Source organism: Ligilactobacillus equi DSM 15833 = JCM 10991 (genome assembly GCF_001435735.1).
GTDB lineage: Bacteria > Bacillota > Bacilli > Lactobacillales > Lactobacillaceae > Ligilactobacillus > Ligilactobacillus equi.
Window position 1 is genome coordinate 1 of record NZ_AZFH01000155.1, and the last position, 46,352, is coordinate 46,352.

Annotated in this window: 40 protein-coding genes, 1 pseudogene and 2 CRISPR repeat arrays; of the genes and pseudogenes, 12 read left to right on the forward strand and 29 right to left on the reverse strand. The window is 34.0% G+C overall.

Going from position 1 to position 46,352, the window contains the following annotated elements:
- Positions 1-565: 565 nt before the first annotated feature.
- Together FC36_RS08170 and FC36_RS08175 are read left to right on the forward strand one after the other, a co-directional pair.
- Entirely contained in the window at positions 566-1,483 is a 918-nt protein-coding gene (locus FC36_RS08170) for an AbrB/MazE/SpoVT family DNA-binding domain-containing protein (protein WP_023858768.1), read from the forward strand.
- A gap of 301 nt (positions 1,484-1,784) precedes the next feature.
- Positions 1,785-5,177 carry an SEC10/PgrA surface exclusion domain-containing protein gene (locus tag FC36_RS08175; RefSeq protein ID WP_025020677.1) on the forward strand — a complete coding sequence of 1,131 codons (3,393 nt, stop codon included), beginning with the start codon at positions 1,785-1,787 and terminating at the stop codon, positions 5,175-5,177.
- A 329-nt stretch (positions 5,178-5,506) separates the two neighbouring features.
- On the opposite strand, the gene FC36_RS08180 is transcribed toward FC36_RS08175, so the two are convergent.
- Complete coding sequence (locus FC36_RS08180; RefSeq protein WP_025020676.1) at positions 5,507-5,860, reverse strand: hypothetical protein; 354 nt, start codon at positions 5,858-5,860, stop codon at positions 5,507-5,509.
- 293 nt (positions 5,861-6,153) lie between these two features.
- On the reverse strand, positions 6,154-7,005 hold the full coding sequence (locus FC36_RS08185) for a site-specific integrase (RefSeq protein WP_025020675.1): 852 nt from the start codon (positions 7,003-7,005) through the stop codon (positions 6,154-6,156).
- A 410-nt stretch (positions 7,006-7,415) separates the two neighbouring features.
- On the opposite strand from FC36_RS08185, the gene FC36_RS08190 reads away from it, so the two are divergent.
- Positions 7,416-7,967, forward strand: a complete 552-nt coding sequence (locus tag FC36_RS08190) for a hypothetical protein (RefSeq protein ID WP_056986832.1) — start codon at positions 7,416-7,418, stop codon at positions 7,965-7,967.
- Positions 7,968-8,034: 67 nt separating this feature from the next.
- Here FC36_RS08190 and FC36_RS08195 read toward each other — a convergent pair whose 3' ends face one another.
- Positions 8,035-8,874 carry a hypothetical protein gene (locus FC36_RS08195; RefSeq protein ID WP_025020673.1) on the reverse strand — a complete coding sequence of 280 codons (840 nt, stop codon included), beginning with the start codon at positions 8,872-8,874 and terminating at the stop codon, positions 8,035-8,037.
- A 205-nt stretch (positions 8,875-9,079) separates the two neighbouring features.
- On the opposite strand from FC36_RS08195, the gene FC36_RS08200 reads away from it, so the two are divergent.
- Positions 9,080-9,694, forward strand: coding sequence for a hypothetical protein (locus FC36_RS08200; protein WP_056986833.1), 615 nt, complete (start codon positions 9,080-9,082; stop codon positions 9,692-9,694).
- Between the two features lie 210 nt (positions 9,695-9,904).
- Positions 9,905-10,879: an Abi family protein gene (locus FC36_RS08205; RefSeq protein WP_025020671.1), complete on the forward strand. Its 975-nt coding sequence runs from the start codon at positions 9,905-9,907 to the stop codon at positions 10,877-10,879.
- Positions 10,880-11,297: 418 nt separating this feature from the next.
- Here the strand turns inward: FC36_RS08205 and FC36_RS08210 are convergent, their stop codons facing one another.
- Positions 11,298-12,059 (reverse strand): MurR/RpiR family transcriptional regulator, encoded by a 762-nt coding sequence (locus tag FC36_RS08210; protein WP_056986834.1) that lies wholly within the window; start codon positions 12,057-12,059, stop codon positions 11,298-11,300.
- Positions 12,060-12,216: 157 nt separating this feature from the next.
- On the opposite strand from FC36_RS08210, the gene pfkB reads away from it, so the two are divergent.
- The 5 genes and pseudogenes from pfkB to FC36_RS08240 all read left to right on the forward strand — a co-directional run bounded on the left by pfkB (position 12,217) and on the right by FC36_RS08240 (position 18,163).
- Positions 12,217-13,155, forward strand: coding sequence for a 1-phosphofructokinase (gene pfkB, locus FC36_RS08215; protein ID WP_025020670.1), 939 nt, complete (start codon positions 12,217-12,219; stop codon positions 13,153-13,155).
- A 52-nt stretch (positions 13,156-13,207) separates the two neighbouring features.
- Positions 13,208-14,922: pseudogene (locus tag FC36_RS08225) on the forward strand (fructose-specific PTS transporter subunit EIIC); the annotation flags it as partial.
- 328 nt (positions 14,923-15,250) lie between these two features.
- Positions 15,251-15,751, forward strand: coding sequence for a hypothetical protein (locus tag FC36_RS08230; protein WP_056986835.1), 501 nt, complete (start codon positions 15,251-15,253; stop codon positions 15,749-15,751).
- A gap of 494 nt (positions 15,752-16,245) precedes the next feature.
- The gene (locus tag FC36_RS08235; protein ID WP_056986836.1) at positions 16,246-16,476 is read left to right on the forward strand and encodes a hypothetical protein; all 231 of its coding nucleotides are present in this window, start codon (positions 16,246-16,248) and stop codon (positions 16,474-16,476) included.
- Positions 16,477-16,480: 4 nt separating this feature from the next.
- Positions 16,481-18,163, forward strand: a complete 1,683-nt coding sequence (locus FC36_RS08240) for an Eco57I restriction-modification methylase domain-containing protein (protein ID WP_035188037.1) — start codon at positions 16,481-16,483, stop codon at positions 18,161-18,163.
- A gap of 112 nt (positions 18,164-18,275) precedes the next feature.
- Here FC36_RS08240 and FC36_RS08245 read toward each other — a convergent pair whose 3' ends face one another.
- Together FC36_RS08245 and FC36_RS08250 are read right to left on the reverse strand one after the other, a co-directional pair.
- Positions 18,276-19,322: a hypothetical protein gene (locus FC36_RS08245; protein ID WP_025020667.1), complete on the reverse strand. Its 1,047-nt coding sequence runs from the start codon at positions 19,320-19,322 to the stop codon at positions 18,276-18,278.
- Positions 19,303-19,557, reverse strand: coding sequence for a helix-turn-helix domain-containing protein (locus FC36_RS08250; RefSeq protein WP_051527951.1), 255 nt, complete (start codon positions 19,555-19,557; stop codon positions 19,303-19,305). The genes FC36_RS08245 and FC36_RS08250 overlap by 20 nt, the downstream gene beginning before the upstream one ends.
- 561 nt (positions 19,558-20,118) lie before the next feature.
- On the opposite strand from FC36_RS08250, the gene FC36_RS11945 reads away from it, so the two are divergent.
- A complete protein-coding gene (locus FC36_RS11945; RefSeq protein WP_155889568.1) occupies positions 20,119-20,292 on the forward strand; it encodes a hypothetical protein in 174 nt (57 codons plus the stop codon).
- Positions 20,293-21,028: 736 nt separating this feature from the next.
- Complete coding sequence (locus FC36_RS08255; protein ID WP_025020665.1) at positions 21,029-23,395, forward strand: UvrD-helicase domain-containing protein; 2,367 nt, start codon at positions 21,029-21,031, stop codon at positions 23,393-23,395.
- A gap of 254 nt (positions 23,396-23,649) precedes the next feature.
- On the opposite strand, the gene iscB is transcribed toward FC36_RS08255, so the two are convergent.
- The 23 genes from iscB to FC36_RS11650 all read right to left on the reverse strand — a co-directional run bounded on the left by iscB (position 23,650) and on the right by FC36_RS11650 (position 46,352).
- Entirely contained in the window at positions 23,650-24,990 is a 1,341-nt protein-coding gene (gene iscB / locus FC36_RS08260) for an RNA-guided endonuclease IscB (protein WP_025020664.1), read from the reverse strand.
- 542 nt (positions 24,991-25,532) lie between these two features.
- A complete protein-coding gene (locus tag FC36_RS08270; RefSeq protein ID WP_025020662.1) occupies positions 25,533-25,733 on the reverse strand; it encodes a hypothetical protein in 201 nt (66 codons plus the stop codon).
- 25 nt (positions 25,734-25,758) lie between these two features.
- Positions 25,759-26,451, reverse strand: a complete 693-nt coding sequence (locus FC36_RS08275; RefSeq protein ID WP_025020661.1) for a hypothetical protein — start codon at positions 26,449-26,451, stop codon at positions 25,759-25,761.
- Positions 26,452-26,920: 469 nt separating this feature from the next.
- Positions 26,921-27,498: a CRISPR direct-repeat array (repeat unit 28 nt; unit sequence GGATTACCCCTACATACGTAGGGAACAC).
- Positions 27,499-27,560: 62 nt separating this feature from the next.
- Positions 27,561-28,178: a type I-E CRISPR-associated protein Cas6/Cse3/CasE gene (gene cas6e / locus FC36_RS08280; protein WP_025020660.1), complete on the reverse strand. Its 618-nt coding sequence runs from the start codon at positions 28,176-28,178 to the stop codon at positions 27,561-27,563.
- A 524-nt stretch (positions 28,179-28,702) separates the two neighbouring features.
- The gene (gene cas5e, locus FC36_RS08285) at positions 28,703-29,458 is read right to left on the reverse strand and encodes a type I-E CRISPR-associated protein Cas5/CasD (RefSeq protein WP_023859993.1); all 756 of its coding nucleotides are present in this window, start codon (positions 29,456-29,458) and stop codon (positions 28,703-28,705) included.
- A gap of 3 nt (positions 29,459-29,461) precedes the next feature.
- Complete coding sequence (gene cas7e, locus FC36_RS08290) at positions 29,462-30,502, reverse strand: type I-E CRISPR-associated protein Cas7/Cse4/CasC (RefSeq protein ID WP_025020659.1); 1,041 nt, start codon at positions 30,500-30,502, stop codon at positions 29,462-29,464.
- Between the two features lie 15 nt (positions 30,503-30,517).
- Positions 30,518-31,126 (reverse strand): type I-E CRISPR-associated protein Cse2/CasB, encoded by a 609-nt coding sequence (casB, locus tag FC36_RS08295; protein WP_025020658.1) that lies wholly within the window; start codon positions 31,124-31,126, stop codon positions 30,518-30,520.
- 93 nt (positions 31,127-31,219) lie between these two features.
- On the reverse strand, positions 31,220-31,444 hold the full coding sequence (locus FC36_RS08300; RefSeq protein ID WP_023859996.1) for a hypothetical protein: 225 nt from the start codon (positions 31,442-31,444) through the stop codon (positions 31,220-31,222).
- Positions 31,445-31,449: 5 nt separating this feature from the next.
- Positions 31,450-33,237: a type I-E CRISPR-associated protein Cse1/CasA gene (locus tag FC36_RS08305; RefSeq protein WP_025020657.1), complete on the reverse strand. Its 1,788-nt coding sequence runs from the start codon at positions 33,235-33,237 to the stop codon at positions 31,450-31,452.
- Between the two features lie 776 nt (positions 33,238-34,013).
- Positions 34,014-34,763 carry a DNA polymerase beta superfamily protein gene (locus FC36_RS08310; protein WP_025020656.1) on the reverse strand — a complete coding sequence of 250 codons (750 nt, stop codon included), beginning with the start codon at positions 34,761-34,763 and terminating at the stop codon, positions 34,014-34,016.
- Positions 34,741-35,238: a hypothetical protein gene (locus FC36_RS08315; RefSeq protein WP_025020655.1), complete on the reverse strand. Its 498-nt coding sequence runs from the start codon at positions 35,236-35,238 to the stop codon at positions 34,741-34,743. The genes FC36_RS08310 and FC36_RS08315 overlap by 23 nt, the downstream gene beginning before the upstream one ends.
- A 36-nt stretch (positions 35,239-35,274) precedes the next feature.
- The gene (locus FC36_RS08320; protein ID WP_025020654.1) at positions 35,275-36,039 is read right to left on the reverse strand and encodes a hypothetical protein; all 765 of its coding nucleotides are present in this window, start codon (positions 36,037-36,039) and stop codon (positions 35,275-35,277) included.
- Positions 36,040-36,046: 7 nt separating this feature from the next.
- Positions 36,047-36,757: a hypothetical protein gene (locus FC36_RS08325; protein WP_025020653.1), complete on the reverse strand. Its 711-nt coding sequence runs from the start codon at positions 36,755-36,757 to the stop codon at positions 36,047-36,049.
- Positions 36,758-37,034: 277 nt separating this feature from the next.
- On the reverse strand, positions 37,035-37,553 hold the full coding sequence (locus FC36_RS08330; protein WP_056986837.1) for a recombinase family protein: 519 nt from the start codon (positions 37,551-37,553) through the stop codon (positions 37,035-37,037).
- 28 nt (positions 37,554-37,581) lie between these two features.
- Positions 37,582-37,821 (reverse strand): phage protein, encoded by a 240-nt coding sequence (locus FC36_RS08335; RefSeq protein WP_025020651.1) that lies wholly within the window; start codon positions 37,819-37,821, stop codon positions 37,582-37,584.
- Positions 37,822-37,824: 3 nt separating this feature from the next.
- Positions 37,825-38,343 carry a hypothetical protein gene (locus tag FC36_RS08340; protein WP_155889567.1) on the reverse strand — a complete coding sequence of 173 codons (519 nt, stop codon included), beginning with the start codon at positions 38,341-38,343 and terminating at the stop codon, positions 37,825-37,827.
- Positions 38,344-38,927: 584 nt separating this feature from the next.
- Positions 38,928-39,272, reverse strand: coding sequence for a hypothetical protein (locus tag FC36_RS08350; RefSeq protein ID WP_025020648.1), 345 nt, complete (start codon positions 39,270-39,272; stop codon positions 38,928-38,930).
- A 17-nt stretch (positions 39,273-39,289) separates the two neighbouring features.
- Positions 39,290-40,063: a MazG-like family protein gene (locus FC36_RS08355; protein WP_025020647.1), complete on the reverse strand. Its 774-nt coding sequence runs from the start codon at positions 40,061-40,063 to the stop codon at positions 39,290-39,292.
- A 40-nt stretch (positions 40,064-40,103) separates the two neighbouring features.
- A complete protein-coding gene (locus FC36_RS08360) occupies positions 40,104-43,214 on the reverse strand; it encodes an AAA family ATPase (RefSeq protein WP_025020646.1) in 3,111 nt (1,036 codons plus the stop codon).
- A 72-nt stretch (positions 43,215-43,286) separates the two neighbouring features.
- Positions 43,287-43,586: a hypothetical protein gene (locus FC36_RS08365; protein ID WP_025020645.1), complete on the reverse strand. Its 300-nt coding sequence runs from the start codon at positions 43,584-43,586 to the stop codon at positions 43,287-43,289.
- Positions 43,587-43,787: 201 nt separating this feature from the next.
- Positions 43,788-44,482: a CRISPR direct-repeat array (repeat unit 24 nt; unit sequence CACCCCTACATACGTAGGGAATAC).
- A gap of 61 nt (positions 44,483-44,543) precedes the next feature.
- Positions 44,544-45,404, reverse strand: coding sequence for a metallophosphoesterase (locus tag FC36_RS08370; protein ID WP_025021574.1), 861 nt, complete (start codon positions 45,402-45,404; stop codon positions 44,544-44,546).
- 114 nt (positions 45,405-45,518) lie between these two features.
- A complete protein-coding gene (locus FC36_RS08375) occupies positions 45,519-45,827 on the reverse strand; it encodes a hypothetical protein (RefSeq protein ID WP_056986839.1) in 309 nt (102 codons plus the stop codon).
- A 387-nt stretch (positions 45,828-46,214) separates the two neighbouring features.
- Positions 46,215-46,352 (reverse strand): zinc ribbon domain-containing protein, encoded by a 138-nt coding sequence (locus tag FC36_RS11650; RefSeq protein WP_420843337.1) that lies wholly within the window; start codon positions 46,350-46,352, stop codon positions 46,215-46,217.

The following is a 46,352-nucleotide window of genomic DNA, read 5'->3' on the forward strand; positions in this document are numbered from 1 at the left end:
ACACCAGAACCTGATACTGGAGTAGTAGGTGTTGCAGTGTTGGCTGCTTCATCAGCATTAGCTTTAACGGAAACAAAGAAAGTACCTAAAGCAACGGCTGCACCTGTGGCAACGCCTTTGTACGCCCTATTAAGCTTTAAAGTACGCTTCTTTTTAACAATTTTATTCTTCATAAAATTTTATTCTCCCTTTCAATAAGTTATTAAAAAACACAGATGTAGCACTAAAATTAAAAGTTAACGACTATCCCAAAAGAAGGAGCACGTAATTTTTAGGTAACAACATTCGCATTTTTCATAAATTAAAAGTAACACAATATCAGTGATATAATCAAGAATAAATGTCGTATATTTTACGACAAAACATAATATATATATACTTGTATTTTTAATTGAAACTATTCGTATTGTATATCAGTTAAACTGAACAATAATAACCTAAAAAATCACTATTTATTGGAAAGTAAAAAAATAAGTTGTATAATAAACGTATAAATTTGATTTACTTTACTTTTAATTTAAACAATTATTAGTAGTGTAATAAACGAATGAAAAGGAGAGTTTTTATGGAGAATAATGAACCTCAAAGTATACTTAGCAACGTATCAAAATGGGGCTCCTCATTAGGTATCAGAATACCTATGAAAATTGCACAACAAGTTGGTATTAAGCTATCCGATGTTATTCAGTTTTCTGAACTTGACGGTGGTATTTTTGTACAAAAGATAACGAGCCAATACCCATTGATTTCAGAAATGGAACCATACTTCTACTTCGAATCAGGTCTTGACGGATTTAATTTTCACTTTAAGCCAGTTGATGATGCAAAAGACGATATAATCTTTAAAACATTTTACGGGGCATTAGATCAGAACATTTCTATCATTTTGCTAGATAATAAGATAATCAATGCTAAAGATAAAACTTCCATTTTCAGAAATTCCCTTATCAAACAAAAGGGGACAAATCTACAAGGGAGATTTAAAATTGATGGTTTTAACGCCCGTATTCGGTATGCAGGTGAGCATAATATGATTTCACATCTTGCGAATGTTGAAATTTTAGACGGGCAAGCATTTATGTATTATTCTGAAACAGCTACAATTCCTGAGGTTGGTATCATCATCTTTTGCGATTTTAGTACAACATCTTTAAATGATGATTTTTTAGCTACACATGTTGAAAAACAAGCAGGATTAAAACGATACAAAGAAAAAAAGGAACAGGAAATCCAAGCCAAAATGCAAGAAATTTTTGATGACCTAAAACTTATGAATCGAGATTTTCTACTTGGAAGAAATAAATGGACTGTTCGTAGTAACGTTGATAGTAGTCTAAATATCCAAATCAGAAGTAGTTTAGGAGAACAAAGTCCCGGGAAAGAAAAATTTACAAGAAAAAACATCAAATTTATGCATCTGCTAGATATTCTTTTTCTAACGGACAAAGAAGTTCGGGACTATCTTGTAAAGGTAAAATTCTGAAACAATCGTAATGATAAGCGAGTGTTTGAACCACTTGCTTTTTTATTTGGTTTTAAGTAAAAAACACTTGTTCTATATAACGAAACGTTATATAATATAAGTGTAGGAAAAATGATTTTTCCTAACGCAAAAAAACATAGAATCTTCTCGCAAGTTTGTCTTAAATAGAATTTTGAAATGTAATCTAAATTTTATTTTGAATTCCTTTTTAAAATCCTTGACTTGTAGCGGAAATTGAGCTACAATTAACTTGTAAATAAAAATAAAGAAAGTAAATTATATCTTATAGGAGGATGCTTTTATGAATAAAGTTTCTAAAAAGACCGCTACTGTTGCAGTAGCATTAGCTACCGTAGGTGCAGGGGTTGCCACAACGGCACAAGCTGATGAAGTAACTTCCGTCCCTACAAATAATCAAAACAAAACTACTCAAGTTACTTCAGCTGAAACAGTTGAACAAGCACAAGTAAATGTTAACAGTGCTCAAAAGAATGTTAGCGATGTTCAAACACAGGTTAACCAAGCTCAAGTCGTAAATGACAAAGACGCTACTACGCTTAACCAAGCAACAAATTCCTTAAATGACGCAAAGAACAATTTAACTTCCGCTCAAGATAATGCAAAGGAAGCTACTCCTGAAAATCTTACTAAGCAAGAAAGTGCGATTGAAAATCAAGAAAAAGTAGTTGATTCTGCAAAAGCACAAGTTAATCAGGCTCAAGATAATGTTGTTCACGCACAAAAAGGCGTAGAAGATGCACAGGTATCTCTTGCTAAAGCCACAGATAACGTTAAAGCGCAAGAAAATGTTGTGTCTAAAGACCAAAGTACAGTTGACTCTGCTCAAAAGGAAGTAGACAACGCCGGTGTTACTAAAGCACAACAAAACTTAGAAAACGCTAAAAATAAGCAAGTCTCTGACGAAAGGGAATTGGCTTCTACTGAACAATCTGTAACTGAAACTCAAAAGAAAGTTGATTCTACTCAAACAAAGGTCAACGATGCGCAAAAGAGTGTTTCTAATGCACAAGCTAAGGCAGACTCCTTACAAGCCAAAGCGGACACAGCCAAGTCAGAAAAGGCACAAGCTGATAACGCTGCCAAAGCCCAAGAAAATGTTGTATCTAACGCAAAGCAAGCCGTGACAGATGCTCAAAATGCTGTTAATAATACTGGCATTGCGGATGCGCAAAAAGCAGTTGCAGATGCTAAAAATGATGTAACATCTAAGAATAATGCTTTAAACGTAGCTAAGGCAAACTTATCTAGCGCTAAGGTAGCAAATGACAAAGCTCAACAAGCATTGACAGATACAACTAAGCAATTAGATAGCGTAAAGAAAACCTTAGACAATGCAGTAAATGCTAGTTCACAAGCTCAACGTGAATTACAAAATGCTAAGGATGCAGTTGCTAACACGCAAAAAGAACTGGACAACGTTAACGACACTTTAGGCAACGTTAATACTATTGTTTTACCTAATGGTTACATTGATGAATTGAAAAAGCATTTAGGTGAACAACGGCTATCAAATTTTGACAAATTAGATCAAATTTCTAAAGGATACCTTTCATCAACTTGGCAAGAATCCAATGGTCTTAATACATTTAAGTCTAACAAAGCTGACCAAGCAAAAATCGTTCACATTGCTAAAAATGGTTTACTAGATAATGAAACGATTAAGGAGTTATCTTTATTCGCCGCTTCATTGTTGAACCCAATTCGTCGCCAAGTCGGAGCATACGATTTAGTAACATCAGATGCAAGCATTCTTTTTGGTAAAGCTGTGGATCAAGCATATATGGATGATGGGATGGTTATCGATGACGGACTTATGTTTGGACATGATAAAAAAGCCTTAGTTAAGGTTGGAAATGAATATGGAATTACTATAGGTGAAGATCTTGTTTACGGATATGTTTATGATGTTAATGATCATCCAATGGATAGGAACAAAGAGTATACAACAACATTAGATAACTTGAAAAAAGGTGTATACGACGGTATCACCATGATGTTATTCAACGATGCAGAATCAAAATATGGACATACATCAGATATTACTGGTTCTCGTACAGTGGGACCAAATGCCGTGTTTGCAGGTACTTATTCTAATCCACAACAATTTGCTGTTACTATGACTAGTGATGGAACTTTGCATTTTAACACTGCATATGTTTATGATGATGTAAAATACAACGCACCAACATTGGATGTAAATGAAAGTAAACTTTCAAAATACAATACAACTCCATACAGTAACAGTAACTCCAACGATAAGTTGTTACAACAAAAGCAAGACTTGTCTACTACTTTAGGACAACAAAAGTCAGACTTGACTAATGCTCAAACAAAAGCAAACCAAGCGTCTCAAACTCAAAAGGATGCACAAGCTGCATACGATTCAGCAAAGAGTGCAAATGACACAGCTAAGAATAACGCAGCTGTAGCATCAACTAACTTAGCTACTGCTACAGCTGCAGAAAAGGATGCACAAGACTCCTTGAATAAAGCTAACGATACCTTGAAGCAAGCTACTGATACATTAAATTCATTTACGGCTAATGCACAAGAAAAGGCAAAGAACTTAGAAAATGCACAAAAAGCATTATCAGATGCTCAAAGCGAATTAACTAAGTTGTACCAAGATCAAAGCGCAAAGAATGTTGCAAGTGATATGGCACAAGATAGCTTAAATAAAGCACAAAAGGAACTTAGCCAAGCTAAGACAAACTTAGAAGATGCACAAAAAGAATTAGCAAACAACAAGACTAAGTTATCTGAATTAAGCGGTAAGGTAGCGAGTCTTACAACTGATGTAGCTAAGGACAAAGAAGAAGTATCTAAGGCACAAAAAGCATTAGATAACGCAGGAGATGTAGCAAAACAAAAGGTACAAGCCTTAAACGAAGCTAAGACTAAGTTAGCAGACGACAAGGCTACATTAGAAAACTTAAAAGCCGAACAAGTGAAAGCTCAACAAGCGTTAGATCAAGCTCAAAAGAACCTTGATAACAAGCAAGGTGAAGTAACTAAAGCTCAAAAGGTATTGGCAGACGAACAAGCTAAGTTGAAAGACTTACAAGCAAAGCTTTCTGACTTAAAGAATGCTCCACAATTGCTTGCAGATGCTCAAAAGGCATTAGAACAAGCACAAACAAATGTGACTGAAGCACAACAAGCCTTTGATAATTCAAAGGAAACTCTTGATGAAAAGAAGAAGGCTTTAGACAATGCTAAGGACCAATTAACTAAGGCACAACGTGTCCTTGATAGCTTATTAGCAATTCAAAAAGCTGAAGAAGAAGCTAAAGCTCAAGAATTAGCTAAAAAGCAAGCTGAACAAGCTAAGGAACTTGCTAAGAAGAGTGGGTTACACGTCGAAGGAAACTTTGTTAAGAACGAAGATGGAACAATCATCAGCAACTGGTTTGCTAAAGATGGTGTTGTATACGATCAAAATGCCAAAGTAGTTAAAGGTGTTAAGGTCGATCCTAAGACAGGTGCAATTATCTCTGCCACAACAGGCAAGCAAGTAAACATGAAGACAGTTAGCGATAACACTAACCGTAGCCAACGTGCTTTACCACAAACTGGTGAAAAAGACAGCTTTGGTGTAACTTTAGGTGCTAGTTTAGTTGCCTTAAGTTCTATGATTGGTCTTGCTTGGACTGGTCGTCGTAAGAGAGACTAATATACCAAAAATAAAAGGTGAGGTCATGAAATAGACCTCGCCTTTTTATCTTATTCATAAAGGCTTTGATGGTAAAGTTAGTGCTCAGCATAATTCTTATGTTCCCACCAGTAAAGCAAAGAGCAGTGTCTAATATACCCAATAGCACAGAATTATGTTTGCGAAATATAACGCTAATCGATTGGCAAAAGACCAAAGAGATGTAAAAAATGAAGATAAACAAAGTAAAATTAAACAGTTCAACTTTAGTAAATTACTAACTTAAACCAAAATAAAAGTACTAGAAACCAATCATTATACATGGTCCTAGTACTTTTTGCTTAGAGAAATTATTTCTCGTCGTCATTTATAATCAAATATGCTTCTCGGCGTTTTTTATTGATATCTTCCTTAACATTATTGGGATATTTTTCTTTATATGCTTCAGCTCCCATGATAACAGCGGCTAGTAAAATATCAAAGTTAGGTGAATTAATACCACTGGTATTATAGCCTAATTCTTTAGCTACCGTTTTACCGATAAATTCATACCTTTTTTTCAACATATCCTTTCTTTTTTTGTCGATTTTAAGAGCTTTCTTTTGAATGTCATCAAATCCATCTCTGAAAACCTTATTTGATGTTTTTTTAGCTACTTTTTCTTCAATAGCTTTTTGGTCTAATATGTCATTTTTTTCAGTCATTATTGAGTTCAACTTCCTTTCGTTTTCTAAAATAAATTTTCTACTAGTATTTAAATTACGATATTTTTGGCAGGTATTTATCCCTTAGCCTTAATTACATTATAACGTAACAACGTAAAAAACACAATGATTTTATTTCGTTTTTTTTTGGAAGTATTTTACTTTTTATTTCTTAATAAATTACTGTTTTTATTTGTAAATTTTTGTATATTTTTATGTGTTTATATTGGTTTACTAAAACGTAGCAAACAAAACCAATAATACAAAAAAACCCGCAAATAAAGGGATTAACATCATTTAAAGTATCTTTTAGCTAACCTACGATACCAATCAAGAGTTTGTTGGTTCATGTGCAAAGTTTCTTTAAGAACAGCTTCACTAATATCAGGATGAGTTTCCAAATAATAAATAATATTTGTACGATATAATTCCCGTGTTTTTGTAATAAAAGGAAACCATTTTTTATCACGCTGCAAGTATCTTGATAATTGTTGGTTTGTCGAAATCAAGTAATTATCTTTGCTTTGAGATCTACGCTGAATTAATAATGCCTTCGTTTTATATTTTTGTTGAAGGGGACGTATTCTGTTCCTAAATTTGTAAAAAAATATTTGCTGATATTCAGGAGCATTTTTCATCTCTTTGTTAGCAATTTTATAAAAATCTTCTGCTAGAATTTCTTTTAGTTTATAGAACCTTGCAGTAAACAATAGGAAAAAACGGGTATAGTAGTCAATACGTTCATTTTCTAATAAATCTTGCAAACTATCGATCCATCCAACATCATAAATCGTAACTTTATACGATCCAACTGTTGGAAGTCCAATTACATCCAAAGTAGGAAGAACCTTGGTTTTTTCGGTTCTAAATAAATATTTATAATATCCCGCGATAGAATATAAGTACTGATTAGTTGATCCAATTGTTAAATTACGTAAATCACCTATATATACTAGGAACTCTCTTATATCACTTTCAACAATTGAATCTACGTGATAACCTGATTCAATAAAAGAACGATTATACAATGATTCGTAATAGAAGAATGATTTTAGATGATAATCATTATTTTTGATCGTTATTTTATTTTTTTCTTGAATAGTATTCATGTATTGAAGATACTGGTTTTGATAAGGGTAGTCCAAAAAATCACCTCACAATAGTAATAGTATGCTTTTTGTTATAAAAACTTATCAATACAATAATCTCAATTAAATAGCAATATGTCAATGTAAATATATATAAATTTTTAACAATGTTGTTGTACGTTAATTAACAGTAGGAATTGAATTTAAAAAACAAAACAAAATTTATATTTCATTTTAAAATCCATTCTGAAAAAAATAGTTGTTAAAAAGCTTAAAATGTAGCTGCAAAAGCATTCTTGCTACTATTCTTCCTTATTACTAACTATACCATATACCATCCCAAGCGCCGATTTCTTAAAAAGGTAAAAACCAAAAGCATATCCTTCTAACAATTTTAATGACGCCGTTTCACAAATGGTGGATATTTAAATACTACTGTTAATACAAAAATTTATTGGCATTATAATGTGTCTAACGACACAGTTACTGTAAAAAAGATGGAATTATCGTGTAATAACCTTCCTCCAGAATACCAAGACCCAAATTTTGAATACGGTTTTCATGATACCGTCGTTTATATGAAACCTGATGCACCTCTTCCTAACGTTTACACGCAAACTTATATTTATGGTGAAGATAGTAATCATAGAGATATAATTGAATTGCAAAATAATGAAGGCTCAAAAAAATTAACGGATGATATTATTCAATCAAATCCATCAGATTATTTATTTGTAACAGTTAAAGATACAGGGATAGGTACGTATTCAAATTTAATAAATAGTAATGCGCTAAACAGTCCGTATACAGTTAAAAGAAATTCAGAAGGTAACTTTGTCCTTTTAAAAACAGCTGATAGATGGAGAAGTGGTGAACCTACTATTGGAGCTACTCAAACTCCAATTTGGGATTATGGTGATTATTCTGTAAGAATTGATAATATACCTGCTAGACCAACTGTCACGTATTCCCTAAATGATGTGACAACAAAAATAAGTTTTAAATCAATAAGTCAATAAGAAAAAACCTCAAGAAATTACTACTTTTAACAATTTCTTAAGGCTTTCAATGTTTATACTTTTTCCATTATACAGAAGAATTATTTTTTAAGTTATTTTCAAAAGCATATTTAATGTCTTCAAATTTATCAGACCATACTAGTATAGTATTTTCTTCCTTGTCTTTATCATTGATTTTAGATTTAACAATATAATAGTAAGCCTTATGTCTAATACTCATATCTCTAATTAAATAATACTTTGGGCCTAATTTTTTCTCTGATACAGCTAACACTAAATATTGTTTCATATATTCAGGTTGATCATTTTTAGTATCTAAGATTAAAGAATTAAATCTAATCTCCTCAACGTTAGGAAAATCTAAATTTGATAAAACTGAAGTTTTAGAGTGAAAAACATTGTAAAAGATTTTAATAATTAAAATAAGAGAATTTAATGAGACGAGAATAATATTTGCAAATGAAAACGAAACTTCACCGTATAAAAAAAGAATACTGAAATAAGTAATCCATAATTTTTGAAAAATAAACACTGTAAGTTTTTTAATGCACTTCATAGCAGCAAAAGGATTATATGCTATGATTTTCCCATCATCAGTATATGTTTTTTTACCAGTTCCAGGTATATATCTACTTATAAGGAAGAAAATGAGAAGTAAAAATAGTAAAATAACTGCAATCATAACAATGATATTGAAAGCAAAAAAATTATCCAAAATAGATATGAATGTTTTCAAAAAAAGTGGAGGTTCTTCAGATATAAATATTAATTTTTTATTTTTACCATCAATACAATTCAGCGCTATACTAATTATTTCGAATAAGAAAACTACTTCGAAATAATTGATACCTAGATTTTTTTGAAGATATTTCTTTAATTGTTTGTAGATGGATTTTAATTTATCCATTTTATCTACTCCTTTTATTTTTAAAGATGTAAGATACTGAATATATTATGTAATTAATTATAGTACATTTTTTTGCTGTGTCAATTTTAAATTTAGATCCCTATACATTTGAATTTAGTGTTATTTTGGTATAAAATGAAATTATACTTATGATATATCATTAAATGAATTAGCAAAGTAAAAAATGTAAAATGGGAGAAAAGTAATGGAAATAAAGAAAGAATACACTTTAGAAGAAATTTCAAAGTGGTTATCTGAAATTAATTATCCTAAAAAAGTTAGAACACTAAGAGAATGGTTTAAAGATATTCAACCTTCAAATGGAATATCAAGACCATCAAAATATGATTACGATACAGTAATTAGTATTATCAAAGAAAAGATTAACAATAACAAAAGTAAAAAAGAAACGTTAAAAGAGATGATAAAAAAAGATGAAGACGAAATATTTAATTCGTTAAAAAGACAAGAAGAAGAGGGGTATATATATCCAGGAGAAGCAATAGACTTATTTTATCAAAATGATATAAGTAATTGGGAAGAGGATGCATATAAAAAAGCAGAGGAATATGCTGAAAAAAAACAACAGAATATAATCAATACATTAATTATAAAATTATTAATCAGAGAATTAGGGTATTCTCTTCAAGAAGAGAAAATTCATAATGATTTGGTAAATAGTTATCTATATGGAATGACTTATAGAAAATTTGATAGCAATGAATATGTTGATCCTAGAATTCCAATCATGAAAAAATCACAAATAGATATTCACAAATTAGATATCGACACTTATTTTACAAAAACAAAGAATAGATAAACATCTAGCTTTAGCGTCTTGCAATAGTATTATAAAGCAAGTATTATTACGATAGAGATTAATAAAAGTAAAAAAGTAAAAAATAGTTGACAAAAAAATATTTTTTAAGTAGAATGAAAATAAATAGGAGGGGTAGTTACTCTACGGAGCCTGCCGCGGAAAAATACTTTCATTCTGCTTCACTTTGAGGTACGGATGGAGGTATTTTTTTTGAATAAAGTATTTAAAAGTGTAGAAGAACAAATTAAATTATTAGAATCTCGAGGGTTAAAATTTTCAGATAAAGCCAAAGCACAAGCTTATCTGCTAACGAATAATTATTACAGTATTATAAATGGATATAGTAAAATTTTTATGGATTCCGATAGTGATAAATACATTAGTGGAGCAACATTTGACGAAATTATTAGTTTATATTTTTTTAACAGAGAACTGCGAAAAACACTCTTGGACTCTTTGCTACTTGCTGAACATCATTTGAAATCCATTTTAGCCTATCGCTTTGAGGAATATTATCAAGGGAAAAAAGAAGCATACCTTGATGTCAGTTCGTTTAATCATGAAAAAAGTTTAGATATATCTTACATCATAACAAAAATTTCAAGAACCATAACAAATAAATCAAGGTATAAGAATAACGCAATAAATCACTACCGAGAAAAATATAATTTTGTACCATTGTGGGTAATGGTTGAATTTTTAGAATTTGGCGACATACTAACGTTAATTAAGGTATTGCCAACAGATTTACAAAACAAAATAGCTCATGATTGCTATAACTTTATAAAAAGAGAGAACAAAGATTCTGAACATGGGCAATTTTCGCCCAATATAATGATTTCGTTTATTGAAGTATTAAAAGATCTTCGAAATGCATGTGCACACGACGACGTACTACTCAATTTTAATAGTATAAAAACTGCTATTTATTATCCTTATTTACATGATATTCATGATTCGATTATAAGGGATGATGATAAAACAAGAAGAACTGTTTATTGTGCAATGATTATTTTAGAATGTTTTATTAGTAATAATGAATTTGCAATATTAAATAACACTGTGAGAAAACGCTTTCGCAATTTAGAAAATAAAGTACACTCAGTATCACTTGATAAAATTCTAAGTGAACTTGGTTTTCCCCAAGAATGGCAAAGAAGAGACCCATTGCCACAATTAAGTTGAACCAATTTTATTACCGTCTTAAACTATCCATCTGGTCATGGTTGCGCTTGCAACCATGACTTTTTTAGGTTCTTTACAAGTCGCTGCGTTTAGTAATTTTTAACGTATATTTATTATATAGCCCTAAAATCGTGCCATTTTGCACCTTTTTGGCACAATTTTTGAATAAATAGTACAATGAAACATCATCTAAAGTTTGATAAGCAGATACGAGAATTAAAGAAAAATAAATTATAAGCAAATAAGCCAAGCATCCCTAATTTTAAGTATATGCTTGGCTTTTTATATGTTTGGCAGATTGCAATAATTACAATTATTATGATTATTGCAAGACTTTTTCTTATTAATAACCATAGCTTGAATTCAGATATCCATAGTTATCTTTAATTTAAAATTACTGATTGTAACATAATTTTTCTTAATGATTGTTATTTCTAACGAGATAAGAATCAGCAAATATTCTGGTCATAATATCCAAAGGTAGTCTTGACTTAACTTCGTAATTGCTAAAGAAGTCATCTATCGACTGATAGCCAATAAAACTAACTGTACTTGCGGGTATAAGTAAAGAATTTTCATTAGTAGTAAATATAATAGTGGGGATGTTTTTTTCTTCCAAAATACAAGAAGCTTCGACTAACTCACTTGTTTCACCGTTAAGAGAAATAAATATAACAACTGCATCTAAAGTAATATTCTTCGATAACTCAGTTATGATATTAGGATCTGAATATGATTCGGTATATTTACCTGCCAATTGTAGTTTTGTTGTTAGACTTCTTGCTGTAAGTTCAGACATACCTCTAGAGAAAATATAAGCTCTATCTGCATTTTGTAACAATTTAATACCATCTTCAATATCAGCATAATTCAAATTTTTAAGAGTATTCGTAAGCTCAATTTCGTTTTTTCTAATCACATTTTGAATACTTTTATCCGCTTCCTCAAGTACCCTAAAATTACGATAATTTTCGCTACATTCTGTTCTTAATTTTTCCCGATAAGAGGTATATCCCGAATAGCCTTTTTTCTTTAAAGTCCTCACAATAGTAGCCGGAGAAACGTTACTATACTCACTAAGTTGAGTGATAGACATTTTAATTATTTCTGTCGGATTATCACTAATTAAGTGCCAAAGATATTTCTCTGTTTCTGTTAATTTATTTTTGATTTTTCCCATGATAAGACCCCGATTTTTGAATGGAAATTCAGAAAATATTTTTCGAATTTTATTAGCATTTAGAAAACCTAAATCTATTATAATTCATTATAATAAAAGCGTAAATAAAAACGATTGGTTTTGTTTGTATTTAAAACGAAGAAAAGGAGGGGTCCTCATGATTTACACCATAACGCTTAACCCTGCGATAGATTTGGCAATCGAAACAGAGACTTTGAGGAATGGAGTGGTAAATAGAACTAATTTTTGCGATATTCAACCCAATGGAAAAGGAGTAAATGTTTCTATTATTTTAAAAAAACTAAATGTTGATAATATTGCTTTAGGCATTGGCGGTGGATTCACACTAGATTTTATTTCAGACAGTTTAAAATCAAAAGGAATTACTAACAAATTCTGGCGTGTAGAACAACCAACAAGAATCAACGTATTCACGAAAGTCGTTTCAACAGGGGAAGAATTTAAAGAGGTTAACCCTGGGCCAACTATCCCTAAAAACTTACAAGAAAAATTGCTAACATATTTAAAAAAACATGTTACTTGTGATGATTGGATTATTGTTTCAGGTTCATTTTCAAAAGGTATATCTCCTAGTTATTTAGAAGATATAGCAAAAATAAGTAGGGAAGTTAATTGTGGGTTAGTAATCGATAGCTCCTATAAAGAAGTGTTAGATATTCTGAAATACAATCCTTACTTAATAAAGCCAAATGAAGAAGAACTATTAGAATGGTTCGACGATAAAAACAGGGATGATATGAATCTAGATATACTTATCGAGTATGGGCAAAATTTGATAGAAAGAGGAGCAAGAAATGTATTGTTATCATTAGGTGATAAAGGTGCTTGTTTAATCACTAATACCAACGTATATGTAAGCAATGCTCCAAAAATCAAATTACAAAATTCAGCGGGATCAGGTGATACAATGTTAGGAACTTTTATGGGGGAAATAATTAATAAAGTGCCAACACTTGAAGCCTTTAAACGTTCTATTGCGGCTGGTTCCGATACAGCTCAATCAACAGGATTAACTGATTTTAAAACAGTTTCAGAACTTGAAAAACAGGTAAAAATCACTTGTTACTCAAAGTAATCAGAAGACAAGATTATTGGCAATAATCATTTTAAAAGAAAGGGCGATTAATATGCAAAAATACGACATTATTGGAGCAACAGGTTGTGCTACCGGTATAGCACACACATTTATGGCACAAGAAGCTCTAGAAGAAGCAGCAAAAAAATTAGGGTACACAATAAAGATTGAAACACACGGTCAATCAGGTACTGAACACGTTCTAACAGAAGAAGAAATTAAGGAAGCAAAAGCAGTTGTTATTGCATCAGATATTGACGTAGACCCAGATCGTTTTGCAGGAAAACATGTAATTAAGGTTCCAGTTGCAAAAGCAATCAAAGATGCAGAAGGACTAATTAATAAGTCCTTTACAGCACCTATTTGGAAACCAGAATTAGTTGGAAAGTCTAACTCTAACATCACAAAAAATCAAAGCTCTGATAGCATTGGTCAACAATGGTATACAGCTTTGATGAACGGTGTATCACATATAACGGTGTATCACACATGCTACCTTTTGTTGTAGCAGGTGGTGTTTTAACAGCAATTTCATTTTTCTGGGGAATTTACTCGTATGACCCAAAAAGTGCCCAATACAACCTTATCGCAGCTACCTTGAAATCAATCGGTGGTGTTTCCATTAATTTAATGGCTCCTGTATTCGCAGCATTTATTGCTGAATCGTTATCTAAGCGTGCCGGATTAGTTGCGGGTCTAGTTACAGGTATGATTGCACTTAATGGCGGTACGGGCTTTTTAGGAGCATTAGTTGGTGGTTTTATCGCAGCCTACATCGTAAAGCTTGTAGAAATGTGCTTTACTTGGTTGCCTGACAAGCAATTTAGGGGCTTGAAGTCAATTTTCTTAACTCCAGTATTTTCTGTATTACTATCTGGAGTGGTGATGACATTAATTAATACACCAATGGCAGCTTTAAATACAGGCTTAATGGACTGGCTAAAAACAGTTCAAAATGTAAGCCCTATCTTATTAGGTATTATTGTTGGCGCTATGTGTGCCTTTGACTTTGGTGGCCCAGTCAATAAAGCAGCTTATTTAACAGGTACAGCATTATTAGCACAAGGTAATTACTACTTTATGGCAGGGGTTTCAGCAGCATGTATTGCACCTCCTTTGGCAACAACAGTTGCAGTTTTACTCAAGCCAAAAGCATACTCAAAGTCTGAACGTTCAGCAGGTTATGTCAATGCTTTATTAGGATCAACGCATATTACTGAAGGTGCTATTCCATTCGCAGCTAAGAATCCTATTAAGAATATTCCGGCATTTATGGTAGGTTCAGCAATCGCCGCAGCTCTATCTTACGTAGGTAAAGTTCAAGTTCCAGCTCCTCATGGTGGCTTTATTATCTTACCGTTAGTTAACCACCCATTAATGTGGGTTATCTACATTTTAATTGGTGCAATAGCATCTGGGATACTTCTTGCCTTAATCGCAGGCTCAGATGTAAAAAAAGCTCGAGCAAATGGCCCAAGAGTTGACATCTTTACAGGGGAAGTTATTGAAGAGGATGACAAAGAAACAAGTAACGCAAAAGAAAATATCGTTTCAAATAAGCTCAACCCAGCTGATATTTTAGAAGAACAAAATATCAAAGTAGGAGTAAAAGTTAATTCAAGAAATGAAGCATTACAATTCTTAGCTGAAATGGCTAAAGAACAGGGATTAGCTACTGACAGCGAAAAAGTTTACAACGCGTATTTAAAACGTGAACAAGAATCAACAACTGGAATGACTGACGGTTTTTCCATTCCTCATGCACAAAAATAGCAAATAAGCCAAGCATCCCATCCATTTAAGCACTCAAACATATTGATTATTTGCTTGGTGATCGGGATGTTTGGGTTTGCTAAGTTAGTCAGAGTGACAGAGTAGAAGTGTTCCAGTAGTACAGTTCGAGGCATTATCCACCAAAATTAAGTAACAAAATTAAGTAACAAAATTAAGTAACAAAATTAAGTAACAAAATTAAGTAACTTAGCATTGAGCAATATTTTCTTACGTGCTTTTTTCCGTGCCAAAAGTTATAATTATTATTAAAAATTAGATTAATTAGATTAAGACTACTTAGGACTTAGAAAGGAAGAAAAATATGCTTACTGCCGACGAAATCCGTCAACTACAAAAAGATTTTGAATTAGAAAATTATACGAAAATTCAAGCTACTTTACGCTACCTCATTCATAACCATGAATTATTTGAAGAATATTTTAATCGCCGCTTGGTTCTATCTGTGGAACTAGAAGCCAAACACCACTGTCGTATTAATATTTTTGACTTTTTCAAAAGCTTACCCACGATTAAAGACGATAACGAAGCTTCCCAAGGACTAGATGTCTTACACGGCATGACTACCAAGAAGATTACCCCTTCTATTGATATGGCCATCAAGACTTACATGCAAGGGCTTAATGCCTCCTTAATTGGAGCCGGTTATAAGACTAAACTATCTGAAGATTTCACTAGTTACATTATTTATGTTTCTTGGCGGAATTCAGATTTACCTAACGTTACAACTTCCACACCTGTTGAAGCCAAACCACAGCCCAATTTAGAAGACACCCAAACTTTTGTACGTTTTCCTAAGCTGTAATACTTATTCCAACGCACTTACGTATAACTTTGTAATTACCAACTACAAGCGGTACAATGAGATCACGCCAAAGTTATTAAGAGTCTTTTTGCTTACTTTTTGTTGCGATTGTCGATGTAAGTTAGCAATGCAAGAAAAGCATACAAGCGCAAAGCCAAGCATATCTCAAAACAGGGGATGCTTGGCTTTTTGCAATATTAGAAATGCGATAGTAGCATGCTTGCTCTATAACAGCAATCATGTTACTATCGTTGTAACAGTTGCTATCACCTTCTGAACTACTCGAGTAATTATTAGCAAAATCCTATATAACTAATAATGTGAGCATAGATAAGCCGTCAGTTTAGAGTATAGCAGCTGTTAATTCGTGATATGTCCAAAAATAAGGGACTATCACGCTTTTTAGCTATTGACATTTATAACGAAACGTTATAAAATGATTATGTAATGATAATTAATAATTCTCTAAAAACTCTAAAAAAGGAGGGCTCCATTTGGTTAAAGAATCTCAAAAACACGCATCTCGTGCTTGGGAAAAACGTAACCCAGAACGTACATCATACCTAGCTTTAAGAAGAGCCACATTTAACTTTGTTCATCCCAAGCCTGGAACAAAAGCAGAACGGGCAATACAGGCAAACTGGGATGATTATATTGATGATTTAGACACGTTAAATCATTTATTAGAGCAACAAAAAACAATGTATTTCAACGGAAAGAAGTGAAGTTATGATTTTAACTCAAGAAAAGAAAAATGGTATTCAATATACCCCTGACGATCTTTCTTTATTTATAGCACAACAGCTTAAATATTATTTTTTAAGAGAAAACTCCGACAGTGTCAGCAACCAAAAGCTAAAATTACTGGATCCAGCATGTGGAGATGGTAATCTTCTTCTAGCTGTTCAAAATGTTTTTAAAGATATTGATTATCAAGGATATGGTATTGACATAGACCAAAAAGCTATTCATATTGCAGAAGGGAAACTAAATCACAACAATTTTAAACTTTTCTCTGCCGACTACCTCTCTTTAATCGAAAATGTTGAAAATGTTAATTTATTCAATCAACCTAACAGTCTCAACAATGAAATAAATAATATTGATTTAATAATCGCAAATCCTCCATATATTCGAACATCAATTCTAGGTGCTGAAAGGTCTCAACACTTAGCAAAATTATTTAATTTATCTGGAAAGGTTGATATGTATCATGTCTTTCTTAAGGCTATGACCAACACTTTAAAGGATAACGGCATTTTATGCGTTATAACTTCTAATAAGTATCTAACGAATAAAAGTGGTAAAAACATACGAGACTTCTTAAGTGATAACTTTAAGATTTTAAATATTATTGATTTAGGTGACACTAAACCATTTTCCGCAGCCGTATTACCTGCAATTTTTATTGGGAAAAAGAAAAAACATAGTGATAACAGTAGCGTTCCATTTACTAGGGTATATGAATCAGCCTCAAGTGCAAAGTCTACAGATTCTATAGACAAATTATCGACACTACTAAAAGAGAAAAATGGAATACATTCATATAAAGGACATTCTTTTAAGGTAACATCTGGCTTATTAGATGCTTCTGTTTCAGATACTCCTTGGAATATGGCAACTTTTGCCGAAAAAGAATGGGTTACCAAATTAGAAAAAAATGCTCATAAAAAATTCGGTGATGTTTTTGATGTCCATGTAGGAATTAAAACTACTGCGGATAACGTATTTATAAAGAAAAATTGGAAAGATTTAGATACCAATATAAGACCCGAAAAAGAAGTTTTACATCCTTTGGTCTCATCAAAAACCATTGAGAGATGGCAAACTCATCCCGATAATTTAAATACTATTTTATATACTCATACAATAAAAAATGGTAAAAGAATCCCAATTGACTTTTACAAATATCCCCATGCATATAACTACCTATTAGAACATAAACAACAATTAGCTGGTAGATCTTATATAAAAAAGGCAAAACGTAAATGGTACGAAATATGGGTTCCGCAACAACCCGAACAATTAGCCAATAATAAAGTCATATTCCCGGACATTAGTCAGCAAGCTAAATTTGTTTATGATGACAAGGGGTATTATGTTGATGGAAATTGCTATTGGCTAACAACTAAAAATGATGTTTCAAATAATTATCTTCTATTAGCAACCGGTGTAGCAAATTCAAGTATTATGGAGAAATACTACAATATTAAGTTTCAAAATGTATTGTATAGTGGTAGAAAACGCTATTTAACACAATATGTAAAAAACTATTTACTTCCGGACATCAACAATAAACATTCACAAAAGATTATTAAACTCGTTAAAATGATATGCAAAAATCCAAATGATACTAAGAAATTAGAAAAAAGTATTAATAGTGAAGTACAACTGGCTTTTAATATGCAATAAAATCATATTTTTCATCGAGAAAAATACCGAGAACTAAAAAACGTTCTCGGTATTTTTTGTGTAAACCTAAACCAAGTTAAGGAGTCTTCATACTGCTATAATAAAAGAAGAACTATAGATTCCAATATTCTTTTTTTAAAGACAACTGAATTTTTTTATTCTGCTTATTTCCGCTGAAAAGATGAAAATATTTAAAAAAATCCTTCCCAGTTACTAAGAATATTTTATCAATTGTCATTTGAGTATCATGAATACTGCAATAAAATATTGCGTAACGTAAATCTTCAACTTTAGGAACATAGCCATTAATAGCTGGAATATTAAGTTCTTCTTGATCATCTGGTTTAAACAATCCTAAATCAATCGTTCTTGAAGTTTGCCTTTTAATTTCTAATAATTGGTTCATCAAATCTGGTAATTGTCCATTTTCTCTATATTGTGTATATCCCAATTGTTTATAGACTATTCCTTGTAAAATGTTACCATCCGTTCTCTCTTTACCTGTGATATTAAAGTTCTTACCTTCCAATAGCTTTAAGCGGTTAAATATACTTTTAATACTCATAATACTTTTAGCAGTAGGGAAAGAAGCAGGATCTTGTGTTACAAGAGTATTAAATTCACCAAATGCATTTTGAATATTATCAGTATCATGAGTACTTAGAAGTGTCGACTTATTATAGTCTTTAATTAAACTTGCTTGATATTTTGTTGTTAATGTCCCAGTTGAATCAAATTCCTGTAAGGTATTTCCAGATAAGATTAATACGTTAACTACTACATTTTTATCGTTCAACATTATTAAACAATAACGTCTAGTTGGTGTGATTTCTTCATTCCAAATTTGAAGATTATTAGATTGCTGAGCATACTTATCAAAGTTCTGACATACAAACCGAGGATGAGTCTTCTTGAACGACTTAGGAACAGGATAGCCCATAGCCTTGCAAATATCTTGATTTATAGACTTTGATCGAGTTCTATTTGCCTGACCTTCATAAGATTTACCGAGTAAAGAAGACCTTAACAAATACTCTAGCTCTTGATCTCCTAACCACAAATCTTTATCCTTTGGTGTTGTCTTTTCATAAATCGTCTTTTGACTTTTTTCGATATTATTACGGATACGCTTAGCATTATTAATGATTTCCTGATTCATATTTAGACGCTTCCTCTACTAATTGAAATAAAGTTATATTCAAAGCTTTAGAAATAGTAGTTAATGTTCCTATAGTCGCGTTTCTTTCTCCTCTTTCTAGTCCACCAATATATGTTCGATCTAGACCGGACATAAAACTTAAATATTCTTGTGACCATTTTTTCTGCCTTCTTAATTTTTTTACAGTTTGACCTATTGTATACATATTTCTTTTTATTAACTCTGAATTTTCCATGTGTTCATTATTCTTCAACATTTTTCCTATATCAACCGATTAAAAGTATCATTTAAAGCAGCGACCGTTTAAATGATACCAAAAAAGAATTAACCAAAACAAACAAGGCCGTACATCGCACAGCTAACCCGAAATTTTGATGAAGCTTTTGCCATAAATTATCAAATACGCCAAGCATACTAACTGAAACGTAAAAAGTGGGGATGCTTGGCTTTTAGTGTAATGGTGTTTTAGGCACATTTACATCTCAATGTAAACATATCCTACTTATATCATAGTATATTTTAGCCAGTACCGTATTCGCCTAATTTTAAGCGGTTGTAACATCTTATTTTCTTGCAGCTATAACTAATTAGAATAGTCAGTAACATATCATAACATAAGTAGTACAGAACAAGAAAGAGCTTATCCATCAGCAATGCAAGCACAATAATTTCAGAGAAAGAGTAAAATATGGTATTATTCAGTAATAGTCAGTAATAATCAGTAGAGAGCAGCATGTGGGATGTAATTTAGCAAAATCATATCCACAAGAAAATTAAAAAGAAAGAAACGAATCAAATGAACAGCAAACACATAAACTTTGACAAATATCTGGAAGAACAATTATCAGATCCAATGAAGAAAAAACATTTTGATAACCAAAGAGCAAAATTAGATGATGACTTCAACAGAGTTTTAGAAAAAAATTTGGCCCAAAACAAAGAAGTGCTAAAGTATTTAAAAAATAAATAAGAACAACGAAAGCACAAAAAGATTGTTTTGTAAAATCTGAATTACGAATTTCGTAAAAACTAGGTAGAAGATGTTTTGAAACAGTCATTTTCTTTTTTATCAATTATATCTTTCCGAAAAATCTATATATTTTAGAAAGATGAGAAGAACAATTTGCACCGAAAATTGTTCTTCTCCCCTTATATTGTTTTTTTACCCTCATATTATGACGTTATTAGTTCATCCGCTGCTATAAGTTATTAGTGTTGACTTGCAAGTACTATATAGCTTATAATGGCAAATGAAAAAGGACAGGTACGCTAATACCCATCCTTCTTAGCTGTCGGTCGACGGCACGTTTATAGGTAAACTTAACCGCTTGAAATTGGGAGTTTGGAGCGGTTTTTATTTACGCAAATTTTTTTATAAAGCTATATTCCTAAAGCACTCTAGCAAATGTATTGATTTTTATAACGAAACGTTATAAAATGGTATTGTTTAAAAAGTAACAATTTGCGGTATACAGTACATTATGCGATACACTCCCCCCTCGCCTCTAAAAATATGATAGTACGATAGAAAGGAACACATTTTATATAGCAGTTAAAATGGAGAAGCCTCTCTACAAACCATCCCCTATATATTCAACTGTCCTACCTACTCACGTTGACGAGAATGTGTAACGTCATACTGCATACGTTAGATAGACATTAATGCATTAGAAAAACACTCTAAATAAACACGAGGAACGAGTTATATGGATCAAAATGAAGCTCTTAAGATTATCGAATTAATCGGTAAATTTAAACTATCGAATGAACAAAAAAATATTCTTAAAGAAGGAATCGCACACCCCACTCTTGTTAATGCATGCGCTGGTTCAGGTAAAACGACTATCTTTATGCTAACAATCATCTATAATGCACTTATTGGAAATAGCAGACCACATGATGTGTTAGGAATTACGTTCTCGAAGAAAGCTCAATTAGACATGAGAGAAAGATATAACGAATATATTAAGCGTGTTCAAATATTAGGTATTAATATTAGTGATTGGGGCAGTCCTAGTTTCTTTACTTTTCACGCTTTCTTCTATAAGTTGCTAAGGTTCTACATGCCCCAATATAAAACTGTTAGCGTATTACCTAGTGAATACAAACACTACATTACTTATTTTAAGTTACCCAATAAAAGCAAAGAATTAACCAATTCTGAATCGTTGAAACAAATATTTGAAGTTAAAAGCCAGTTAGTCAATCGAATGCTCAGTTCTAACGGGTTAGACCCTAATTATAATTCAACAGCAATTCAGGACTATTTAGCCATGGTTGAGAAGAAAGAATTATCCGTTGAAGAACTTATCAGTTTAGTTTCTGATCAATATCTTAACAAAGGATGGGTTGAAAATTATATTTATGCTCTCAAAGAATATAGCTCGCTAAAAGAACGTAACCAACAGATTGACTTTGAAGACATGCAAAAGCTTCTCTATGTTGCGTTAAATGACGAGAGATTACAATCTAAGATAAAAGGTGTAATGATGCGTAGGTGGAACGTTATCGTTATTGATGAGTTCCAAGATATTAACGCTTTACAATGGGCATTGATGAATCGTATTTTCTCTGAAAAATCTTTTGAGCAGCTAATGGTTATTGGGGATGATGACCAATCCATTTACTCTTTTAGAGGATCATCCCCTGACTTTATTCAAAAGTTCTCAACGTTTGTCAATTATTCTGTCACCTTTAACTTATCTACCAACTATCGTACTGGTGGGAATATTTTAGATAGTGTAATTCCAGTAATCACTAAAAATACACTAAGACTAGAAAAGTCCCTTAAAGCATTTAATAAAGGTGGAAAAGTCTATAAGATTGAAAGTAAAGAAGGAAATCATGGGGATGAGTTCTTTGAGAAAATGCTCAAAAACTTAGCGAATAGCCCCAATGAATCAAGTGCTATTCTAGTTAGATACAATAAAGATAAGCCCGTTATAGCCGATGTTTTAGCGTATAAGGACGTTTATCTTGATGTAGGTAGTTCTAGTAATATTTTGCAAAATGACAAAGTATATGACGTTTTTATGGGATTAATAAAGGCCTTTTATTATGACGATTTTATCTTACTAGCAAATTACGCAAACAGAATTGGGTTTGGAAAATATGCCAAAAAACTAAAAAGCGTTGTTCGATATCGGAAAATCAACACCATTACTAATTATGTTAACTGGGTAATAGGCACAAATGATGATGATGTTGCTGATGACAGTGATTTAGAAGTAATTAGATGTCACAGAAAATTTGAAAAAATGAAACACAAGAAAGAAAAGGACTTATCAAAGTATTTGCGAGAAGTTGACCTTATAACCAATTTATACTTTCAACGCATGACTAAGATATACCATGTCTACTCTTCAGAAAGAGTTGAAACAATTAAAAACTATCTCTATAAGTTGACGAAGAAATTTAGCGAATTTGAAGAATTAGAAGAATCTCAAGATAGAAATCTTAGACTTCTTTCAGCCATAGTTAATAACGGTAATAACCTCACAGATACCAAACAGCCCTCTATTAAGCTTGATACCCTACATGGATCAAAGGGACTTGAATGGGACAACGTTTACCTGTACGGGCTTACTGATAGTGATTTAACTGATGATTTAATGGCAATATCCAAAGCATTTCCTGCCGATACCACTTTTGAAGAGTTTTATACCTTGTTTAATTACTCAGATTTGGAAGATTTAATGGACTATGGTAGTTTTGATTCAATGGCTTATGTACTAGGTGCATTGCTAGGAATTAGTCCTAATGCATGTGAAATGTACTTTGAAGATGTATACAAGTTGGACGACCTTCAACCTAGTGATAGATTAAAGATTATTCAATCTTTAAGTACAGAAGGAATGCTTAGCAAAATGGTAGAAGAAAATACACAACTTAGAACTGCTATGAGAATGTTCTATGCAGAAATTATGGCTCATTCAAAATTCGTTGAAGACGAACGCAGACTTCTCTACGTGGGGATGACTAGAGCTAAGAAGAAGCTTTACATTGATTATTACGTTGGCAAAGCTAGTCCGCTACTGGACGAAATTAAGTATCCTAACTCTTTTCAAAATTAGCTTATTTCTTATCATACAGAATACAAACCAAAAATAACCGTTAGCTGTTACCAGTTAACGGTTATTTATCTTTTTTACTCATCATAATAATCACGATAATGAGTCATGTGCCACTGCCCACAGTATTTGCACCGATATGCTCTAAGTGGTACATCCGAAAATGATTTAATGATAATTGAGCGGAAATCCCGTTACTTTAGTTGTGGGATGGATAGCTCTCAGCTTGAAAAGCTGACTCCTTTCTATTTCTTCTTTTATTCCATAACGTATCTTTGTTCGGAAATACTGGTATTACACCAATTATTTCTATGATTAATAAATTCAACATTAGACAAGTTTGTTTGCTTGTACGTATTAAGAGTCAGATAATTGCCAAGACAATCCTTGATATAACAGGAACTCCCTGTAAAGCCACTAATGTAGCCTTTAAGTTTACTGTTCTTGATTCTGACATAATCATTAAGCCAAAAGCCGTTTGCTTCTTTGGTGTTTTTGGCATTCCGTTTACTGGTGACATTCTTGTTTCTGTGCCCTTCCTTGTCTTTACATCCTTTGCGTGCGGTTGCTTCGTGTAAGAAACGCTTTTTCTTGCGAAATTGTTTAAACATCACGATACTTGTTGGCTTTTCACTAATATGTTCAATACCACTAATTGTAACGGCATCATTGTAGTGCGATTTTGCCAAGCCTAAATTTGCCCGTTGTAAAGTGGTTTGCGCCCCATACTGGAACTTGGCATCAGGAAAGGCATTCCATAATCTCCTACGGAGAATATTCATAAAGGTTGCGCCTTTCAAAGGCTTAGTTACTTTCTTTTTCTTCTGATACCAGGCATATAAGATGCCACCTGGTTGATGATTTTGATAAGTGTGGCAATCAGCACAAACGGTAATTAAGTTAGCAGGGGCATTGGTACCACCCTGTGAGCGGTAAATAATGTGGTGAATTTTGAGTTTAACGATTTTTCCTTTATACTTACCGCCTTTTTTCTTGCAGACTTGGCATTTATATTGGTCACGAGCTAAGACGTATTGCTTAACCGTTTGATAGCCGTACAAGTCCCCTTTTTGATAACCTTCACCTTTAATGGCAGGGTCTTTCATTTTTTGCATATCGAATTTACCAACTTCGATGTGTAATTCAGGGTTTGGTAACACCGTTAACATGCGTTTAATCCAATTAATGTTGTGATTAACTTTACTTTGTACCGACGGTGGCAACCAGTTATTTTTTCTACTTTTGATGCGATTTAAAAAACGCATTGGACGGTAACGTGTCTTACGGTTCCGTCTACCTTGACGATAAGTTTTTCTTCTTTCAAGAAGTTTCTTAACGTCTTGGCGCAATTCGACTTCGCTTTGAAATAAAACTTTATCTTGACTTGTTACCGCAAGCCCAATGTGACGTTGCCCGCTATCAACACCTAAGTTAATAGGTTGCTTATAACCACTTGCACCGTACAATAGTTGAATGGTGAATGGTTCTTTCTTAATAGGCTTAGCCTTGCCACTTTGTAATAATTTTCTAGCAGTTCTCGGTTTGCAAGGCATTAAAGCTTCACCATGTTTATTAATGACAAAAACTCGATTTTGCATTTTGATTTTCTCCTTTCATTTTTTATAAGGTAGCATGTACCTTATCACGCAACTATCAGAGAACTAACAGTTACATGTGGTTACCCTTCGACAATGTTATTTTAGCTTGTTATGAGGGGCCGACTAGGACATTAACCTTATCCTTGTTTACTATCCTCCATAGAGCTTAAAACTAGGGTATCATTCATAAGGTATGATGACTAAAATAACGTAGTTTTCCAATCAGCCGAAGCTGATTGCTTAGTCTAGACAACAAATTCTGAATTGCTCCAGAATCCTCATCAAAGTGAGCAGACTTAAAACTTTCATTTCAAGCCCCTTACTTCAGTGAATAGAGGGGTTACTGTTGACATCGGTTTTTCTTTTTCTGGTACTGTATCGCTGATATATCGATAAGTGCATCCAGTTTAGTCGCATACTGTATCTTTTTAGTTTCGCAGGAACTATGCTGCTTTCGGTAGAAAATATTTTTAATTCCCTTGTAATAATGATTATCCTTATGACGACCATAGTGCTTCACCATATCACCATCTTTCATTACTCTAGCAATTAACACAAGACTCATAGTACTCTTTAACGCAGTTCAAAAGCCATCGATTTTCTAATATTTCTGATACCTTCCCCCAGTACCAATCACTAAGACCATTATCTTCATTAGCAAATTCAAGTACTCTTGGATCATATCCTAATTGAGTAACTAATTCTTTCCCTATTTTTTCATATTGTGTATTCAAGTCTGACATACCACTACACCAACCTTCTTATGTATTATTTTGCAACGGGATATGCAATCGTCAGGTATTCTTCATCATCGCTATTCACAGAGTTCCAATATTCAAAGCCTATTAGCTTTAAGTCATGAGCTAAAGATTCAAACATATCTGTTAGATACACATTATGTTCAAACAAATAACCGTTCCTGTATGAACGTGTTATTCCAGAAAGAACAATCATTTGTTCAATGAACCCACTAAATTCAGATACTGTGTTTTCAGAATATTTCCCATTTTTCGCTAGTTTAGTTAAATAGTTATTTAGCAATCTAACCACATGATTCCACTCTGTAATTAGTGCATACATTGGATTATCACTACCTAAGTTGTTTACCTCAACATAATCGCTAAGATTCACTACTTCTTTTTCTAACAGGACTTCTTGGTCAAAGAGTTTATCTGCTATTTGGCACTGATTGTTGAAACCAATCTGATTAAGACTTGCTAAAAACTCTTCTCTTTGATGCTCATTATACTTAGCAACATCATCGGTGTACTGATATTTGATAATATGTGTTTTTTCAGGCATATCAGGCTTTTTTTGTAAACCCATCATTGATACCATTTCTAAAATCACATCAGATAAATAATCTCTATTGTTGCGAGAAATCATCCCCTTGCTAATCAAATAATCAAGCCATGCGCACAAGGATAAGCCAATATTTGACTTTAACGTAGTTTCAACCATTGATTCCACTCACTTCCTGTTCTTTTTTGTGGTTTTAAATTATAAGTTTTTGTTCTTTAAAATTAATTATAATTCAAAATGATAAAATGTCAATAAATTTCAATCTTTATTGTAGCCAAAAAAGAACAAAATATCATTATTGAAAAAAGTTTCTTGTTTCTTATGCGAATGTACATAAGAAATGCACTACTTATTTAATTTTGGATAACCTCAATAACTTCTACAGACTCACACCTACATAAATAGGGAACAAGAAAATATAGTATCCATAGTATCTATGGGTTCACACCTACAAGCATAGGGAATAAGAAACGTACACCCCGGTGTTACAGGTTTACCCTCACCTACGGAATCACCTCCACGTACGTGGGGAACACTACTTGCTATATCAAGGTTTGAACATATAGGCTCACCCCCCATATACGTAGGGAACACCTATCAAGAGCAACCAAGATACCATTACTAATCAGGCTCACCCCTACATACATAGGGAACACGTCTTAACTTGGTTAGTCTTGTCAGCTGCACCAGGATTACCCCTACATACGTAGGGAACACAATTGCTAATATCAAGGTTTGAATGTATATATAGGATTACCCCTACATACGTAGGGAACACTGGGCGTCTTTTGGACGAGCAGGGACATTTGCAGGTTCACCCCCACATACGTAGGGAACACTTCCCGTCCTTAGTTCTTCTTCCCAACCTTTAAGGTTCACCCCTACATACGTAGGGAACACGAACCCATGTCCGCCCCACCAGCAAAACGAGAAGGTTCACCCCTACATACGTAGGGAACACTTATTACCGCCTAATCCTCCGTGGCCACTTTTAGGATTACCCCTACATACGTAGGGAACACGAAAAAAGGGCGCTCGAGGAAGACCAGCTTGAGGGATTACCCCTACATACGTAGGGAACACAGCAGCTAAGGCATTTCAAGATAAGCTTGGACGGGATTACCCCTACATACGTAGGGAACACCTTGGCTGAGTACCTAAATTGTCGAATTTAACAGGATTACCCCTACATACGTAGGGAACACTCTAAAAAAACATTGATTTGTCAACATCTTGCTAACACATCTAGATAAAATTTAGTTACTTTGCTAAAATGGGACAACAGTCATGAGTCCCATACCAAACGCCTTTTCTCTCCCTAAGCCATTAACTAATATATCTTTAAAGCTATCAACATCAGTTACCTTTAAAATACCTTCAAAAGATACCCGACTTAAATTGCAACCTCTGCTATTTTTCCGTTTTAATGGAACATAATCACGACTAACGATTGTAAAGTAATTATCATCTAACGTAAAGCCGTTAGCTTCAGCTCTATCTAACAACCACTTTCTTTGTTGTTTTACGGTAACGTGAGGATATGCTTTTCCATTAAATTGGCGTACAGGATTGGCTGTTAAGCGAAACTTTAATACTGAATCTATTTTAATGGTGTCTAGCAACTTATCATATTCCTTAATAATTCCAGTTCCTTTTATACCATGACTTTCTAAAATATCCAAATCAGGTTTTTCTTCACTTAGTACTAATAGATATTTTACACCATTTAAGATATCAATACGCCATAAATGACGTGGGCGAACACCATTTTCAATATTTTCAGGAAACATTTGCTCTACCCAATTATGGTAAGCACCTAAGTGGTTGAATTCTTTAATTTCTTTTGCATTCTTATTGTTAATTTCTACTCGTGATAAATAATACATAATTTTTCCTTTCTATAAAACTCCTACAATAAAAGTAGGAAACAACTTTCAAATATACAAGGCTAATATCGCCCTTGAACACAGGAAGACACATACAGGAAAACACCCATAACAGTAGGGAACATCATTTAAGAAACACGCAAAAAGCCGATAGAGCCACACCTACATACATAGGGAACAACTGAATCTGCAGTTTCCCCCAGTATTAACACAGCAGGATCACCCCTACATACGTGGGGACTACTCCTTGAAATTATGAACCGCTGCAGGAGTGATAGGATTACCCCTACATACGTAGGAAATTTCCTTCATCAACTTGTTCAATAATGTACTCAGCAGGATTACCCCTACATACGTAGGGAATGCCCCTCCCTTCTATAACTTTTAGTATGACTGTCAGGATCACCCCTACATACGTAGGGAATGCGTTTTATAGCGTCGGTCTTTTCTTAGACCTTGAGGTTCACCCCTACATACGTAGGGAATGCACTAAAGAAACATTGTCAAATCAATGTTTTTCGTCATCACTTTGTCGCGATTACTTCAGTTTCAAAAAACGATAACGGATCATGCTTTGTTGAAGTAGCAACATACTTATCATTAGCAACTTTAACAGTTTTAGTTGCAATTCCTCGATAACCATGTTTTCGCTTTTTTTCAGAAAATGAGATAACTGTATCTCTAGAAATTTTGTATTTCTGCCCTTTTAGTAGTTGAACATCAGCTACTATTTTTAAGGCTACTTCAGACTTTCTCAAACGTTTTTTATACCAATCTGCTGCTTGCCAAGACTCATTTTCTAAGACCTGAATTGGTGTCATATTTGGAAAAATACTTGTCTTTAAAACGCCTGCCGGAGCACTTGCTCGTCGACCGAGAAATAGTTGAAATTTGGGATGAGCTAGTGAATGACGAATTGTATTAATTAACTCATCATCTTCACTGCTAATAGCAACTAAAAATACTGTATCTTGCAAATAGTCTCGATAAGTGATTTTAGAACCGCTAACCTGGCCCCTATTACCAGTGATGTATCCTTCATAATGAACAATATGGAAATCAGTTGTTACATCGCCAAGTTGCTCGATTCGAACAGCATAATTCAATTTATTTAATTCGTTGATTTGTGCATCGTCATCACGTCTGTAGCCAAGAGAAGCGGCAATCATTCCAATGATTGAACTTTTTGTAGGATAAGGCTTAGTTCCTCTCCTAGAAAAATTTGTTTCTCCACCGTAAGATTGAAAAACACCAGTTAGTCTAATTGTTAATGTCCGCATAACTTACACCAACTTTACAAAGGAATCCTTTACTTTATCTAACAGGTCAGCAAGATTATTTACTTGTTCTTCTAACGATGAGTCATACTTGCTTAATACAAAGTTTGCTACTGGTTCATCTAAGAATTTAAGTGTATTCTTGTATTCTTTTTCAAGCTGCTCTACTGATTTACGAGAAAAACCACTAGTTGATTGAACAGGTTCTTCAAAAGCAGATACCAAGTTAACCGGAGTATCATTACGTAGTGTGAGCATTACATATTCAGGGATAGTCTTGTTAGCAAAAGCATTTTGGTATCCAGTAGGCATTGAGCTAATAAATGACTTGATAAATTGAGTTGCTGAATCAAGAGTAATGTTCTTGTCGCCTAAGTTGTGCAATAATTCATCTAAATTGATATTTGCATAGCGGAAAAGCGTTGCAGAGTTATATTCAGTAGTCCCTACCATTGCCGCCCCTGCACTTGTCTTTAAGTCATCTAAAGCGGTGTAGTAGTCAAATTCAGGTACAATTTCATGAGTTGAAATCGTGTGGGCCACTTGCACAGATGCATCAACAGAAAGCGTAGGATCACTTGCTACCATACGACCAAATAAGGCTAAATCAGCAGAATTGTTAGATTGTAAAATCACTTTTAACTGATCTTCATTTAATTCCTTGTTTTCCAAAACGTAATCAGCAAGCTTTTCAAGTTGGCCCTTGCTAATAAACATTAAGGCACTTAATTCATTGTCTTTAGTAACTGAAATCTTAGCCTTTGTTAAAGTAGCAACAGATAATTCCATAGCTTCTTCATCAGATAAATCACCATTTTTAGCTTGTAATAGCTTGGCTAACTTTTTAGGAACTAACTTAGTACGATATGCGGTATCAACATTAGCTTTAGCAAAATCTTCTCTAATAGCGTGTTTCCATGCTTGAGAAGATACACGTGAACGTAAAACGCCACCGTAATATGCTTTCTTAGGAGCGCCTACTTCATCCCGATTGATGTTTGCAGATGGAACAGTTTGGATTACAGATAAATCTAAATATAGTGTCATTTGGAAATTCCTTTCTTATTTTGCGTTTTCCTTGTTTTCTTCACTAGTAACTACATTGTATGGACGATAGTATTTTTGGGCCCATAGTAGTTGTACTTTCCTAGCACTTTGTAAGCTGTATTGCATATAGTACAAATCGCCTGCCAGTTGAGCAAAATCAATATTCATATTTTGAACATGTTGCTTGGCAATTTTAAGCGCATGTGATAATTCACGTACAGCCATCTCATAATTAGGTCTTGTTAGAACGGGCTTTAAAACTCGGTCTAAACTAATGCGTAATTCATCAGATACATACCGTAATTTACCTAAGACAGCAAATAATGATGTATCATGTTCTTTTTTGGTTAAGGTTAAAGCAGAAGCAATTTGTCTTTGCTGTGCAATAGCGTATAAGTGTAAGGCTCCAAAAGCGGCTTTTTCGCCCTTTGAAGGATTGCCAGTTACACTTAGGTCCTCTTCCTCTAAACTACTTAAAATAGCCTCTAAGGAGTCCTGTGAGCGTAATTTATCGATAGATGTTGCATTCCTAAAATCAGCTAAAACAGCTTTATTCATTGCACCATTACGATAAATTCTACCTACCGCTCTTAAAGTAGCGTACTTGACTTCTTTTGTTGGCATTGAAGCGTCCCACCTCTCGTGTTTCTTATATCTCTCGCATCTCGTATTTTCTGTATTTCTCGCATTAATAAGTTACTTGAAATAACATAAGTCCTAGTATCTAGCATCAAAGGCTCCATCACCAGACGTTACCTCAAGCACGCAATCCCGATAAGCAAAATCACTCCTCAGAGAACTAATCTCATCTAAAAGTGCGTCAGTTGGCTCCCACGAAGAAGAAAAGCCTTCAGAATAATATATAGCTTGAAAAACAGTAGCAAGTAGTTTCCGATTTCCATTTGGTTCGATACTGTAAATTCTTACACTACGTGGCTGCATAATAATCACCTCAAAATATTTCTAATTTTAAAATCAAATGAATTAAGAACAGTATAAATGTTTTTGTTGACGGTCTTTCCAGCTTTAGTTTCAACCGTAGTACCATTGATTTCTTTGCTAGAAGCACTTACATACAACTTAGACTTAAAGTTGTATGTAATTTTACGTAGGACTTCATTTAACTCGTCAGATTTTTCTACTAAATCACCTGTTGGGTCAATGGAACTAAACCATTCATTAAAGCTATCATCTAACTTGTTATAAAGACTCTTAACTTGCTCATTAACAAACTTCGAGTTGTTTTGCCCTTTTTCCCCATAGCGTAGTTCAGCAATATCTTTAGCTGCTAGCGCTAAAGCATTGTGAACTAAACGGATTCGTTCTAAAGCATCAGCAATTAAGAACTTCACATCACCATGTGCTAAATCACTAGAGTCAGAATCAGTTGGGACAAGTAGGTCTGCATTGAAATCAAAAGAATCATTGAAATCATCTACTGGCAAGCCGTCTGCTTGTTGGCTTTTAAGTAGCAATACATTCTTCAAAGTCAATGTTTTATTTGTCAAGATTGACTCTGTAATGCTGTTATTTCGAAGTAAAGTTAACCACTCCATGAGTCCAACGTTAGGTGTTTCTCGTAATGGTTTTTTAGTTTTAGGAGACTTTCTCTTTTTAGAATTGTCTTTGGTGCCGTCTTGAATTTCAACGTGTGGTAATGGAATGAATTCTCCAATACTTCGCCATAAGGCTGTGGTAAATTCATCAGGCTTTTTGGTATTTGGTAAGACAATATCTTTTTTAAGAACACGCCAGCTTGTCATAGGCTCTACGTTGTAATAATCAGCTGAATCAAATTGTGGTAACCCTGCTGAGAAGATTGCAGGACGTCCAAAATCATCCCATTCAATACATACCGCACGAGATAAATTTGTATATAATTCAGTGATATTATTAGGCTTATCTAGCGTTCTAAGCTTATCAATATAAGCTAGTGGGTTATCATATTCCCAAACGGGTTTTTGCTTATTAGGGCTATCAAGTTTTAAATTAAGCATGAGTGTGTCAAACATATCATCCCCTACTGCAAAAACAGGATTAATTTTAAACAGCCAACCCGGAGACTTACTAAATTTTTCTTTGTTCTTAATGGCTGTTTTGTCAGACGTGGCTGTATAACCTTGGAAACTAATTAACCAGCGAGCTAATTCATCAAATGTAATTTTATTCTTGTAGCGTTCACTTTCTAAAGCAAATAAATTAGGAGTATTACTACTTTCAGAAATAGTACGTTTAAATTGCTTAACCGTAATTGTCCCAGTTACAGCCACACTATCATTTGCTCTGTTATTAAGATCTTTTAATTTCTTAGCATTGATTTGCTTGTTATCTGGAACTAACTCATTGTATTGAGTTCTAGTTACTTGGTAGAAAGGCTTATCTCCAAACAAGTCAAAACTAGCTTGGTTTTCTTCTAAATAAGCTACCACTTCATCAGCACGATAGTTCTTGTAAATTTGTTTCCATTTATTAAGAGCCGCTTTTTCAATTTGTTCTTTGTTATCAGTAGGGCTTACTTCATTTTCGATAGAATAAGTCTTGTGCATGATAGCTAACAGAAAACGTAAAACTGAAAGATTTTGTGCTTCTGATTCTCCTGCTAGTGAAATATAATCCTTAGCGTGTGTAAAAAAATCTTTTAAGCTAATTGTTTCGATTTCGAAATCCCCATTTAACACATTTATCCAGTTATCAGTAACTAGATTAAAAGACTTCTTTTGAAAGGTTTTGTCCACTATGCATCACCTCATTTTCGTATTTTTTACGATGTTTACGTCGTTTATTAATTATGTAATTATGATAACTCCTTTTTGTATATTTTTCAAGAAAAATTAGCAGAAAAATCCAAGGAAAGTTGTCGTTTTTTATACGATTGTTTCTGTCGAATTTATTGATAAAAAAGCAAGTGATATAAGCGATATACTTATTGTTTTAGGTGAAAAATAAACGAGGAATACTCTGCCATCTGTCTTTGACTAAAATATGAGAAACGTGTATAATAAAACTAAGCCGTAAAATTGCGAAAAAATACCCCCTTACCTGTAATGTGTACACCATTATTAGGTTAAGGGGGTATTTATTGTAGTGCAAAATCTGCCTAATATTTAGCAGCATTTTGCAATTTGGTTAGTTGTGCTAAAGTTCCATTTTTTGCAACTTTTGAGCAGTAATTGTATGATCTGATTTTAACGATTGTTAATTTTGGCAAGTCTTTAATCTTTTCTTTCACATCATCTCCAAAAGTATTAAATACTTTGCAAAGACCCCCCTACATACATAGGGAAACAGAAAGGAAAAAGTATCACTGTTGTTTTCACTAGAGCAACACCTACACAGACAAGTCACGCCTGCACATAGTAGGTAACACCGGAAGCATCCCGATAATCATCATCTCACCAATACATCAGAACATCACGAATCAAACTCGTAAACGTTGACTTGATATTCAGAAATATCGTCCTTACTTTTAAGTAATTTCTTAGTTTCTTCGCTAGACTTTAAAGCGTCTTCTTTAGATAAAAATGCTGCAACATTGCCTTCTCATTTGCACATAAAAAGTAGGTACTACTTCTGTTTGCAGAAACTTAAAGCTCATGATATTGAACTTATCTACCAAATCAGAGTTATATTCTAATTTTTCCATAGCTGAATTACATGACTGCTTAGCTTGTTCAATCTGCTTTTCTAAGTCATCAATTTCTTTAACAGTCCATTTTTCTTTTTGCTTAACATTTTTGATATTTGAGAAATCAACGCTAATGATTTTCCCGTTAGTTGTAATTTGATTAATGTACTGAATATTTTTCAACACACTAAATACAGCTTTACCAGTTTTATCTTGGCTATTTTTAATTCGTTTTAAATTGCTAAAAGTCATACCTAAAAGAGCTTTTAACAACTTTCCTCTTGCCATTTCAAAGACGAACTCAATTAGTTCATCATAAAAGCCTTTGAACTGATCTGTTGCATACAACAAGCACGATTTATCAACAAACAACTCTAAAATATTAGGATTACCTTTGAGAACTAATTGTACGAATTGCCTGAAAGAGTAAATCTTAATGTCTACATCCCCTTCAATCAACTGTTCAGAAACGAATTTCCCAGTTAAGAAGTCTTGCGGTACATCTGCAACTACTGCAATGTAGTCAGTTTCTTGGTTATCATCTAACTTTGCGTTGTAAAGCGTTGAACCAGTCAAAAACAATCCGATTAACTGCTTTTCATTTAGTAACTCTTTAATTTTCTTGAGCTTTTCCAAAAACATACCTTCTTTCTAAAGGAGTTTGTGCCAGTTTTCGGGCTAAATCCATAACTTTTTCTTTTTGCTCATTTGTTAGCAACTCAAATCCTAAGCGCATAGTACTAAATGCATAAGGTGTAATTTTGCTAATAATGCATATTTTTCCATTAACATTAGCTAAACTACAGATACGCTCATCACCATAACACTCAAAGCCTAACTCTTCCGCTAAACGTTTAAAACCGTCATACGTTAGCTCCGAATTGGAATTATAGTCGTCAATGGCTTCTGTTGCAAATTCTAAGATTTTTCCTGTCTGCTCAGCTGAAAAATCAAAGTCTGTCGTATTGAGTTTTTGAACATAACCATCGTTGTCAAAGATACCAATTAATGTATCTTTATAATATAAGTTAAAAAGTGCCATCTCTTTTTCTTGTTTAGGGACAACTGAAAAATTGCCTTGTACATAAGTGGTTTTAGTAGAATAACTCATCTAAGTGCACCTCGTTTCCTGATGTGTTAGCAATATTTAGCTTGCTAAGTTTGATGCTTTTGCTTTATAAGCATAACGCCATTTGTCGAACAAGAGTAACGCTAATAACATCTCGTCATTGTCGTAATCATACTTATCTTTAACGTGACTTACTTTAGCAGGTGTAATTTTAACGTTTTGACACACTTCCTTTAATGAACCAAACTTATTCAAGCACTTTTGAGCAAGTTGATAACACTCATACAGATCAACAGCGTTTTGTTCCTGCTTTGTTGGAACCTTGCCTGCACACAACTTAATTGTACGTTTGTTAAAACCAATTTCAGAAAGATCTTTTAGTACATTTTTTCCTTGGTTTTCTTTTTCGCGTTGATATAAAGTATAAGTATCTGTATCGGGTAGATTGAAGACACGATAATACCACACAAGCAAAGCTTTATGTGTTGCAAATTTTTTGATATATTGCTTAATACTACGCTTTTGCCTTCCAACTGTTCTAGAAAAACCATCTTTATCTTCTTCAAACTTTTCTAATAATACAGCTTTGACTTTTTCCAAAGATAAGTCTTTTACTTCAGAAACCTCACGGTAAACAATGGGATAAGCAAATTCCCACCGTTCTCTATATTTTGGAGCAATTAATAGCACGTCATTCATAATACGAGTTATAGTGCCTAATGATACACCAATTTTTTTAGCAATAAAGGCATTATTAACTAATGGACTCATTTCTTTCAATTCTTTAACTTGTTTTTTAAACATTTCAGTTTCTTTTTCAGTTGAATAGAGCGAATCGGTCATCCGTCAACTACCCCTTTCTTTGAGTTCCTCTTTTTCCAAACCAGTCTAAATCGTATGGAACAACTGCCTGTTGAATTTTAGCCAACGCATCAAAGTATTCATCTTTATTACGACAAAATAACTCGGGATGCTTGATTTTTTCTAAATCCAAACCAGTTCTTTCCGCTAATTCTTCTTGAGTAAGAATAGTTCTACCATTATGTGCTAAAGCTCGCATCACCTTATTAGTAATCTTACGGTAGAAATATGGTGTATTTGTAACAGTATTAATAAGTCCGTCTTTTGACACTAAGTTTAAATCTGCAACTTCGCACATGCTACAAGTTGTCTTAGTTAGCATTTTAACAGCACGACTAATATTCGATTGACTCAAGTCTAACAATTGAGCGATACGTCGTACATCAAGTAAGACACCATTACGTTTACCTGTTTGGGCTAAATCGTCTTTTAAGGCGTCTAAATCTCTTTCTGAATAATCGTAAGTGTACAGATCCATAATATTTAAGTTGTCAATTAAAAATCTATACGTGTTCTCGTTATTAGCATTACGCTTACCATAAATAATTAGCTGGTAAGCTGATTCGCTGTAGACTTCCGAAATTTCGAAAGCCAAATAAACTTCTAAAATAGTTTTTCTAAGGTCTTTTTCAATCAATTTATCCATCTTGTGATTAATCACTTGGACACGTTCTGATCCAATAGATTCTAATTCGTTCATAAAAATGTCCTCTACTTTCTCTTTTGCGATTTTACTAAACAATAGCATTCGTTTTCTTTCTAGAAAGTTAGTAATGCTTATCCATTTCTAGTATAACACATTCGTTTAAAAAACAAAGTATTTTATCAATAACAATCACTAAAATATTAAATTAATTATCGTTTAATATACGAAATAAATAGCTTAGAATCCCAATTTAATGCATTTTCAGAGCAAAAAAATAAGCGTAACCCTTATTAAAAAAAGAGAAAGTTACGCTCAATTCAATAAATGTTTATTAGTTGTTTTTTGCATTACGTAAGTACCGCTTGACAGTTGAAATGGATATTTCAAAATGCCGAGCAGTATCGATAGTGGTATGACTTTTGCGATACTGAACAACTTGGCCCACGTCTCTTTTTGGGGATGGACCTGTATGGAAGTTGGGATCAGTTAATTTCTTGTTCTGGCGAGCAGCCGTAAGTCGCTCTCTTGTTTCTGAACGAGAAATTATCATTAATTCTTTCAGGAGACTACCGGCTTCAGAAATCCTTGATAGCCTAATCTCTGGAGAAATTATCTGAATGTCAATTTCTTTTTCCCACAGTTGCTCTACAATCTCATTAATCTCACGAATCTTGCTAGAAATATCTGTGAGAGACGAGAAATAAATGACATCATTAGGTTCAAGCTTATCTAAAACTTGGCCCACTGCTCCAAAAATTAAAGCATCCCCATTGATGCCATAACTTCTCATTACACTTTTCTGTTGTTCTACTAGCGTTGCATCACCACTTATTACATATCCATACTTCATTAATCGTACATCCTCACCACTTTTAGTTCTACACCCATTTTATCGGTAATTCTGGCAAAGGCATCCACCAAATTTTTTTGCCTTCGCTAAGATAATCGTCAAATGACGTTTCATCATCATAAAAACTATAACATTCTATCCAAATTTCGTGACCATCAGACATCAAAATTTCTTGGTCATCTTCGGGCATCTCACTGAGATAATCAAATACTGTATTATGTGAGCTTACCTGTTCTTTAGGTTGAGCTTCGACCTTAATCCATTGCATGTTTCATCCTTCTTTCTTTGGCGCTTTTGGCATTGGCATCCACCATAATTCTTGATAATCTACATTTGCATAGTATAAGCCAACAGTTCCATCTTCAAAATCTGCCCAAAGGTCTTTTTTGACTACGTAACCGTCGCTTATCAAAATATCATCCCCAACATCAGGAAGATTGCAAACGTATATAGATGGATAATCTAAACCAGAGCCTTTTTCTTCTTGCGTCGTTGGACGTGTTTGGAAGTTAATCCACCCACTAGCATCTGAACTAGTATCTGATTTTGGTGATAGAGGTAACTGATCCCAATTGGCTTGATTCCAATCACTGTAATATTCTAGTCCTGAATAGTCGTTATCGTCAATCCAGACATCGGTGTCAACAATATCGCCATTAGTAACAAGAACTTCTTCCTTATCCTGTGGTACCTCACCATCCCAAATATAACGTCCATCCTTAGATATTTCTTTTAGTTTGATTTTTTTCCACTCAACCACGCAAATCACCTCAACTTGTTTTTGATCCATAGCATTACTCTACTGCGCATACTTTAGCGATAATTAGCTTTCTCATGCACATAATTGTCCCCAAGGAGTTCTTCTTCACTAATTGCGCCATGGATGGCAAAAGCATAGAAAATACTTTCAGGAATCAATAGCAGCAATAACTTTGGTACTAGGATTAAGAGCCCACATATTGCTAAAACACTCAACCAAATTAATACTGAAAAAAATGAATACAAGGTATTTTTGTTCATCACTACCACCAACTTTCTCTGTTATTTTCTCTACTAATATTCTTCTGATTCACCATCAGAATTCAAAGAATAATTCTGATAACTATTTTGGTAGACTTTGAAAAATCTAATCAGGACGTCCATTACATCTCTTGGTTCTACCTCTGCATTGATAAATACCAGTTGTAATGCGTTTAGTAGTGTTTCTGCACTACTAAACACCTCACCTTTTTCAAAGCCACTAGCCAAAGAAGCTAACATCTCAATTTTGTTACTTTCTTTCTCAGAATAAAATTCATCCTTATTAAATCCATTAAATTTCTCCTATATGCTTGTACTGCAATCACTAATTGCACTGATTGTTTTTCTACTTTTCTACCATGGGACGCCAACTACTGTGTCACCTGTTAAGAATTGAGAATGCAATATGCCCATATGGAATAATGCCATTATCAACACAATTCCCAAAACGACAACGCAAAAAAGGATTATTTCGAGAGATATCTTAATATTTTCGTGTTTTTCTTCAAGTTTGCCATGATAACAACCGAGCGAAAAAGCTAAATAGAATAAACCGCCAATTATACTTAACCATCCATCGGCTGAGAAAACATCTCTGTGCAAAAGATATACAGCAAGTGCACCGATAGCAAGTTCTAATGCTGTAAACCAAATAATTAGCGCTCTACTTTGTAAATTTTTCTTACCAGATTCTTCCAAAATTACCACCTAACCTACTATCTCAAGTCTTCTTCTTTGACGAATGTACCATTGATTGTCTTGCCACCACGATTAGCAATCGTATTATAAGCTTTATTTAAGCAGTCAGTAGCGTCCAAGTTGCACCGCAACGAGAAATGTTGAACTTTTAAAAAGGCTTTGGCTAAATGATATTCGACTGGCTTATATAGTCCGTCAAATGCATATTCAGCTACTTTTCCTAATTCAATGCCAATTTTAGTAAATGCTTCGTGCTTACTATTGGAAGGCTTGTCTTTTACCAATTTAGCATTATCAATTTCACGTAGTAAATCAATATTCATTTGGTGTGCAAAGATAATAATTGTAACTTGTAGATCACCAATTGAATCAATTAATTCATCGTGCCAATTCTTATTCATAGCGGTAGCTGTTTCACCAAGTTCTTCATAAATCTTGGTAAATTGAACTTCAGGATTAGCTGTCAATAAGCCACGTTCTTCCGCCCAAACCTTAAGCTTACCAACTAATTGTGGCAAAGTTAATTCCTCTTCTTTTGGTCTAAAACAAATATCTACCACAAGCGAATTTGCCATTTCTTCTACACTAAGTTTCAAATCATAGCCATGTAAATCAATTTCTTTCTTTACTTTTTGAAGAGTATACACTGTTAAGTGTTCTGCTTGCCACTCTTCTTCTGACATGTTGTCAACCACGAAATTAAAGCGTTGTTTATCTACTATCCAATGTTTTTGGTTAGGCTTAATATCGGTTGTAACAACATTATTAATAAAATCTTTGGTATTTTGCATTTTTTATTTTCCCTCCAGTAGTGGTATCCTAACTTCTCTTTCACTCTTGATAGCCATAAGCCGACCATAAATCTAACCCAAAGCCCTCGTTGAAATAATCTGGACCTTTTGCCATAGCTCTAATCTTATCAACAAGCATCGTTTTACGATTTGTCCCTAGTCTTTTAGAACATTGCTGAAAAGCAGAATATTGGCCAACTAATATGATTTTTTGCTTAGCTCTTGTAATAGCAGTATATAGCAAATTACGAGCAAACATAAATTGGAATTGATGAATCATCGGGATGATAACAATTGGATATTCTGAACCCTGTGATTTATGAATCGTTGTTGCATAAGCAAGCGTTAATGCGGCTAAATCAGAATATGGATAATCTTTTTCAATTATTTCACCATTACCGTATTTGAATTCAACAAGAACTGTCTCATCTGGTAAAATTGATGTAATTTTTCCTATATCACCGTTGTAGATACCTAAATCAGGATAATTAACTCTATTCATGACTTTATCACCAACATGGAAAGTCTTATCTTTCGCAAATTCAACTACTTTATCATCACTAGATTTAGGGTTAAAGATTTTCCGCATAACTTCATTAAGATTATCAGTACCGTTTTTATACTTGTGCATTGGTGATAAGATCTGAATGTCGTCTTCGGTATAGCCTTGTGCACGCATCTCATTAACAACTTGTACAATAGAATTCATAGCAAATTCATCGGCATTAACTGGCTCAACATTCACATTCATTGGCTGCATTTGTTCCACAGCGTTATTAGGCATTATAGGCAGAAAATCATTAGGAATTAAATCATAGCCGCTTCTCTCGTCTGGGCCAAAATAATCATTAGCATTAGAGAACATTGTTTGATCTGCAGGCACTTCTTCATAATTAATCATAACATTAGCGACCATTTCATCATCGACATTATCATTGAAGAGATTGCTATCGTCTGTATTAAAGCTATCACTTTCGACTACAGGATTAACACTGCTATCATATATCGAACTACTATCATCTACGGGGATGTATCTCATTGTTTCAGACACTTGACTAAAATCACTTGGCAATGAACCAGAATTGACACTCTTGGCTAAGTTAACAATCCGAGAGCCTTCACCTTGTCGGAAAATCTTAGTTAAGCGTACATAAGGAACAATGTCTGAACGTAATATATCCGATAGCACTTGCCCTGGGCCCACAGAAGGTAATTGATCGCTATCCCCAATTAATAAGATACGCATATCATCTTTTAATGCAGATAAGACTACACTCATTAATGATGTATCAACCATTGAAGTTTCATCAATAACTACTAGGCGACCTGAAAAAGAAATATCTGGCGACTTTGAGCCTACTCTTAACTTCAATCTTCTGTGGATTGTAGCGGCTTCTAACTGTGTGGATTCTTTCATCCTTTGTGCTGCTCTACCTGTTGGAGCAACCAGAGTTACAGGAGGCGGTACAATGCCTTCTACATTGTCTGGGTCTGGATCATCATCTTCTAAACTCTTCAAGTAATCGTCCCATTGTTTTCGCATATCATTGATTTCATCTACATAGTCATTTGAATCATCGACTTCAGGGAAGATGTACGAATAAGCTTTCATAATTCCATTTAGGACAGATGTTTTCCCAGTCCCCGGACCACCAGTAATAATAAAGAATCTATGTGTCAAAGCCCCTACAATTGCTTGTCTTTGTTCTTCAGCATATTGTAAATTTAAGTCATCTTCGACAATATCAATTAACTTATTAAAGGCTTGTTCATCTGAAATAGCTTCGTTAGCCCTTGCGTAAACATCCATTCTAGTGACAGACTTTGTTTCTTCATCAACTTTATCTGCCTCTGTATCATCTTTTGCATCTTTATCTATTTCATTTTGATTTACTGATTCCTCTTGAGTTAGCGAGTCTATATCAATGTCATTTTGTTCAGCATATATCGCAAACTTAAGTTCTTCTAAGAAATCATCAACAGATTCTGTTAGTGAGTCATCTTCTTGTTCTAACAGGGCAAAAATTGCCTTAACAATGTAGTTCTCGTTTTTGAACATTTGGTAAGTGGTAATTTTATCGTTCGATGAATTGTCATTGATAAAGGCAAGTTTCTTCTCACGTTTTAGATACTGCATAACTTCCTTAATTTTAGCATCTAAGCTATCTTCCCCGTCTTTTGTTGCCACGTTATTAGTATTATGTGCTAAATAGCGTTCTGGTATTTCAGATTGCCAATTAGAACGTAAGTCCTTCGGTACACTTTCTAGCAAATCACGTGTTTGGACATAGGTATCACCAGTACGTTGAAGACTTTGAGTAACAGAATAAACTAGGCATTCAGCGATACGCCGACGATCATCAAAAGCATATCCCGCAGCTTGAGCTACTTTATCTATTTTAAGAAAAGAGATTCCCGGAACTTCTGTAAACTTGTAGACATTCTTATAAGTAAAACTCGCAACTTTCTTTTTGCTACTTTTCAATTTATCGTACCGATAAAACTCTTTAATTTTAGTAATCATGTTAGAGGTCATCCCCCAACTCGAGAGCGTTGCAAGCGCACTGTTAGGTAAAACATCTTCTTCAAAGGCATCCTTCAAACTAGCCTTTTGTTTCTTGTTTAGGCTCGTCTTATCAATCACCGTTAAATCCTTAGTGATTTTCTGTAAAGCATCTCCACCAAGTTCAGACACTAATGTTTTAGCCGCCTTTTCACCGATACCTTCAAAAGTATCACTGGAAAAAAAGTTTACTAATCTATCAAGCGTATATTTGTCATACTTTCTTTTGGGGTTATCATTCCCATTATTTGGCGCTTTTTGAGCCATTTGAGCCACTTGAGTTTGTTTCATTAGCTTACTTACATCAGCAGGTGTATCACCGTCCACAGACGAATATGTGGCTTTTTTAAGGGTATAATTGTTATATTGTTCAGAGTATTCAAGATAACCATCGAAAATCAGTTCTTTAGAAGTATTAACATATTCATCTAATTCAGGAAAATCTCCCATTACGCTAATCCAGTCTTCTTGTTTCCACTTATCATTTAAAGAATCATAGATTTGAGAACGATATCTAAGCTTATAAATACGGAAATCGCCCTTTGAAAAAGTAATCTTAGCAATTTTTCCCATAACTTTATCTGTCATCTAAAGCCTCCTCCTTCTCGTTAGTATTTGTTGCAAACTAAGCGTATAAGCATAGTCAATAGGTATTGTAGATTATTGCAGGGCAAACATATTATTAATTGCCCTAAGAATTAATGTTTTTTGTGCTGGTGTTGCCTTATGTGAGATAACATAGCCGCCATTCCAATCAATACTAATTAATTGCTTTTTTAAGAGAAAATCACGTGTCTTATTAGATTTCTTGATATTATGAACCTTAGAAGAACTAGGTACAGACACACCTACTCTTGATAAATCTTGTTCCATCCCAGTTACTAAATTTATTAATTTTTTCCAGTCTTTATCCGTCATTGTTGTTTGATTATTTCGTGTGTAATATTCAGTATTTACCATTTTAAAAAAATCCTTTCTGATTGATGCGCTACATCATAGCAATTACTCGACATAAGCAGTCGTGTTTTTGACCCAATAGGGCGCCCCTATACGTATAGGGAATACTTTTTTTATGATTGCTAGAGTTTTGAGCTGACAGGCCCACACCTACACATATAGGGAACACCTTTTTAATTGCTTTATGCTGTTCTTCACCAGAACCACCCCTATGCACATAGGGAATACGCAATACCCAAGCGATTAATCGTTTAGGTCTAGATCCACCCCTACATACATAAGGAATACCACACAAAGACCATGTTCATCTCGCAGAAGACAGGTCCACCCCTACATACGTAGGGAATACGTCCTTTGCCAGTCACTTTTGTTGTCTTATCAAGGAACACCCCTACATACGTAGGGAATACCGCCTTGTTGGTTACTCATAAAGCTTGTAGCATGGGATCACCCCTACATACGTAGGGAATACTATAGGAAAAATAGAATTATAACGAAGTCAATAGATCCACCCCTACATACGTAGGGAATACCTGAACGCAGTTTCTAGCTGGCAGGCACAACAAGGATCACCCCTACATACGTAGGGAATACAAGAGGTTACAGACAACAAACGTACGTGGACCAAGGATCACCCCTACATACGTAGGGAATACATCGGTTTGCATCACTTTCCTCCTTGGCAACCAGAGCCACCCCTACATACATAGGAAATACTGAAATGCTTTTTGTTTATTGACAAACTTTTTAGAACCACCCCTACATACGTAGGGAATACTGACGTCTTGACCAGCTGACAGCGCCAGTCGAGGAACACCCCTACATACGTAGGGAATACTCATAATTTTTCCTCCTCCGCCATCTCTTTCCGGGATCACCCCTACATACGTAGGGAATACACTAAAATAACATCGATTTGCCAACATTCTGACGAACAATCTATCCAAAAATCATTAACTTTCACGAGAAAATATCAATTAATGCCCCATTGTCATCTAAGACGACTACATTACCATGATGCCCGTCTAATCGAGCGTGGCATCCGCCGTCAGTAAAAATTCGAGCAGGTTCACCATCATACTTAACGATTTTTACAGGACATTGGTAAGTATTAGTGTCACCTAGAATAACCCCTTCTGGATTTGCCTTTGGGAATGGCTGCTCATAGACGCCTGATAACATACAAGTTGGCGTATGACCTGTAACAATTGTTTTACCAGTAGTATTGTGAGCAAAAACATAATCATGTTCTTGGCGGTCAATATACCAGTAATCTTCCCGAGACCACAAAGCAAACTCTTGATCTGTTTCTTGACCGTCTAACCGAACTCCTGCGTGAATAAAGATGATGTTGTTAGTTTCATATTTTAACGGTAAGGTGCTTAGTTTTTCTATATAGCCACTAGAGGTAAGTTTTTCCTCTGACTTTGTCCAAAATTCATACATGATATCACCAAATGTAGGGGATGGAAGTCCTGATTTTGATGCTTCATAAGAATCCCTAAACTTATTCGCAGTAAGTTTGAAAGACATATCTTCACCAAACAATGAAATTAAAGTCGTTTCACCGCCATTAGCTAACCAAAGCCCCTTTTCACCTCTTTTTACAGAGTCAATTAACATTTGTTCATGGTTGCCTCGCAAGACAACTGCATCAGGTACAGAAAATACATAATCTAATGTTTCCTTAGCAAAAGCACGACCATCAATGTAATCACCACCAAAGACCACCTTAGCTAACGGGTATTTGGTTCTAGCTTTCTCTACTAAATCAATCCAAGGCTGGCCCGTAGCATGTGGATCACTTGCGAAAATGTACATCTAATCATCTTCCTTTCTCTTTACTTACCATTTTTCTAAAATTGTATCTAAATAACTTATTTTTTAAGACCTAGGTGGTCGATTATCGCCATGATATTTTTTCATTTTTTCTCCTCACCACTTAATAATCCCTTCTTCTCTAAGTTTCGCACGCTTTTTCCCGATTGCATTTGGTGTCCTGCCAATATGGAGGGATGCTTGTTTGTTAGTATACTTAGGTGATTTAATGATTCTTAGCTCGAAATCGTTGTAAGCTCTGCCTTTGTTTGTTTTCTTACCACCAGTTATTCCTAGCTTATGCTTTAATGTGCGCAAGGAGCTTAGAGTATGCTTAGTTTTTACGGTTTGATTAGGCAAGTAATAAAGTAATTCCTGATTACTCATCTTCTTGGCATTTTTCTTGATGAAATCAATTTCTGCCATTGTCCAATTTTAGCTAATCCTAGTTTTTTTCTCCGTTTACTTAAAGCATTAGGAGTTACGCCAAGTCTTTTCGCCAATTCTTTAGTTTGACTAACAGGCGTAATTCTAATTAACTCATTTTCTTCTTCAGTCCACTTATGACGAGGTTTGGCAATGCCTAATTCAATTCTCTTTTGTCAAACTACGCACCGAATAAATTCGGTGGCTTGTAGACTTCCTTCGGAAGTTCATCACTTCGTGAAGTACTAGCTACAACTTACCTAGGTAAAGTATGCCCTACCATTTCTTAAATGCTTTAGTAAGAAACCAAACCATTCTCGGAAATAATAAGGTCTTACCTACCAATTAACTAGGCTTAGGACGTGAGCTGTCAACGCCCTATCTCATCTATTTATAGATGGGACTATTTTCAGTTAATGTTTTAGCTAACTCAGTGTGGCCCTTATCCAAAATGTTTTTGGCAGCATTGTGGTCACGAATATGGAAAACTTTACATTTAGGACAAGTCCAAGCACGGTCTTTCAA

Bases quoted from the DNA above. Each gene is read 5' to 3' on its own strand.
- FC36_RS08170 (WP_023858768.1), top strand. From the start codon at position 566: ATGGAGAATAATGAACCTCAAAGTATACTTAGCAACGTATCAAAATGG.
- FC36_RS08175 (WP_025020677.1), top strand. From the start codon at position 1,785: ATGAATAAAGTTTCTAAAAAGACCGCTACTGTTGCAGTAGCATTAGCT.
- FC36_RS08180 (WP_025020676.1), bottom strand. From the start codon at position 5,860: ATGACTGAAAAAAATGACATATTAGACCAAAAAGCTATTGAAGAAAAA.
- FC36_RS08195 (WP_025020673.1), bottom strand. From the start codon at position 8,874: ATGGATAAATTAAAATCCATCTACAAACAATTAAAGAAATATCTTCAA.
- FC36_RS08200 (WP_056986833.1), top strand. From the start codon at position 9,080: ATGGAAATAAAGAAAGAATACACTTTAGAAGAAATTTCAAAGTGGTTA.
- FC36_RS08210 (WP_056986834.1), bottom strand. From the start codon at position 12,059: ATGGGAAAAATCAAAAATAAATTAACAGAAACAGAGAAATATCTTTGG.
- pfkB (WP_025020670.1), top strand. From the start codon at position 12,217: ATGATTTACACCATAACGCTTAACCCTGCGATAGATTTGGCAATCGAA.
- FC36_RS08230 (WP_056986835.1), top strand. From the start codon at position 15,251: ATGCTTACTGCCGACGAAATCCGTCAACTACAAAAAGATTTTGAATTA.
- FC36_RS08240 (WP_035188037.1), top strand. From the start codon at position 16,481: ATGATTTTAACTCAAGAAAAGAAAAATGGTATTCAATATACCCCTGAC.
- FC36_RS08245 (WP_025020667.1), bottom strand. From the start codon at position 19,322: ATGAATCAGGAAATCATTAATAATGCTAAGCGTATCCGTAATAATATC.
- FC36_RS08250 (WP_051527951.1), bottom strand. From the start codon at position 19,557: ATGGAAAATTCAGAGTTAATAAAAAGAAATATGTATACAATAGGTCAA.
- FC36_RS11945 (WP_155889568.1), top strand. From the start codon at position 20,119: ATGAACAGCAAACACATAAACTTTGACAAATATCTGGAAGAACAATTA.
- FC36_RS08255 (WP_025020665.1), top strand. From the start codon at position 21,029: ATGGATCAAAATGAAGCTCTTAAGATTATCGAATTAATCGGTAAATTT.
- iscB (WP_025020664.1), bottom strand. From the start codon at position 24,990: ATGCAAAATCGAGTTTTTGTCATTAATAAACATGGTGAAGCTTTAATG.
- FC36_RS08270 (WP_025020662.1), bottom strand. From the start codon at position 25,733: ATGTCAGACTTGAATACACAATATGAAAAAATAGGGAAAGAATTAGTT.
- FC36_RS08275 (WP_025020661.1), bottom strand. From the start codon at position 26,451: ATGGTTGAAACTACGTTAAAGTCAAATATTGGCTTATCCTTGTGCGCA.
- cas6e (WP_025020660.1), bottom strand. From the start codon at position 28,178: ATGTATTATTTATCACGAGTAGAAATTAACAATAAGAATGCAAAAGAA.
- cas5e (WP_023859993.1), bottom strand. From the start codon at position 29,458: ATGCGGACATTAACAATTAGACTAACTGGTGTTTTTCAATCTTACGGT.
- cas7e (WP_025020659.1), bottom strand. From the start codon at position 30,502: ATGACACTATATTTAGATTTATCTGTAATCCAAACTGTTCCATCTGCA.
- casB (WP_025020658.1), bottom strand. From the start codon at position 31,126: ATGCCAACAAAAGAAGTCAAGTACGCTACTTTAAGAGCGGTAGGTAGA.
- FC36_RS08300 (WP_023859996.1), bottom strand. From the start codon at position 31,444: ATGCAGCCACGTAGTGTAAGAATTTACAGTATCGAACCAAATGGAAAT.
- FC36_RS08315 (WP_025020655.1), bottom strand. From the start codon at position 35,238: ATGAGTTATTCTACTAAAACCACTTATGTACAAGGCAATTTTTCAGTT.
- FC36_RS08320 (WP_025020654.1), bottom strand. From the start codon at position 36,039: ATGACCGATTCGCTCTATTCAACTGAAAAAGAAACTGAAATGTTTAAA.
- FC36_RS08325 (WP_025020653.1), bottom strand. From the start codon at position 36,757: ATGAACGAATTAGAATCTATTGGATCAGAACGTGTCCAAGTGATTAAT.
- FC36_RS08330 (WP_056986837.1), bottom strand. From the start codon at position 37,553: ATGAAGTATGGATATGTAATAAGTGGTGATGCAACGCTAGTAGAACAA.
- FC36_RS08335 (WP_025020651.1), bottom strand. From the start codon at position 37,821: ATGCAATGGATTAAGGTCGAAGCTCAACCTAAAGAACAGGTAAGCTCA.
- FC36_RS08340 (WP_155889567.1), bottom strand. From the start codon at position 38,343: ATGGATCAAAAACAAGTTGAGGTGATTTGCGTGGTTGAGTGGAAAAAA.
- FC36_RS08355 (WP_025020647.1), bottom strand. From the start codon at position 40,063: ATGCAAAATACCAAAGATTTTATTAATAATGTTGTTACAACCGATATT.
- FC36_RS08360 (WP_025020646.1), bottom strand. From the start codon at position 43,214: ATGACAGATAAAGTTATGGGAAAAATTGCTAAGATTACTTTTTCAAAG.
- FC36_RS08365 (WP_025020645.1), bottom strand. From the start codon at position 43,586: ATGGTAAATACTGAATATTACACACGAAATAATCAAACAACAATGACG.
- FC36_RS08370 (WP_025021574.1), bottom strand. From the start codon at position 45,404: ATGTACATTTTCGCAAGTGATCCACATGCTACGGGCCAGCCTTGGATT.
- FC36_RS08375 (WP_056986839.1), bottom strand. From the start codon at position 45,827: ATGGCAGAAATTGATTTCATCAAGAAAAATGCCAAGAAGATGAGTAAT.